The organism is Bradyrhizobium sp. Ken51 (assembly GCF_055807435.1).
Window position 1 is genome coordinate 1 of the sequence record NZ_JBVVPB010000046.1, and the last position, 41,657, is coordinate 41,657.

The following is a 41,657-nucleotide window of genomic DNA, read 5'->3' on the forward strand; positions in this document are numbered from 1 at the left end:
TCCTTGATGACACCGTTGGCAAAAGACGCGACGAGGCTTGCGCATGCTCGTTCCAGCCATGGGTCAAGATCTACGTGCAAAACCCATGGGGAACGAGACCCCGCGGCCGGCATTGGCTCCTATGGATGACAAAAAGTGGTCGCCATCATGGTCGCCTCGATGCTGCTTCTGGTCGGCATCGCGGCCTTGCTCGTACAGCAGCCGGAGCTAGTCACCAACACCAACGCGGTGATGGGTCGGTAGCGCGGAGCGCTCGCTACCCACGGCAGGCGTGGTACGATCGGTCTCGGTATCACCGAGGGCATGATCCATGACCGAGAGCGCCGCCGACCTGGTCAGGCTGATGAACGTCGTCGAGGCGATCGTCGCCGAGATGGATCGTCAGGGCGTCGCCGACGCGGTCGCGGATCTCGGGTTCGACCCGATGCCGATGGCGACCGTGGTGATCCAAGCGGCGGACGGAGACGTGGTCCGCTTCCCCGGGCCACGCGGTCAGGGCTAGGCCTTACCGGGAGCGCGAAGCGCTCGCTACTGGGAAATTTCCCAGGTCCATTCACCAGGCCGGCACGCTATGAGACCGCCATGGGCGATCTCAATCATATTCGCAGGCAGGCGGCCGAATGTCGCGAGATGGCGCAGACGGCCAAGGATGAGCGACAGCGGGAGCAGTGGCTGCTGCTCGCCGAGGAGTACGAGAAGCTCGCCAGCGAGATCGAGGGGCGCAAGCAACGCGGTGGTTGGTAGTCCTATTGACTTCTGCACAGTGGGTTTCAATCGATTGACAATCCTGACACGAATCCTCGAAATGAGGTGCCGCGTAGGTTGATGAGCGCGGAAGCGTGAAACTTGGGCTAGGTTTCGAGAACGCATTGGCGTTGAGCGTGCTGCAGCGAAATGTCCAGTTCGCCGGTCCTGACTACAGATTGGACCCATTCAGTTTGTTGTTGTTGGAAACCGCTAGTTCGGGGCCGTTCAATGTCCCCGAACACGCCCATGTCGCGGCGTTGACGTCCCAGTCAGCTTTGGCGGCATCCCCATCGCTGCAAAGCAACATCGCCAAAGGTGATCGTACGTTTGTACAGCTGATGGTTGGCTTAGATGCGGAGATATTGGGTTGTGGAACGATCGCGCCGGGCAGAGCAGGCCCTGCCGGGCCGTGCCGCTGCAACGTTTGCAAAGTCCCGAGCATGTCCCGAATGATCTGGTTTGGAACCTGTGCTTCCGCAGTGACAATCGTACTCGGAAAGAGCACCAGTCTCCCCATCAGTTTCGACAGATGCCCCGCCACGTATATTCCTGTCCGAATCATTGCATCGTTTGACATAGCGTGGTTGTAGTCCCTGTAGCTACACCAATCGACTAAAGGCTTTGCGCAAGCCCGGTTCACGCATGGCTTAAGCGTGAGTGGCTGCCACCGATCGGCGGAAGCTGGCGGACCCTGAACTCGACCGGCTGGCGGCTAAGATTGTTGTTGCTCCCACGAATAGGCGGTTCAAACACAGGAATGCTGACGTAAGCCGCGACAAACCGGTCTTGCTCGCGTCAGACTATCCCTCGCTTGCCGAAACCTGAAGATTGCGTCCGAGCGCTCTGAGGAGGCTGGTTGGATCTCTCTAGATGTTCGGCGATAAGCCGATCTGCGGAAGAGAGATCAACTGAACTTTGTGCTGGTGCAGATCTTGTCTCGGGCGACCGGGACATGGTGAGAAGAAGCGCGCAAACTATTACGGTAAATGCACCACCAAAAAGTAGCATCCAACCCCATTCAAGGCCGACTGATTGAAAAAGGAGCCTTGTGATGCCGGCACCAATTGGATTGGATTTCGCCGAGCGCATCGTGTCGGCCTGCATCGCAGTCATCCCGGACGAGAATCTAACGACCGTGGTGACCATGAGGATCAGAAGGCCACCAGCTATCACGCCGGTCACTCGCCGGCAGCCTAAGAACACCAGCAACACAATTGCCATCGACCCGCCGACAACAAATATCCCGTCGCCCTTTCCGCCCATCACATAGTTGAGGGAGCCTAGTAAAGGCACGCTCACGATCGGACTGAAAGCGCCGAGCGCCATTGCGGCAGCTCCAGCGACGATTCCCCAATCTCCCGGCTCAAGTTCATCGATCATGTACTTGCTCTAAGACGGTTATTGCAACCAAAGCGAGTTTTCAGTAGCGCAGCGACTTTAAATATGGATCGAAGAATACATTCAAATTTGAAGGATTGGCCGGTCTGACTAAGGGCAAGCGCATCGGGGGGTGCTGTGCGACGGCAACCTATTCTGAAAGGACCTCGATCGCCGATCCCTAGAGATGCCTTCCCTGTCCTGAGGCGGTAAGCAGCCGCGTTTTGCGAGCTTCGAACACCGAGCGTGAAGCAGCGAATGAAGCTGCAGTGATTCGGAACAAGCACCAGACAAAACGAACATCGCACGGCCCCCTGCAATCGCTTCATTTTTCACGCCTCTAATACTCGTAGCGCCCACAATTTGACAGACACCGTTTGCCCGTGGCCGGCTTCCCTCGAAAGCCGGGACCGCCATGTCATATCCACCGCTTTATAAAGAGTACCAGGTCCCCAAGCGCCTGAAGCTGAGGGCCTCCGAGCTCTTCGACCTCCTGAACATTGGAATCCTCGCGCGGTCGCGCGCAGGGGGTCCGACGCGATGTACTGCGGGGCGACGATCGATGCTTTAGCGACCGAATACCATCACCAGTGCATGGGCTGCGCTATTTGGTGGGACTTCGATCGGAAAAGGCCACGTTTCCTTCGAGCATACCGAGTGGTCGCCCTCGGATGTCGCCTTCTATCTCATAGAGATTTGCAAATGGGGAACACCGGCCGCCGACCTACTTGACGTAGACCATTCGTTCCTTAGTGGCCCGCAGGCTGCGGATGTAATAGCCTTGTGCCTGAACAGCTGACTTAATTTCGTTGCTAACCTTGAGGACTCGTTTTCTGCTCTTTCGCCAGGTGTGTGCAGAGTAAAGTGCAGGTACGGCAGAGCCTGTACTTAGAACGAGCAAGCCGCGTCTGTCATTGCGATAGACATCAAACATCGTTCGTCCCCGCTGACCGTATTGAACTAAGAATGAAATATGTTTCGGTTGTCTCAATGGCCGAGCTTAGTATTTCGGTCGGCTGTGCGGGTTGTAAATCTGCAACGCCAGCGACTTTCCTTCAGTTCGTTCCGGATACGGAACGAACTGAAGCAAGCCCCGGCCGCCGTCAAATTGCTCCGTATGCGATTACTTCAGTCACGATGTGTTTCGGATGTTGTTGATTGGGGGCAGAATCGAGAAGGAAGCGGCAGCCGCCCCCTTCACGGATTCGCCCGTGTGGTTGCTCGTGCACAGCAGCGCCGACACATCCACCGTGGGCGGCGATGCACCTGGCCCGGAGGCGATATAGCTACATCTTTCGCTGACTGCCTGTTCAGTAAGAATAGCCGACTAAGACCTGCTCGCGCTCTGCGCTTCGCGTTTTGACCCACAGCGCACCTTGCAACGGCTCGGCTGCACGTTCACTTGAGATCGACGCAACTTGGCGTCAGCCGACGTCGCCGTTGACCCCAAAGCGTGCCCGTTTTGACCCTCACGTCTTTCGAATCTTTGTAGTCGGTCGCAACAACGGGAAGCTACTCTCTTTCTTCGTCTTCTTCTTCGGAGAGTGGGCATGACCAGCATCCAAGTCGATCGAATTCCGGGGCGCGCATTCTGCGATTCAGGTCTGAACTGGTCAGGCAGGAGTCGGGACCTATAATGGTCCACCTGTTTGATTTGCCGAGATTACGACCACGAGGCTACGCCAAGTCCTCGCTAACTCATCGGGCGGTGCTGCTCGCCCTCGTAACGGAAGGCCGCCTCAGTCGGCCCTCTTTCCTTTGGTTAATCCGCACGCATGCGGAAGGGCGTCAGGTTCGAAGCTTTGGCACAACAACCTGCGGCCATCGCTCAGCGGGTGCAAACAGGGCGGCCCCAGATGGTTCCAAAGGCTGTTCCGCCATCGCACATGAACCTTGGCACGCTGTGTGAATGGGGCATCGGGGACTTTGCAATGACCCTCCCGGGCTGGAAGTCGCCGGCCCCCGATCATTTAAAGCCGACGGCGTTATGCTGTAAGCGTCCGGTGAGGGCCCCGCGGGACGATGGCGTGGCGCGGTGGCCCGATTAGGCCGCAGACTGAACGGGGATTCTCTTCCATTCCCAAGGCAGCAGCTCATTGAGCCGACCTTGCCGGGTGCTGGCGATGCGGGCCAGGACGTCCGCCAGCCAGGCTTGCGGATCGAGGTCATTGAGCTTTGCCGTCATGATCAGCGTCGCCATGACGGCGGCGCGGTCGGCACCGCGTTCGGAGCCGGCGAAGAGCCAGGACTTGCGGCCCAGGGCAAAGCCGCGCAGCGCGCGCTCCGCCGCATTGTTTGTCAGGCAGATCCGTCCGTTGTTGACGAAGCCGGCGAACCGGTCCCAGCGGCGCAGCATGTAATCGATTGGCTTGGCGACCGATGAGGAGTTCGACAGCCGGGCACGCTGCTCGCGCAGCCATGCTTCCAATGCAATCACAAGCGGGGCGCTTTGTTCGTTGCGCACCCGCAGCCGCTCTTCGGCACTTTGGCGGTTGATGCCACGCTCAATATAGAATAGCGCATCGATGCGCTTGACCGCCTCCAAGGCAATCGGCGAGATCGCCGCGGCGTTCCTGTCTCGCCTCGCATTGGCGGCGATATCCGCCAGCTCGAAGAACTGCCGCCTGGCATGGGCCCAACAGTGTGCGGGCGTGATCCGCCCTGCGCGCGCGAAGCGTCATACAGCTCATTATAGCCGCTATAGGCGTCGGCCTGCAGGATGCCGGTGAAGCTTTGGAGATGCCGTGTGGGATGCTCTTGCCGTCGGTCGCGTGAGGCATAATAGAGGGCCGCTGGCGGCGCCCGGCCACCAAACGGCCGGTCGTCGCGGACATAGGTCCAGATATGCCCCTTCACGAGGATCGGCACCGTGGTGTCATCGCCGTGCAACTGCTCGGCGGCCAAGACGTGGCGCTCGATCAGCCCATAAAGCGGCTGCAGGGCCGTCGCGCAGGCGCCGACCTGGTCGGCCATTGTCGACAGGCTCAGATCGATCCGCTCCCGGGCGTAGCGCTCGCTCTGCCGGTTCAAGGGCTGATGCTGGCCGAACTTCTCGAACAGGATCATTGCCAGCAGGTTCGGCCCGGCAAAGCCGCGCGGCGTCACGTGGAAAGGCGCTGGCGGCTGGGTGATCGTCTCGCAGTCCCGGCACGAGAACTTCTCCCGCACGGTCTGGATCACCTTCCATGACCGGGGAACGACCTCCAGCGTCTCGGTGATGTCCTCGCCCAGCTTTGATAGCTTCGATGAGCCGCAGCAAGGGCAGCTCTCCGGTGCGGCGACCACGACCCGCTCGCGCAGCAAATGGTCGGGAACGGTTTGCGCGACGGCCGCTTGCGCTGGAAGGACCTGACGGCCTGTGTCTGAGCCGACGCCCTCTCGGGCCGCCAGCTCGTCTTCGGTTGCGGTTGCTTCCAACTCTTCGAGCTCAAGCTCCATCTGTTCCAGGAGACGTGCCTTGCGCTCCGAGCGGCTGCCATAAATCTGGCGACGCAGCTTCTCGATCTCGAGCTTGAGTAGCTGATCAGGGCCTCGGCCGCCTTCGCGTCGGCAGCTTCCGCTTTGGCGCTCGCCGCGACCGCTTCCGCTGAAGGCGCGCGGCGCGCTCCGCGAAGATCATCGCATGCGCGGCGGCCAGATCGGTGGGGAGAGATTCAGATGTGGTCACAACGATGATGGAATCACATCCATCACGATCCGCAAGCTCAAAGCCTCATCCTACCGATGTCGGCCGTCACGTCTCTTGTGGGCGCCGCCAGTCGATCCCGGACGAGAGATAACCGAGTTGCGCCGACGAGATCGTCACCACACCCTCGGCCGGGCTCGGCCAGATGAAGCGCCCCCGCTCCAGGCGCTTCGTGAACAGACAGGCGCCCTGGCCGTCATGCCAGATCACCTTCAAAAGATTGCCGCGACGACCGCGGAAGCAAAACAGGTGGCCGCCAAGCGGGTCGCGATGCAGGATCTCCTGAGCCTGCAACACCAGCGACCGAAAGCCCTTCCGCATGTCGGTATAGCCGGTCGCGAGCCATACCCGCACCCGGGCCGGCACGGGATCATCGTGGCCGTCCATCAGTCAGCGCCGCCACGACTGCGCTCAGCGTCGCCGCGTCAACCGCGCCCGTGATCCGCATCCGAGCCCCGGCCGTTAGAGGCACCAACGTCGATGACGGTGGAAACGTTCAACCCTCGTGCTGCGATCTTTTCCAGAGCACGTGCCGTTGATGGTCGCGAATGCTTGCTCCAGCCGCGCGACTTCATTGTGGAGGGTCGAGATCGCGGCATTGCGTTCATGAATGACTTCCAGCCGAGCAATCCGATCCGCTTCCGAAGCCGCTAACTCCCCTCGCAATCCGCCTGCTATCGTAGTAGCGAGGCGGAGCGCCCGCTCCACCTCGGACTCGGCCAGAAGATGCGCGGTCTCCATTACGGACAGACCGGAGCTCGACGCAGAGCTCTCCGTCTCGTCTTGCGATGCTAGATATCCCCGTTGCGAGTAGGGAAGTTCGCCGGCACCAGCCGCTGCCGCCCGGTCACTGCGTAGATTCCACCAGGTTTGAAATATTTGGCGATGCCGATCGGTTACAGACCCGCCGCCATCGACTACGCCGGCTTCTCGTGCCCACCGAAAGTCCTGGTCGTAACCAAGCTCGATGAGCATTTCCGCACCCACCATGTCGTTCACGGCCTGCATCTCTTGGACGCTCAGTTCGGTTCGCCATGCATGGACTGAACGATGGTCAACTGTTTTCTTGTCGAGGATCTTGCGGTCGCCAAAAATGCTGGATTTTAGATAATCGGTCGTTCCGATCGTCATCGTTGTGATGCCGGTCGGATCGTAGCCGAGAGCATTGATTATACGCTGGACTTCCTCACCGGGTTGCTCCACCAGCGACTCGTAGCGGACCATCTCCGTGTTTGGCCGATTGCGCCTCGCCGCAAGCACAGGAAGGCCAAGAACGAGATCAGCAAGATATGGCGCGCTCGCCGGGACGCAGGTTTCAGACAGAAGCGGAATACCCCACGTGGATTTTAGTGAGGCAGCAATAGCATACGGATTCCGCATCAGAACGATATGCAGGGCTTCAGGATAAAGCGAATCCAGAAAATCAACGGCCATCCAGTAGCGCTATGAGACATGGCGCAAATCCGATCACACGTCGATCGTTTATGGGCTTCATGGCAGCGTTGGCAGTGCGGGCATCCACCGTCACCGCAAATGCAGACGAAGTCGCTATTTCGGTGCACAAGGATCCGAACTGCGGCTGCTGCTCAGGCTGGGTGCAGCATCTGCGCGACGCCGGGTTCACGGTGCGGGTAGAGGAAACAGCGGATCTTGTTTCGGTCCGGACGCGACTCGGCGTTCCGCCGGAGTTGACGGCTTGTCACACGGCGGAAGTGAATGGTTACATCATCGAAGGCCACGTGCCCGCGGCAGCCATCCGGCGACTGCTTTCCGAGCGGACGCCCGTCAGGGGTCTCGCGGTGCCTGGTATGCCGATCGGATCGCCCGGCATGGAAGGGGGGCGGCCTCAGCCCTATGCCGTCATGTCGTTCGGAGCGGACGGGCCCAGGCCATTCACGCGCTTCGTAGGCAAAAAGGTGATCGGCTGATTCCCTCTTACCTAGCGCGCCGGTTCACGACCGAAAGCCGCCGCAGACCGGCGCAGCTCAACATCACTTGTCCTTGTCGTGTGGTGCGGTGTCGAGGAGGCCGGACCTCCAGTGTAGTGATGGCTCCCGGACGCGGGATCCTTGGAGACGCCTACGGTGGTCTCCTTCTTACCCATGTGATGAGGGACTTCGGTCTTCGGGCCGCCGCTATAGTGGTGACCTTTCTTTTCCTTATCCGTGCTCTGCGCCATCGCGGGCACAGCGAACGCGGCGGCGGCTACGACGGCAATCAGCGTTCTGGTGACCATGTCTGTTCTCCCGGTGCATGATGGCACAAGCGGCCGGCGGCAGAAAGGACTCATCCTAAGTGGCCGCCACCCACCATCAGGAGCTTGCCATGCGTGCTATGACCTTTGCCGCCGCACTACTCGTCACGACGCTCGGGCACGCCGCCTGGGCCCAATCGGCCGCGGAGCACGAAGGGCATCATCCGGACCAGAAGCGAGAGCAGGCCACGCCAAAGGCAGACCAGCGGGGGCCTGCCAGCTCTCTGAGCATTAATGGCGGCGGAATGATGGGCGGGAAGATGCCCATGATGGACATGGCGAAGATGATGGAGATGATGCGGCAGTCCGGCGACGGAATCGGAATGGAGACGATCGATCACATCGAGGGCCGGGTCGCGTTCCTGCGCACCGAACTCAAGATCACCGAGGCGCAGCAGCCCGCCTGCAACGCGTTCGCCGACGCGCTGCGGACCAACGCCAAAACGTTGGGAGAGATGCGCGGCTCGATGATGTCGCAGCAGGGCGCCGGCGCCGGTCCATTCGCATCAGTAGAGCAGTGACAAAATCAAGCAGCGTCTCAGTGACGATTCAAACGCGGACGACATTCAGCCCGTGCCAGCTTCCTCCAAATTATAGGAATATATTCCATAATGAAGGTTATGCGAATCAATAAAGATCATGAAAATCAATGGTTTACCGTCATCGAGTCCAGCCCGGCCGACTTTCCTTAGGAGGCGTTCGTTTGTCTTATTTAGCGTTCGTCTCGGAGCGCCCCGCATCTTGCTATCCGTCCGCCATGATTGCGACGTGAGGCACGACGAGATGGCGATGCCAATCCGTAACTCGCAGGTGTCTTCCATTCTTGGACCTTCGGCCATTCAAAGCTCCGGAATACGCGCGCGGCCCATAACATCTCGATTGGCGGCGCAAACCAGCGAGGACTGCCCGACCTTCATTCAGTTGTCGGAACCCGAAAAAGGCTTGGAGGATGTGAGGCGGCTCACATCACCGGGACGAATTAGAGCTTACTCCGTCTTGGCGGATACAACACCGGACGGAGATGTCGAATGAAACGCCTTATGCTTTCGCTCGTCACGGCCCTGCTCGTCATCGGGGCGGCGACCAGCGTGCTCAGACCGCATGCACTTCTTCACTCTGCACAGAGCGGCATGCCAAACATTCCAGAGCTGCAGACAGCCCAGGCGAGCACGCTGGCCGAGCAGGAGATCGAGGACCGGTCCGTTCTGTTTGCCAGAGGGCGCACGCAATAGCGCACACCTGACCGGCCCTCTTCAGCCGCTCCCCCTCATTCCGCCGCAGCGGTCACTGGTTGCGGCTTTTGATCGTTCGGCCCGGTTCGCCCACTCTGTTCGTCGAGCCAGAGGCTATGATGTTCGCGTGCCCAGTTGAGGTCGACCTCACCCGAACCCATGGCCTCGAAAGCCCCCTCCATCCCGATCGTGCCGATGTAGATATGCGCTATCATTGCGGCCACGAATAGCACGGCCACCACGGAGTGGATGATCTGGGCCATCTGCATGCCTTCAATGCCGCTGATGTAGAACGGGAACATCAGCTCGTATCCCGTCGCCGCAACGAGGCCGCCCCCGATTACGACGATCCAGTAAATCATCTTCTGGCCGGCGTTGAAGCGATAGGCCGGTGGATGATCATGGCCGACAATGCCCCCTCCCCGCTTGATCCAGGCGACGTCCACTTTGTTCGGGAGATTTCCCGCGATCCACATCAGGAAGATCAGGACGACGCCGACGGTGAACGGGAAACTCAGATAGTTGTGGGCATACTTCGCCCATTGTGACCATTCGGAGAACGCTTCAAAACCGATCAACGGCAATAACAACGGCCGCCCGAAGGTGATGTTCAGACCCGAGATGGCGAGGATGATGAAGCAGGTCGCCGTCATCCAATGCACGAAGCGCTCAAACAGCGTGAAGCGCACGATGGTGCGCCCCGACCGCCCGCTTTCAAGCCGCACCATGCCACGGGTGAGATAGAAGATCACGAGCAAAGCCAGCATGCCGATAATCGCGACGCCGCCGATCCAGCGCAGCGTGACATTGCGAAACTCCCGCCATTCGCGTCCCTGTGGCTGCTCAAGCACGCCCGATCTCTGATCCGGAATGCTGACACGGCCCTGGATTCGGTTCAGCTCCTGCAGCAACTGCTGCTCCTTGACGGAGCTTGCGGTCGGGTTGACCTGCTGGGTGCTCGCTGGAGCCGCCATGATCACCAGAAGCAGCGCGCATGCGCCAAATGCCAGGCGAATGAGTCTTCCAAATGACGCCATCTGCGCCTCCCGGTATCGCGTCCTTGACTGTCGTCCGCGTCAGGACTCGATCGTCTCGCGATACGCGGTCTTCCAGCCCCACGCGCCGGAGCCGTAGCCGCGCTTCATCACGCGTTCCTTGTAGATCTGGGCGATGATCTCCCCGTCGCCGGCGAGCAATGACTTCGTCGAACACATTTCGGCACACAGCGGCAACTTGCCCTCCGCCAGCCGGTTCGCGCCGTACTTCTCGTATTCCTCCTTGCTGCCATCGGCCTCGGGCCCGCCGGCGCAGTAGGTGCATTTGTCCATCTTGCCGCGTGAGCCGAAGTTCCCGACCTTGGGATATTGCGGCGCGCCGAACGGACAGGCGTAGAAGCAATAGCCGCAGCCGATGCAGAGGTCCTTGGAGTGCAGCACCACGCCATCTGCGGTGGTGTAGAAACAGTTCACGGGGCACACGGCTGCGCAGGGCGCGTCGGTGCAGTGCATACAGGCCATCGAGATCGAACGCTCGCCTGGCTTGCCATCATTTATGGTGACCACGCGGCGCCGGTTGATACCCCAAGGCACCTCATGCTCGTTCTTGCAGGCGGTGACGCAGGCATTGCACTCGATGCAACGGTCGGCGTCGCAGAGGAATTTCATACGGGCCATCGTCGTTGCTCCTTATGCCGCCGCGATCTGACAAAGAGTGACCTTCGGTTCCTGCATGCCCGTCGCGGGATCATATCCGTAGGTCGTGATGGTGTTCGCGCTTTCGCCGAGAACGATCGGATCGGTCCCCTTCGGATAGGCGCTGCGAAGATCCTTCCCTGCCAGCCAGCCGCCGAAATGGAAGGGCATCCAGGCGACGCCCTTGCCGACACGCTCGGTGACGAGCGCTTTCATCCTCGCTCTGGAATTGTTCTCTGCACCGGTGACCCAGACCCAGCCGCCATCCTTGACGCCGCGATCAGCAGCATCGGCCGGGTTGATTTCGATGAACATGTCCTGCTGTAGTTCGGCAAGCCACGGATTGGTACGCGTCTCCTCCCCACCTCCCTCATACTCGACCAGACGGCCCGACGAGAGGATGAGCGGGAACTGCTTGGCAATCCCCTTCTCCACAGCAGCCTTCTGCACCGAGAAGCCGATGTTGGGCATGCGAAACTGCTTGGCATCGGGCGTCGTCGGATATTTCTCGACAAGATCGACACGTGGCGTGTAGATCGGCTCACGATGGACCGGAATCGGATCGGGAAGGCCGAAGGCGTTCATGCGTGCCTTGCCGTTGCCGTACGGCACGCAGCCGTGTTTGAGCGCGACCCGCTGGATGCCCCCTGAGAGATCGAGCGACCAGGACACCGAATCCGGATTGGTCGGATTGATCTTCATGATCGTGGCCAGGTCCGCTTCGGTGAGATCCGTGTCCCAGCCAAGCTTCTTCAGGCTCGCCAGCGTGAATTCGGGATAGCCGTCCTGGATCTCGGAATCCTTAGAGTACGATTTGTCGGCCAGCAGGCTGACCTTGCGCGTGGACCCGTCTGGCAGCTTCTCCTCGCGTTCGATACCGAAGCGCGGCCGGAACGTGCCGCCGCCATCCATCACCGCGAGATTGGTGTTGTAGAGCAGCGGCGTGCCCGGATGCCGGACGTCCGGTGAGCCCCAGCACGGCCACGGCAGGCCATAATAATCACCGCCGACCTCGGGATCGTCCTTTGGGGCACGCATCGTCAGCATGTCGAACTTCGCCTGGTTCTTCATGTGCGCCTTGAGCCGCTCAGGCGATTGCCCGCAATAGCCGGTCGACCAGCTGCCGCGATTCATTTCGCGCAGCACATCCTCTGCTTCAGGCAGATTGTTCTCGACCTTGATCTTCTTGAACATCTGGTCTGCGAATCCAAGTTTCTTGGCCACAAGATAAATGACCTCGAGATCGTCCTTGGATTCGAAGATCGGTTTGACGATCTGCTCGCCCCATTGCAGCGAGCGGTTCGAGGCAACGCGCGATCCCTTGCACTCGAATTGCGTGGCCACGGGGAGAATGTAGACGCCATCCTTGCGGCCGGCCTCGACCGCCAATGACGCCCACGTCGTGGGATGCGGGTCGGCAATGACAAGCAGGTCTAGCGCCTTCAGGCCGTTGAGAGACTCCGGAATGCGCGTGATGCTGTTGCTGGCGTGCCCCTGAACGAACACTGCCCGTACGTTGTCCTTCTGAGCGACCTGATCTTTCGGCAGCGTCACCGCCTCGAACCAGCGAGTCAGCGGAATGCCGGGAGTCTCCATGATCTGCTTGGAATCGAAGCGCGACTTCAAGAACTCGTAATCAACGTCCCAAACCCGCGACCAGTGCTTCCACGCACCTTCGGCGAGACCGTAGTAGAACGGCAACGTCACGATATCGAGCCCGACATCAGTCGCGCCCTGCACATTGTCGTGGCCGCGGAAGATGTTGGCACCCATGCCGGGCCCGCCCACATTGCCGGTCAACAGCAGCAGGATGCAGCTCGCCCTCACATTGGCGGTGCCGACGGTCTTCTGAGTCTGGCCCATGGCCCAGATCAACGTCGACGGCTTCTCGGTGGCGAACATCTTCGCGACCCGCTTGAGCTGTTCGCCGGGGATGCCGGCGACGCGCTCGACCTCTTCCGGATTCCATTTCTCCACCTCCTTGCGGAGATCGTCGAACCCGTAGACACGCTGCCTGATGAACTCCTTGTCCTCCCAGCCGTTCTGGAGAATGTGCCACATCATGCCGTAGAGCACTGGAATGTCTGTGCCCGGACGCATCCGCACATATTCCGTGGCGTGCGCTGCGGTGCGCGTCATGCGTGGGTCGATGACGATGAAGTTGGCCTTTTGCAGCTCCTTGCCTTCGAGCAGATGCTGCAACGAAACCGGATGCGCCTCGGCCGGATTGCCGCCCATGATCATCTGAGTCTTGGCATTGCGAATATCGTTGTAGCTATTGGTCATCGCGCCGTAGCCCCAGGTATTGGCGACGCCGGTGACGGTGGTCGAATGGCAGATGCGTGCCTGATGGTCGGTGTTGTTGGTGCCCCAGAACGCCCCGAGCTTGCGGAACAAATATGCGCCCTCATTGGTCATTTTGGCCGAGCCGAGCCAATATACGGAATCGGGCCCCGATTTTTCGCGAACTTCGATGATCTTGTCGCCGATCTCGTTGATCGCAGTCTCCCAGGAGACGCGCGTCCATTGCCCGTTTAGGAGCTTCATCGGATAGCGCAAACGCCGCTCGCTGTGCACCAGCTCGCGTACGGAAGCTCCCTTCGCGCAATGAGATCCTCGATTGATGGGGGAATCCCAGCTCGGCTCCTGGCCGATCCAGACCCCGTTCAACACCTCCGCGGTCACGGTGCATCCGACCGAACAATGCGTACAGATGCTCTTCTTGACGGTGGCCCCAGCGGTCAGCGGACCCGCCACGGCCGCTTCCGCCTTGCGCACGCCGGAAATCGGCATGGTCCCGAGTGCCGCGAGCGCGCCACCCGCAACACCGGACCGGCGCAGGAAGGTGCGGCGATCGAGACCGCCGGTCTGCCTTGCCATGGTGTCCGCGACCGAGCCGCGGCGGCCGGATCCGGAATGCTCTTGTGTTCGCTTGATAAGCACGGGCAGCCTCCCTTAGGCGGGATAGCGATTGACGCGGTAATAGGCCTTCACGTGATCGGATTCCTTGTAGCGCGCCTTACGCTTCTCATCGTTATTCTCGCTGTCGGCCTGCGCGGAGCCGACGAGTGGCGTCGCCAGCGTGGCGCCAGCGCCTACCGTGCCGATGCCAACTTTGCGGAGGAAGTCGCGCCGTCCGACGATCGCTTTCTTTTCATCGCTCATCGCATCTCTCCCGGACCAGCCTGCGCATGGTCAGTTCGCGAACGAAAATCCTTGCCTCTCGATCTCAATAAACAGGCGGCCGAATGTGCCGACCGCGCGGTAAAACCTTGCGCTCGCGGCCCGCTCCATGTCGGCAAACAGACGCCCCATCCAGGACGAGACGTGCTTCTCGAACAACGCACGCTGCGCAACGAACGGCGCTTCCAAGCGGCCATCAGCCATTCCGGCCATGATTTTGCAGAGGATGGCGGCATGATCCTCGGGTTCGAAATTACACTCGGCGCCCATTATGCCGAGTGCCGCAAGATCAGTCCGCAAGCGTGACAGCGGCCGTTCGTTGAGAAAGCCGGTCAAATAGTAGGAGGCGTAGGGCAGCAACTCGCCGCGGCCGAGACCAACAAAAAGATCGAAATATTCGCGTTCGACCTGAGCTGCGGTCGTGTGCGAAGCGGCATCCGCCAAGCCGGCGTGAACCTGACCGAGTGGCGTGCCGTCTCCACTCAAGCCCGTAAGCCGATCGAGCAAGCTCTTGGATGGCGCAGCCGCAAGCAAGGCGGCAAGAAGGGCATATTCCTGCGCTCGCGCGACATCGATCGGATCGATGCTGTCTTGCAATCTCGTGGGTTCGTCATTGTGATCAGGATAGAGATCAGGCCGCAGTTCGGCCCGGGGAACACCTGTTGCAGCTTCCACCGCAATCACCCGCTGAGCGGGTATCTTGCTCCAGTTCGAAACCGAGGGCTGGCTGATGCGGATTTTGCGCGCAAGCTGGGCCACGCCGCCTGCGGCGTCAATGGCGCGATCAAGCCCGGCGTCACGCACATGGACCTCCGTTGCCTGAGACCCTCTAGTGACCAATTTTACTTGCGCAACAAAGTGCTAGCAAAGCCTAGACCTGGTTCCGGAGGCGGTCAATCGCCGCTCAATAGGTTGAGCCTATAGCCTTTGGTAGAACACTATTCAGGCAGGGCACCGCCATGTACGCGGCGCGGAGGAGTATCAGGCTCCGTTGCCCGTTGCGATGCAACGGGAGCCGCGATCGTCGGGATGGCTTCGCCAGGCGTCTCGGTAAGCACCGCCGAGTGCACAATATCCCCATTCGGAACGTCCGAGGCCCCCTGCAATTGCGTCGGCGTGTCCGGCTGTGCCTCTGCGGCGTCACGCAGACCCCCGACGATTCGGTCGACCCAGGCTGCCAGCTCCGTCTGGGAGCAATCGAGCGGTCCGAAGCCCGGCATAGCATTCGGATCGTTGAAGTCCCAGGCATTCTCGGCGAGCCCCACGAAATCGCGGATCGCCGGGTCGGCCGTCCAGGCGCGGCGAAGAGCCGCTTGCATCAATTCCGGCGGAATACCTTTGCGCAGGAACGCGGTGATGTCGGTCCCCGCCGCGATCGCGTCGATCGATGGCAAGCTGCCGAGATCCAGGTCCGGTTCGGCCTCAGCCGCGGGGGATGGCACCCCGGCTTCACCCGCGGGCCTGGCTCTCTCCGCCGGCGGAGCATTCGATTTTGACTCGCGCTTGCGGCGTGACCAGCGTGCGAGAAACTCTTCCTCGGTCATTCTTGCCCGCCTTCGTGCTGCTGACGCGCCAAAGCCTCGGGATCGGCGCGCCGTCGCTCGCGTTTGACGAACTCTCTCTCGACGTGGTGTTCGGCGATGAAGCTTTCAATCACCTCGCGCACTAGCTCAGGCATCGGTACGGCTTCAACCAGATTGTCAGCGGCTTCGGTAAACCCCTCTCCTTCCGCGGGATCAGCGGTCGCGGCGGCGATCGCATAAGGCCAGGCTCCCTCGGATGGGCTCAAGACCACCCAGAGGCTCGGTGTGCCGGAGGCAACATTGTCGCAATAGCGCCCGGTTTCCGATACGTACAGGTCAACCGATGCGCTGCCGGCATAGAACCAGGTCGTGCCGCCCTGTTCGCGCAAGATTGTCCAGGCCTCCGCGTCCAGTTTGTCAGGCAACACGGCAGTGCTCCGCCAGATGAAATCGGCCCAGGGCGAATCCGCCTCGCGCCGTTCGACGATGATGCCGACAGGGATACGCTGGAGTGGCAGGGCAGCGCTCATGAGATGGCTTCCAGGCGCCTGATCGGGAGTCCCCTCAACAGGTTCTGCGGTTTCATGCGGAGCTTCTGATCGGCTGTCATAGCCAGGATCAGATAGACCGGTTCACCCCGCAAGGTCTCTATGGCGAGCTGAGGATCCGCAAAGGTCAAGCGAAACAACGAAAGAACTCGCTCCGCGCTGGGTCCGTCCAGCTCCTCGTCGTGCCAAAGCCGATCGCCCATCTTGGTGGCGTCAGCGTCCAACCCGACATACCAGGCCAGCTTTACCTCGCGCACTTCCGTCAGCGGTTCAATAGCAACATCGATCCCGAGCAGATGGGAGACCCAGCGGGTCATTGCCTGTGCCAGCGCGCGAGGGCCTCGCCCGCCTGCGGTGAAATCGAAGGCCATATCGAACTGGTCACTGCGTTTCCAATAGCTCTCGGTATTTTCGTCGCTTAACACATCGAGCTGGGCGTCAGCCTTGGTGCCCAGCATCGAGATCAGCGACAAGATAGGGGTCGGGCTACGACCGCCGACAACCTCCTCATCGCCAAGCAGCAAGGCCTGTTCATGTGGAAGGATCCGTTGCGGTCGGAAGAACAGCTCGGCGGCGCGCAGCACCAACACATCCTCGTTGCCGTCGAGCGCATTGCGCAAAATCACATGCACGAGCTGATTGACGAACAGCGGCGGCAGGTCGTTTGACGACGAACGCAGGACCGCGAGATACGCAGCTTCGAGCGTCGGGTGCCGCAACATGAGATCGCGAAATGCCACCACGAAGCGCCAGTTCTCCCGCGCGTCCTCATCGGCGATCGCAGCGAGCTCTTCGGCTGCGACCGCTCGGCGCGGATCAGCAAGCATCTCACGGTGCAGTCTTCGTTCGACCGCGCACGCGTCCTTCGGCGGCATCAACTCGGGACGGGCAAAATAAGCCTTCAAGAATTCGTCGGTGACACGAAGCCTGCCGCTCTCGTCGCGATCGAGCAGATGATGGCCGCATGCGATCCAGAAATCACTCATCGGAGGAGCGACTCCTGGATCCCATCAGAATAGTTAAGATCGCTGTCGGATTTGACATCATCCTCGATTTCCATGAACGAAAACGCCTTGCCGTGCCGCTGCCCTTCCCTCAGTTTCAGCTTGCGGAAGCCCTCACGGACTTCGCCATCGCCCGACGAACGGTGGACCGCAATGAGCGAGCTGATCGGGTGCGTGCAAAGGGACTGCGCAAAGGAGACTTCCTCTTCTGCAGCGGTCCTGGCAATTGCCATGTCCGGTGCGCCGAACCGATCAACGAGTTGCCTCGCAAGGAGTTCGATCAGCACCTGGCAATCGTCCTCGGTCGCCGGAGCGATCTGCGCCAGCGTCGACCATCCCCAGGACTGCACACCGAGAAAGCCGCCGCGGAAGGCGGCGCGTGCCTTGCCGCTCAGCTTCGCCGGATCCTGGTCGCAGAAGCGGAACGCGCCGGAGACAGCCCATTCGCCTGGCGTTGCCGGCACCTCGAACACGAAGGTGTCGGAGGGATCCAGCGCGACTGTGCGTAGAAGTTTGACGGTCTTTTTCAACGCTTCGGTCCTCCAAGCGTCGGATCGAGCCAGGATGGCGAGGCCAAGGCATTCACGAGGTCTGCCCGCTCGGTCTTATCACCACCTATGCGGCGCGTGAGCAGATCGCCGCAATCATCGATGCGTCGAACAGTTTGCCGCTCGCGAGGGATGCGGCTGAGATATTCGCGCGCGACGCTGTCAAATCCATCGACCTGCCAACTGTCGATCGCCCGCATCAGGTGCCGCGCAAAGCTCTCTGTCATCTGTACTGCGCCGGCCTCGCCGAACCCTTCCTCATCGAGGGCGGAGGCAAGCGGGCGAACACCGGGATCATGATCATTGATCATGACTGTTCGAATCATGGCCCCGAATACGAGCCAATCGGGCGGCTCATCCTCGTCCGCGGATGCAGGCCAGCCAAGCCGTCCCCCTCCGACGAGTCCCCCGTCAATCCTCACCGCATCGGGCCAACCGATCGCAACTTCCATGGCCGGCGGCGCATTGGCGCGCAGGGCATCGGTCAGGGCAACCATGCCGGCGTAAAAGGCGCGGCGTGTGGTGGTCAGCGGCTCCGTCGGCTCCAGCACCACCGCGAACTCGGCGACGTCGAACCGCCCTACATAGACCAGCGTGCCGGCACCGCTTTCGGGTGCAATGCAGCATGCATGGGCGAACGCGTCTCCGCTCTCGCGCAACCGGACCAAGGCAAAGGGCGGCGGCAATTGGATCTGTTCCGCCGTGGAAGCGAGGCTGGTTGGGATCGACCGCAGGCCTTCCTCCAATTTCTCCTTTTACCCGATTGACAATATCTATACGAAGCGAAGGATCGGAGCGAGCCCGTCATTCGTCGCCTTCTCGGAGGGATGAACCTGGAGCAGCCAGCGAAGACCATCCTGATTTGCTCGTGTGAAGACACGATGCGGCTTGACGTGGCCGCGATCAAGCGCGGATGCAGCAATGGCGACATCAGGAGTTTTCGTCACCTGTGCGGCGCCGAGCTCGACCACTTTCGCGCATGCGCAAAGGCAGAGAGCCCTCTGACCGTTGCCTGCACATATCAGCAATCCTTGTTTGCGGAGCAAGCCGCCGATCGTTCCGCGCCGATTGCTTTCGTGAACATTCGCGAGACGGCAGGCTGGTCGACCGAAGGCACGCATGCGGGCCCCAAAATGGCAGCGCTGCTCGCAGCCAGCGCCGTGCAGGCGCCCGATTATCCACTTGTCACGCTTGCCAGCGACGGCGTCATCCTGATCTATGGCCGGGACGAGGCGGCGATCGAAGCCGGGCTGCTGCTTTCGGATCACCTCGATGTGACGGTGATGCTGAGGGAGCCGGGCGAGATCATCTCGCCTGTGGCGACGTCCTTCCCGGTCGTTAAAGGAACCATCCGTAACGCCAGAGGACATTTTGGTGCTTTTGAGCTCACCATCGATGACTACGCTCGCCCGCACCCCTCCTCGCGCGATCACTACGTCTTTGAAACTCCACGCAACGGCGCCACCTCGCGTTGCGACATCGTCCTTGACCTATCGGGAGAGAGGCCGCTGTTCCAGACGCATGATCTGCGCGACGGTTACTTGCGGGCCGATCCCAGGGAGCCAGGCGCCATGCTCCGCGCCGTCCTGAGCGCGCGCGATCTCGTCGGGCGTTTTGACAAGCCTAGATATGTCGAGTTCACGCCCGATCTTTGCGCCCATTCACGCTCGAATCTGACCGGCTGCCATCGCTGTCTCGATCTATGCCCGACGAATGCGATCACGCCCGCCGGCAATCATGTGGCCATCGCCCCCGAAATTTGCGCTGGCTGCGGCCAATGTGCCGCCGCCTGTCCGACGGGCGCCGCGTCCTACGCGTTGCCGCCCGCCGATACCCAACTTCAGACCATCCGCGCCATGCTGCTCGCCTATCGTCAGGCGGGTGGACCGAACCCCGTCCTGTTGCTGCACGACCGCCAACACGGCACGCCGTTGATCGACGCGCTGGCGCGGCATGGGGATGGCCTGCCTGCCCAAGTTATCCCTCTCGCAGTTAATGAGGTGACGCAGGTTGGGCTTGAGGCTGTCATCGGTGCCTTTGCCTACGGAGCGGCCGCGTTCCGGTTTTTGCTCCGCGGCAAGCCACGGCATGACGTGGCTGGACTGACCCAAACGATCGACATGGCAGAGACCATCCTTGCGGGCCTCGGATTTGAAGAGCGCCGGGTGACTGCGATCGAAACTGACGATCCGGATTCAATGCTGGAGCAACTGAGGAGCATCGAGCGGCTTGCTGCGGTGAACACGCCTGCGACCTTCAAGACCGTGGGCAAGCGGCGCGACCTGCTTCGCTTCGCGTTGAGCGAACTGCATCGGCTCGCACCGAAGCCGGTCGACGTCATTGCCTTGCCTCAGGGCGCTCCGATTGGCGCGGTGAGTGTTGATACCGATGGATGCACGCTGTGCCTGTCCTGCGTTTCCGTTTGCCCGACGGGCGCGCTCCGCGACGATCCCGACCGTCCAGTGCTCAAATTCGTCGAGGATGCCTGCGTGCAATGCGGTCTCTGCCAGAGCACCTGTCCCGAGAAGGTCATCACGCTGAAGCCCCAGATCAATTTCCGCGCAGGCCGCGCGCCGGCGATTGTGATCAAGGAGGAAGAGCCTGCCCTTTGCATCCGCTGCGGCGCGCCGTTCGGCGTCAAGAGCACGATCGACCGCATAGCGGCCAAGCTTGAGGGCCGGCATTGGATGTATCCGGCCGGCACCAAGCGCCTCGACGCGGTCAGGATGTGCGCGGATTGCCGTGTGATCGTGATGAGCGAACAGCGGTTCGATCCGTTTGAGGGCGTGCCCGAACGCGCGCCGCCCCGAACCACCGAGGATTATTTGCGCCGGCCGGACAGCAAGACGTAGGCGCGACGTCCCTCGTCCAGGTTAGGGCCTCGCCTATTGCGAGGTCGCCCGGGCCAGGAAGTCGGTCAACGCCCGGCGGTCTTCGGCCGATCCGATGCGCTGTTCCGGCATCTTCGTTCCCGGCGTGTAGGCGTTGGGCCCGACTTCAAACAGCTTTGCGACGGTCTCGGGGCTCCAGACGATATCCATCGTCTTGAGCGCCTCGGAAAACCGATAGCCCGAGAGCGAGGCGATTTTCCGTCCGAACAATCCGGCAAGCGTTGGCCCTGCACGTTGCGGCTCCTTGTCCGACAGCGTGTGGCAGGCAACGCAAGCGCGAAAAACATCGGCACCGTGATCGCCCGCATAAGCGGCCAGCGGATCCGCTGATGTCCCGAACAGATTCGAGCCGACCGGCTCACCGGTATGCACGTTCCAGCGCCGGATCTTTCCGTCCGCACCTCCGGTCACGAGCGTTGCCGCATCATGCAGGAACACGACGGACCAGAAGGGGAAACCCGGTCCCACAAGTGTCCGCAACACACTCCGCGACTTGCGTTGCACAATGGCAACCGTGCCGTCGATGCCTGCGGCGGCGATCAGCATCCCATCATCGGAAAGCGCCAAAGCGACGATCGGTGCCAAGCCCGCGGCCACCTGGCCCTCCAGCTCTCCGTCCCTAGTCAGCATGCGCAGCTTGCCGTCAGCCCCTGCCGCGATGATCTCCCCATCGGGCGCGATGGCGACGGCGTTCAATGGCGCTGGCAATTCCACCGTCTCAGGCCGGCCCTCGGGCAAGCGCCAGATGCGCAACGCACGATCATAGCCGACGCTAACGAGCGACATGCCGTCTGGAGCGAACGCCACACCGTTCACATTCTGCGCGTGACCTTCGAACATCCGGGCGGCGCCATCAGCCAACGACCAAAGGCGCACGCTATGGTCCCAAGAGGCCGAGGCGAGGCTCGATCCGTCCGACGCCACGGCGATTGCCACGACGGGAGCAGTATGCCCCTCGAGGACTTGATCAGGCTGTTGGCGGCCGGCCGTCCATACCGCCAGCCGGGCGTCGGACCCCGCGGTGACCATGCGGCCGTCCTGCAGGAAAGCAACGGCGTTAACGGCATCCGCATGATACCTTAGCACCTCGCCCGCCGCGTTGGTCTTAAGCGACCAGCGGATGACGGACGTGTCGAAGCTGCCCGACAACAGGCTGTCGCCATCAGCCGAAACGGCGAGCGCACGGACGGGGCCGCCGTGACCCGCAAGCTGCGCGTGCGCCGCTGACCCAGCAACAATCTCCAGGAGGGTTGCGGCAACCCGGGCGCACGAAGCCCATCGCATCAATCATTGCCAGCCATGGTCACTCTATGCCGTCAAGAATGCCCGAAATAAAGTGTCCGCGGCACCGCGCTTACTTCTCCGGCGCCACGACTTTCTTGGACGAGCCCTCGGGCGCCGCCTGCATCCCGGGCGGGCTCTGGCCCTGCGGACTCTCGGCGGGCGCGCCGCCCGAACCCGTATTAACCGGGCCGGTCCAGCCCTGTGGCTGCGGCTGGCCCTTCTCTTCGGGAACCGTCTGTGGCGCAGGCGCCCCTGTCTGATGGGATTGGGCGAGCGCACTATCGAAGGCCACGACCGCTGCCAGGCATAGTATGGATGTCAGTGCCTTCACGGCCGGATCCTCCTCTGGGGCGCAAGCTTCAACGAGGAAGGATCGGTATCCGTTCCTCGACGCGCACTGCGTCAGTTCGTCCACCGCCCGCAATCGTCCCTTGAATCGCGGCAGCGCGAGTCCTAGCCTTGGTTTTTGCTCGTCATGTCAAGGAAGAAGGCATGTTGGGGCAATCGAGGCCATTGCTGCGGATGATCTCATGGCTACGCGCCATGCGCGTGTTCTTGATCGCTCCAGAGCCAGCTATCCGAGAAGCCTCGCCTCTGCTCGCTTTTACGGTTGTCGTGCTCATGCTGCTCCTCGTCATATTGGAAGTGGACTTGCATAGCGCCGACCTTCAATCGCTGGGGTTGATGAGCGATGCATTTTCGAGCGACCCAGTTTTTAAGAGCCCTTAGCACCGGCGGGAGCTGCCGGCGAACTTGAGATCGTTCGTCAGAGTAGCTCGCAGGAAGCGACATCGTAGGATAGTGCGGCTTGCAAGTGATGGAGTTTGCATATGAAGGCTTTTCTGCTCGGTTGCGCTGCAGCCGTTGTCATCGCAATTGCAGCAATGGCGCTCTTGGATCAGGTGCAGGAGCCCGTTGCCCAGGCGTTTTCTACAATCAGTGTCCGTCTGTAAGGCTGCCCGTCAAAAAAGGCCCGTGGCGGCCGCTTGATGCTCGGTTACGATCTCCATCAGATGGGGCGAGCGCTTGCATGAAATCGCTACAAGGTGACGGGCTGTCGGAGCATTGACGGCCCGCCAAGGGCGGAGCGCGATCAGGCACACCAAGAGCGGCCCTTCTCCCTTCTTGGTCAACTGCGACGTCCAGCAACATGGGAAGCTCCTCGTCGAAGCCGCTGGCTTGCGGCGTGTCACTCTATCTGCGAGCGGCACACCAACGGGGTCGCTTTGATCGCATCCAGTGCGGCGTTGCTCTGACCTGTTAACGTTGTTGACGGTAGTCCCCCGGAGTTGCATCCACGTCAACGTCAGGACAATTGCCACCTTGCATTCGTATCTACATCAGAATTGGAGATGATCATGCGCAGAGTAGCATTGGTGATTGCATTCGTGGTTTCGTTGACCGCTCCAGCATCGGCTCAGAAGGCCGAAATTGAAGCGATCAACGCGAAATGGATTAAAATGTTCAACAAGGGCGACTTCTCTGGGATTGGGTCACTCTACAGCACGGATGCGACCGCAATCCCGCCCGGCTCTGCGATGGTGCAGGGCAGAGCCGGCATCGAGACAATGTGGAAAGGCATGGCCGAGCAAGTTGGCGATCCGAAGCTTAACACCATTGACGCTAAGCCGCTTGGCCCTACCGCGGCACGCGAGATCGGCACCTTTGTGCTGAAGACCAAGGGACCGACACCGCAGGAAGTGACTGGAAAATATGTCGTGGTTTGGGAAAAGGTCGGAAATGATTGGAAGCTCGCCACTGATATCTGGAACGAGGGCAAGTAGCATCGTTCGCAGGTCTGCTTCGCGTCAAACGATTCCGATCCTCAAGGCTGTTTCATTGGCATGAAAGGGCGGGTTCTGCAGGCTTGCTCCTGATGGTTTTTCTGGATCTCCCGGTGCACACATCATGCGCACGCCGCCCTCAAAGCAGTTGAAAAACTTAATGCCCGGCTCCAATCATCATGGGAAAGCTTGAGCTGACTTAGAGAAGCGTCGGCGAACAAGGTCACATCAAATCGCGCACGTTCGAGGCAATGAAAGTCACGCTCGCACTCTACGAGAGCCTAAGCTTGGCGGGCGTGCCAGAAGGCAAATAGGGTTTGTACAGGCGAGCGGCTAAGTAGTTCTAGGAAATCAGGAGAATTCCTAGCAGGCGGTGGCCCAGCGGGACAAGTTGCCTACTAAGGTCAACAGTGTCGAATTGCGCGCCGCCGTCATGTCCGGTCTCGCCTCAACTCCCGACACGACCGACACCATCACGATCTGCGCCTTTCGCGAGGCGCGTGGTCGTTTGCCGAAATGCTTGTATGAGCCATGCGCCAAAGAGAAACGCCCCTCTCGATTAAACCGGTCATGAAGAGGACCATGTTGGCTTTCGGCCGCTGAGACCACCGCGCCCACTGCGATGACCCCTCGCCGGATCATTTCAATCACTGACCGACCTCGCTGCTGATAATTTCGCCGAAGAGCTCCCAACGCTCACCCTTAAATTTCCTGAGCTGAAACTGCTTAATCGGAGCGAAGTCAACCGCACTTGTCTTAATCGTGACGCCGGGCAAGAGTCCTTCCAGCAGTAGATCATCGATAGTAGCTGCATGCTTCATAACATTCGCGCGGGTGAGATCGTCGCCGCATTGTTTGAGAACGTCGACCGCTGTTTGCGCCACGCTGTAACCGAACAATACAAACTGGTCCTCGCGATTGCCCTCTCGGAAATACTTCGTAAGGAACGCATCAAAATTCTTGATACCTGCGTCTTCTTTCCACTGCGGGTCAGTGGCATCCTTCTGATAAGAAGCGGATACGATGCCCTGGCTGTTTTCTATTCCAGCGGGCTTCATCACGGCTGCGGTTGATGCAGCGGTACCACTTATAATGAACAGTGGCTTCCAGCCCAATTCGGCTGCTTTTTTTATCGCCTGCGCTGTGAACTTTGGTGTCGCGAAGCTGACAAAAATGTCGGCACCGCCCGACTTGAGAGCAACGACTCGGGAATCGATCGTAGGATTGCTGGTTTCGTAGCTCTCCTCTCCCACAATCATCGAAGCCGCTTTCGCGCCCAGGCCGTCCGTTAAGCCTTTGAAATAGTCTCTTCCTAGGTCGTCGTTCTGATAGAGGATGCCAATCTTTCCGTGGGGCCTCTCCTTCAAAATGTACCCAGCATAGATGCGAGCTTCGCTTTGGTAATTAGGTTGCCAGCCGATCGTCCAAGGAAACTGCTTTGGATCGTTCCATTTTGTCGCACCGCTTGCGACGAAGAGCTGAGGCACCTTCTTCTCGTTCATATACTTCTGGATCGCCGAGTTAGACGGCGTGCCGAGAGCGCCGAGGATGAATAGCACTCCATCGCTCTCGACGAGTTTACGCGCTTGTTCAACCGCCTTTGGCGGGCTGTAGCCATCATCATATGAGATGAAATTAATCTTGCGTCCGTTGATGCCGCCTTCCGCATTAATCTTTTTAAAATACGCGCTCTCTGTCTTGCCGATTACGCCGTAAGCGGAAGCTGGTCCGCTGTAGGGCATGATGTTTCCGATTTTGATTTCGGTATCCGTCGCACCAGTGTCGTAGTTCTTCTGCGCAGTTGCGCCGGTACCGGTAATATCAAGCAATATAATAGCGGTTGAGAGCGCCGCCAATCGTCGCGCGACGAAGGACATTTCGTTTCTGCCCATGAAACCAACGAATGTGTCTGGAAACCTCTATAAGGTCCCTTGAGATCTAAGCACCGTCGTCACTTCTTGTCGATGTCAGTGTGGACGTTCTGAATGATCGAAATAGTCAATGTGGCTGTCTGTATTGGGCTCGTATCTGCGCCTTGTCACGAACTCGGCCATCACCTTTAGCACCGACGGATCCTGACAGTCGGGTTCGTTTCGGATCACAAGCTACAATCGTGCAACTGCCCGCTGTAGGTCTGCTAAGGGTCGATTTTGTTGCAAAAGTCGGCTGCAATGGATTTGGCCGTTGGGCCTTTCGTTAAGCCGCGCTCTGAAGCGCTGGCCCTACGCATTTTACGCAACTTCGACGCTACGCTACGCAATGCGCAGAGCCTGAGCCGGGGGCGGTCGTGCGACCAGCGATGCAAACCGCCTCAGATTCTGGGCGATGGCGGCTAGAACAAATTCATCCTGGGCACCTTGCGGGCCGCGCAATCGGAGCCGACCAAGCTTCAGGATGCGCTTCAAGTATGCGAACCTCATCTCGATCTTCTTGCGCTGACGCCGAGAGAGCTCGAAGCCCTCGGTGCCTGCGAACGACCGGGCAACGTCTCGGGCATGCTCATGGATATCGCGCGGGATCTTGCGTGATGGTTCCTTTGGGCAGCACTGCGGTTTGAGCGGGCATACATCGCAGTCGAGCTTGCTTGCACGATACAGAAGGGTCTTGCCCTCGTGCACGGTACCGCTCGTCCCCAGCCGCTTACCACCCGGGCAGTGGTAAATGTCCCCGGTCGGATCATATCGAAAGTCGCTCCGCGAGAAGGTGCCATCATCCCGCTTCGACTTATCGAACACAGGGATATGCGGCGCGATGCCCTTCTCCTCGACCAGCCAGTTCAGCATCGGAGCCGCTCCGTAAGCGGTATCCCCGACAAGTCGCTCTGGCTTGAGACCGAAGCGCTCCTCCGTGCATCCGTTTTCCGCGCAAGCCGTTGATCGTTGGCCGTCAGCCTGAGCAGATCGAGCAACCTATGATTCGCCATGGGTCGCGCTGGCCGACTATCTGACGGGCGAACGACGCGGCGGCGACGATCGCCCGCTGATCAGCGTCCTTGGATCGCGACGAGTTGCGGGATGCCCTCACCGAGCTTTTGGTCGACGCGCGGGTGCATCCGAGGCCGAAGGCCGATGCTGAGTCCCAATCATCGACGGCGCGATCGTGAATGGCGGTGCAGGTCGGTAAGGCTGCTGCGGCGCGAAATCCGGGCTCTGTCCGGACCGCCAACGATAATTGAGGCCGGCACACTGTCCCTATTTTTCACCATGTCGGGAACACCGGCCTTTCGAGCTACCAATCGCCACTTTCGTCGATACTCCGCTGTCGACCACGGCATCCCTGTCACGTCGTTTATGACAATTGGCCCAACTCGTTCATTGATCAGACGGATTATCTCATCTTGGCCGCCCAGCTCATCGAGGATCATTGGAGCCGTTCTTAGATCAGCTTCCATGAGCTTACCCTGACAGCCGGCGACAAGAGCCGTCGGTCGCTTATCGAAAACGGATGTCGAATCAGAAACTTAGGTGAGGTGGGTTGTCATGCACGCTCTTGGGAAAAAACCGCTGACGATTGCCGTACTCGGTCACTATGGCTCTAAGCCGCTGGCAGTGCTGGCCAATCAGTGCGCAGTTTTGAAGACGTCGGGCGCGAGCGTCAAATTGGACGGTTGCCGACCCGCGATCAGGGGCCCAATCAATAGGTTAGCGGCCTTATGCGGTTTTTCTGCCCCGGTGCCGCTGCAGGGGCACGGCATGATATTTCGAAGGGCGGGCACCGGCCCTAAGAGCGCGAACCCACTCGCAAAGTTATGTGGACGCTGCACATGCTCCTCAGCCTGTGGAGTTCGTCACCGGACGATCATTGCCAGCGACCAGTCGGTTTCGTTCGCGCGGCGATCGTCGTCTCGATTTCCTGAACCATCTTGAGAGAGCGCGGGATTGCCTTCGGACCAGTCATGCGGAACATCAAGTGGGCGGACCGGGGAGGACCAGCTGGGGATTTGTAGAAACCATATGGCGGGTCCCACGAAGCGATCCTGAAACAGACCGGCCCCATCCTTCATCAGGTGGAAAGGGGACCTCACGTCATCTTAGACGATCATCAATGCATTATGAAGAGTACTGCCAGGCTCGCCTTGACGAGATGCTGCGGATCGATGCTGTAAAAAGGCGACGAACTTCCGACGAAGGCGAACCCCGATGGTGCGTACGATTGTACTTGCCGCATTCTTATTGATGTCGGCTTGCTATGTTGCTGCCGCTCAGCAGACTACCGCCGACCAGTACGCCGACCTGCAGAAGAATTTCGCCGAAGCATACAATCGTAAAGACGTCGATGCCATGGCCGCAGCTTTTACGGACGACGCCATTAGGGTGACGCCAAGCGGTATGTTCGTAGGCCGAGAGGCGATTCGCCGTAATCTGCAGGATGTTGTCAACTTGGACCTGCACGACTACTCGGTAGAGCGCAACGTGTCGCGGTCTTTCGGCAACTTCGTGTTTAATGCTGGCGAGTGGCAGGCGAAGCTGGGAGACCAATCACTACACGGCTACTATACCGCAATCGTGGTCCGAGACGGTAGCGTGGCGAAGATCATGGAAGAGACCGTGACCGTTGCTGCTCCTGGGCAATGATGAAGCTTCAGTATGAGGCGACTATCGGCCTGCTACGCTGGTTGGCATTGTTCTTCTTGCTGTGCTTAGCCTGCGGCTCTGTTCACCCCGAACGCCGGGTTGCGCTCCTGATCGGCAACTCCGCCTCTAAAAGCGTTCACCCGCTTGCGAACCCGGTGAACGACGCCACTCTGTCGGAGGCATGTTTACATACATAGGCCGGCGATTTCTGTCATTCCGCACGTCCAGCAACCTCCTAGCGCGCAGATGCGGCAGCGCCCTCTGAGACCTGTCGCCGTCACGCCGCACGCGGCATTCCGTTTGTGACTATTAAGCAGCCTGGCTTCGACCGCTGTCGATGACCATGAACAGCGCGCGCCGTTGCCGCTCAGCCTCTGCGTCCATCGTCCCCGTTGACCGGCCCCGGCGAAGTTGTTGCCGCGCCGGGCATTCGACGTTCTCGCCAATCGTCGGAAGCTTGGGGGCTTAAAAGACTGGCAAGGCGCAGGTAGACAAACAGACCATCCGTGTTTGGCTAGTGCACTACCGCATCCAGCTCCACATCCACCGCGACGACCGGAAGGCCTTCAGACGAACAAACGATGGGTATCCATCAGGACGAGAACTTCACCCTGCGTGCGGTCTCGCGGATCACTCCTCTGTTCAGTACGTGATCCGATCGGCATCATCAGGCACCGCCTACTTCAATCGGATTGTAACCCCTCCGACGGCTGCGGACACTTCTGCTCCGAGTTTCGGACCGCTGAGCTGCAGGATCACGCCGTTGGCATTCTGCAGCTGCACGGCTCCGGCACCGGCGGCAACAGCGCCCCCTGCTCCGCCCGCTGCATAAGAGCCTTCGATCGAGGCGGGTCCCCTCAGGTTGAGGGCTCGACCGACGAGCTTGGTCGTCGAGGCGCCGATCGTGAAGCCAACGCTCATGCCCGAAACCGTGAAGGGATATCTCTTGCCGTGAAGGAGCAAAACGCCTTCGCCTCCACCCACGCCGACGATGAACCCGCCCTTGGTGAAGACGACGGCAACCTCCCCGGTATCGGCGCGCGAAGCCGTGCTGAACCCGGCGACGCCGACGAGCAAGGCGGCAAGCGCGAGGCGTGTAGCGAACTTTTTCATACTGTATTCCTTTGAGTTGTTCACTTGCTTACTGAGCAAGCAGCATTGCGAAATAGCCAAATACGGTAAGCAAGATGCCGAACACGGCATAGCGAAGGTGTCCAGGAGTGGTCGTGCTCGCCGCCTTTCATGGGGCCTGAAGCGTAGGTTCGCGCCGGATCCTTTTTGCATTGATTCGAGTCGCCCAGTCGCGTCCGCACCATTGCTAGCGCGCCCCCGCATCAATATCGACTGGCTGGATGATTGTCGGGGTACCTTCGGTGAAGATGAACGTACCGGGTGTGTTGCGGTAAGGCAGGGCTTCGTATTGTAACGCGGAGTATAGCACGGCGATACTGACGAACTGGTTATGTTTAAGGTCATCATGCGGCGTGAGCTGGGAGATATCGACGACCTGAACTTTTTCTCTCAAGGCCGCCTGCCGCACCAGGGGATTGTCAATGTCGAGGGCTCCAGCACGGGCGTAAGACCCGGCCAAGAAACTGGATAGTCCGAGCGCACCATCGTCCTTGGATACCAGTACCAGCAACGGCAGCTTCAGCGGACCTACGGCTCGGACCTGGGCCCCGAACGCGTACGCATCAATATCGGGAGCGGCCAGCACGACGCGGCCGAGGCGTGCGATGACCCTGTCCTTACCTTCACTGCGAAGCTGCTGCAGAGTTTCCATGGTCAGCATGCCTCCCATGCTGTGGGCCAACAACGTTATCTCGCCAACCGCCGGGCTGCTGGCTAACATCGACAGTAAGGTCACAAATTGGTCCCGCGAACTGGCCGCCGCTTCCTTGTCGACCGTGTAAGCACCGACCTGCCCCTGAGAAGGCCATGAGAACAGGATTGCAACCCCCTCAAATTTCATGTCGGCTTGCAGTTCGGCAAGCCTGAACAGCGATTCTTGGAAGGTGCTGTTAAAGCCATGGACGAAAAGAAGGATGTTTTGCTTCTTGCGGTGGCGTGCGCTTTTCGGCGCAACCGCGTTCTGAAACTCGGCCTCGCTCATCGGGGTTTGACCGACGACCGCGAAGCTTTTCTGCGACTCAGCAGCTTCTTTCGACAAGTCGAGGCTGCCGGGTTTGCGACCGGGAGGCACAGATAGAGCAAACTTGCCGAAGTTGAGAGTGTTCGCACGACTGGCCGTGAAGACGTTTTGCGACGGACTTGCTCGCTCACGGTTGGTCGCCACATACAGGTCCATGGGCCTTTCGCCCGACGAGGCCGCCACCGGGGTTAGCAACTCCGGACCTGGACGTGTGGCGCAGCCAGTCAGCGGCCAAGTGAGCAGTGCGGCGAAGGCCCACCGGTGAGCCGCGCCGCAAATCCGATAAGAAACTTTTGAACTTTCCAACTACCTACCCGATTCAGATGGCTTCGTACCGTTATCTCGTTTCCCATTCATCAGCACGCTACGACTTTACCGGTGTTTCGTGGCTTTTCGGACCATTTGATCGCCCAAATCTAGAAGCAAGCTATTGATCTGCATCAATAGCCGCGTGTGCGCACTCGCCTCAAGAAATTCGCCTTGAGATGGCCCACAACCTCGCCGATCTCGAGGGCTGCTGGTGGGTTATCCTGTCGGCTGCGGACGAAGGAAGAGCGACCGGACGAGTGACGTATCGATGAGGCCATCGCCCCGTTCTTGATCAGCTATTTTGATTACCCGTTTCGCCGTCGTAACTTCCCACGAACTGCCCGAGATCATTGACACCATTGATCTGAGTATTCGGCCCTACGTCGATTGTCTTGGAACTGCCTCCGCTGTAGACAAAACCATGATGGCCCGTGAAGGTAACATCCAACGATCTCGCCAGAATTATTGATGCCGTCGGGAATGGTGGTGTTGGGCAGAGCATCAGGATCGTTGATGATCGTGAACGAGCCATGGCTATAAAGAAAGGCGCCGGTGCCATTATTGCCGACGATTTGCCCCAAGTCGTTGATGCCCAAAGCGCCAAATGCCTCATCGAGTGTTGTGAACGTATACCTGACCATGTTTGTGCCTCCCATGACGTTTCGATTATCGATGCACGTATGTCAGTGTTAATGAAGGATCTAGGTAGGCTGAGTGCTCCTCTTTGGTTGAGGCGCTTGACAGTTGCTGCTGTCAAAGCGGAAGTCGGTCACAGTGCGGGGTTGTAGGCCCTAGTCTTAGTTCGCCTTTGCGCCGGAGTGATGATGGTGACGAGAGAAGACCGTAGCCAGTTCCTCCGCCGACGGAGGGTACACGTCAAACCAGTCGTGCCCGTAGACTTCCTCTCGCTGCTTGTCCAACGTCGACTGATCGATAGGAATGTTGGCTCCTGGAGTGCCGCGCCCCTTCCCGACCACTATTGCCGTCAGTGGGGCATATCGTTCTCCATGCAGTAGAACGCGATGTGACCCAGTATTTCGTTGAGTACTCCGGCCGCATCACGATCGTACATCAGCCAGGACAGGTCCTGGTAAGTGACCATCTGTCGGTTCATCGCCTTGCCAACCAGTATCTACCAAGCCTGAACCGCGCGGTGGGTGGGTAGAGCTTGGATTAAATCTTCGCACGCCTCACCTCCTCTTCGGTCTTAGTTCTGCTCAAGCATCTCAGAACGCGGTCAAGCGATATTGAGCCAGCGCAAGGAAAGAGAGATGTATTGACGCAGTGATGCGGTCACCCAAGATCACCCGCCGCATCTTGACCGATGCTACGGCGCGTTGGGACGAGCCGTGGAATAGCGAGCACCGGGTCTCGCATAACGCTGATTGAAAGAGCGACCCCGATCAGACATTTGGCCAGTCGTGCGGTCTCTCGTCCTTAGCTCTTTCCTCGCTAGGAGAAATAACAGCGTCTGGCGCCGTGCTTCGTCGCGTGACGGGTCCACGAGACCTCTAAAATTACATTTATCATTGTTGCAGTGTGGCGCGAAGAAAATCGCTTGATCGTGTATAATGGCGATCTCGCCGGTCGAGTGATATCTGTTGATGTGGATGCGTGGTCTCCCGTTGATCTGCAGTACGTCATAGAGGCGGGCGAGACGCTCCTCAATGTGCAGTTTCCGGCTGCGTTCAAGGGGTTCCTTATCTGGCTTGCCGCGCAGGATCAGAAATCATTGTTGGAAATGATCGGTTTGCTAACTCTAGAAGATAGCACGCAGCCGAAATTGGAGGTGATGACCCCAAACCTGCCCCGCGCGTGGCGTTGTCCCTAGAAGGCAATCGTACCGCTAAATATTTCTCCCAGCGCGTGCCACACGCCCGCCGCAGCGACGTGCAATCCGACCGCTTTCGTCAAGCCCGACAATTTGAGGGCCCATCGCTTCAACCGACCAGGATCAGGGCTATCGCTCGTTGCCTCTTGTTTCAGACTGTGTGCGACATCAGCAATCTCATCCTGCTGCTCTTGACCGAGTTTTTCAAATTCTGCCGACGTCAACAGATGATCAATGGCACGTACCAGATTGTTACTTTGGTCTGTCAAAGCGGTTTGTGAAAAGCCGTCGCCAATGCCGGCTTGCTGTACAGCGCCGGGACTGTTGACCATGTTGTTCACGATGCTAAGCGCAGGATGCTTCTTCAAGCGAAAACCTCCCATCGTCATTCCATGTTCGAAATCATCTATCGCCGCAGCGGAGACTTCGGCCAGCCGTACATCTAGCTCCTTCGCCATCTTCAACTTGAAGTTAGCCGTCGGGTCCTCGACCCTCGCCCATTGCCAAACTGGGGCAGCCATGCCCTTTTCAAGCGAGACGGTGAATTGGCGCAATAGATCGATGCCTTCGGGCGTCACCTTCTCAAACGCGTTGAAGATGAGCGAAACTCCGTCATTTGATACTCGTTTTCATCAACGCGAGCATCGCGTCATTGCTTTGGGTCAAGGTAAGGCCGCTCTCCAGCCGACCTACCGCTGTATTCTCGCGGTGAATACGGCTGATCCCGGCCGATGCATTTACGCTGGCACTTTCGATCAGGCGATCGAGGGCGCGTTTGACATAATTAGCGGAAGGCGAGGTCATGCTCGCTGTGGTAGCAAGTCCAAGGCCCGCCGCCACCGGCCGCGTGGTCGGGGTGCACAGCTTTGTGCCCGGGTGCCCCTACCCCACTAAAGCGGCCCCGGGCGGCCGGCTTTAGGAGGACCCGCGCCGGGCTAGGGCTGTCCGTAGGCACACCTTTAGGTGGGCAGCCTTTGTAGGTACCGCCCCGCCATAAAGCCTCGCGCCCGGCCCGCTAATAGGACCGCGCCCGACCCTATCCTGGCGCCGGGGTTTACCCGGGGGTTTTAGTCCCAGGAAGCGCCGAAAAATGCAACGAAAACAATTATCTATGGCGGAGGGAGAGAATCTAGAAAAGAACTTGCTCTACCGCTGCATCTCAGGTGCTCTCGGTGGGCGAGAGGGATGGGATTTCCCGGCTGCTTTGAGCCGTCGCGGAGCTTGGTCGCGGCATCATAGTACCTGAACAGGCGGGCCGCGCGACTTGGCCCGGCTTAGCCATTGGATGGCAAAGCCAAACAACAACCTGGGCAGGCGCGGCCCTGAATTTCCCCAGCGGGCCTCTTCGGACCAGCCCAGATTCCAGGTGCTCCTTTGGGTGGCTATGAATGGCCTCCGCGGGCCGATGAGGGCGACTGATTCTCGAAATCCTTCGCGGCTTTGTCTTGTATGCCGGCCAGGCCGGCCTATTTTCCGAGCGATTAGCACTCGCTAGCTTCGATTGCTATTTCATCCAAAATAAATGCGACTAGAAGGTAGGAGGAGAGCATGAAATTCCGTCCGCTTCACGACCGGGTCGTGGTCAAGCGCATCGACGCAGAAGAGAAGACTGCTGGCGGCATCATCATTCCCGACACGGCCAAGGAAAAGCCCTCGCAGGGCGAAATCGTCGCTGTTGGCCCCGGCGGCCGCGACGAAGCCGGCAAGCTGATCGCGATCGACCTCAAGGTCGGCGACCGCGTGCTGTTCGGCAAGTGGTCCGGCACCGAAGTCAAGATTGACGGCCAGGACCTGCTGATCATGAAGGAGAGCGACGTCATGGGCGTTCTCACCGACGTGTCTTCCAAGAAGAAGGCCGCCTAATCCACCGCCTGCACCGCTCACCCCTGAGGAGCGCCTGCCGGGCGCCTCGCCAAGGGTGAGATAAGACCAAGTCAACTCAGGGGAAACCAATATGTCAGCCAAAGAAGTCAAATTCGGCGTAGACGCCCGCGATCGCATGTTGCGCGGTGTCGACATCCTCCACAATGCGGTAAAAGTGACGCTCGGTCCGAAGGGCCGCAACGTCGTCCTCGACAAGTCGTTCGGCGCTCCCCGCATCACCAAGGACGGCGTCACCGTCGCCAAGGAGATCGAGCTCGACGACAAGTTCGAGAACATGGGCGCCCAGATGGTGCGCGAAGTCGCTTCCAAGTCCGCTGACTCGGCTGGCGACGGCACCACTACTGCGACCGTGCTGGCGGCTGCGATCGTCCGCGAAGGCGCCAAGTCGGTTGCCGCCGGCATGAACCCGATGGATCTGAAGCGCGGTATCGACATGGCTGTGGAAGCCGTGGTCGCCGACCTCGTCAAGAATTCCAAAAAGGTCACCTCGAACGAGGAAATCGCCCAGATCGGCACGATTTCGGCCAATGGCGATGCCGAGATCGGCAAGTTCATCTCCGACGCCATGAAGAAGGTCGGCAACGAGGGTGTCATCACGGTTGAGGAAGCCAAGTCGCTCGAGACCGAACTCGAGGTCGTCGAAGGCATGCAGTTCGACCGCGGCTATATCTCGCCCTACTTCGTCACCAATGCCGACAAGATGCGCGTTGAAATGGAAGATGCCTACGTCCTCATCAATGAGAAAAAGCTATCTCAGTTGAATGAACTGCTTCCCTTATTGGAAGCTGTGGTGCAGAGCGGCAAGCCGCTGGTGATTATCGCCGAGGACGTCGAAGGCGAGGCGCTGGCCACTTTGGTCGTCAACCGTCTGCGCGGCGGCCTCAAGGTCGCAGCCGTCAAGGCTCCGGGCTTCGGTGATCGCCGCAAGGCCATGCTGCAGGACATCGCGATCCTGACCGGCGGCCAAGCGATCTCGGAAGATCTCGGGATCAAGCTCGAGAACGTCACGCTCAACATGCTCGGTCGCGCCAAGAAGGTGATGATCGACAAGGAGAACACCACGATCGTCAGCGGCGCCGGCAAGAAGGCCGACATCGAGGCGCGCGTGGCCCAGATCAAGGCGCAGATCGAGGAGACCACCTCGGACTACGACCGTGAGAAGCTCCAGGAGCGACTCGCCAAGCTCGCAGGCGGCGTCGCGGTGATCCGCGTCGGCGGCGCGACCGAGGTCGAGGTGAAAGAGCGCAAGGATCGCGTTGATGACGCGATGCATGCGACCCGCGCGGCGGTCGAGGAAGGCATCGTCCCGGGCGGCGGTGTTGCCCTGCTCCGTGCTACCGAGCACCTCAAAGGCATTCGCACCAAGAACGACGACCAGAAGACCGGCGTCGAGATCGTGCGCAAGGCGTTGTCTTACCCGGCCCGCCAGATCGCAATCAACGCGGGCGAGGACGGCTCGGTGATCGTCGGCAAGATCCTAGAGAAGGATCAATACGCCTACGGCTTCGACTCGCAGACCGGCGAATACGGCAACCTGGTCTCCAAGGGCATCATCGATCCGACCAAGGTAGTTCGTGTGGCGATCCAGAACGCAGCCTCGGTCGCGGCGCTCCTGATCACTACCGAAGCCATGGTCGCCGAGCTGCCCAAGAAGGGCGGCGCCGGTCCGGCGATGCCTCCGGGCGGCGGCATGGGTGGCATGGGGGGTATGGACTTCTAAGCCCGACATTCAGAGCTCGACAATAATAAGGCTCGGCAGCGACGCCGAGCCTTTGCCGATTTCCTTGCGGTCAGACGGGGTCCAATCCTGGCACACCATTGCGCGAGCGCGCCGGAGCCCGCGCCGCCCAAGCAGCGATACTTGTCAGGCTCCTTAGCGGCCGTAGGGGAAGCAGCGGTGGCGATCGAGCGTGAGACCGAAATGCGCTCCTAGCGCAGCAATGGCCGCACCCTGCTCAAGATAAGGATCGGCATTGGATGCGGCAACGATGATGATCCGGAACCCGCCGCGATCCTTGCCACCCGGTGGCAGCATCGCTGTAGCCAGGGGATTACCCTCCCTGTCACGCAACGTGAGGAAAAGCGGCATCTCTCGCTGTACATGGGTCTCGAGGCCGATGTCGCGCTCGATCGCGTTGGGCTGCTCCGGACGCCAGGATTGGACTGCCTTCTCTCGCTCGCGGTAGAAATATTTCTCGACTGTGTGGCGCATCAGGCGCGACTCTTGCGCCGCTTCACCTTCCGTCTCGATACGGAACCAGGCCTTACCCTTCGGCGCGTCGCAAACATACTGCATTTCGCCCATCCTGCGATCGCCGCGATTCTAGGGCGGCGGGCCCGCAAAGCCAATACGAGATTCGCTCCCGTGTATAACGCTGCGTGATCGTATAATCGAAGTTCGGCTGCAACACCGCGCGACTATTGCCTGAGAGGCGATGGTTGGGCGCCAACCAGTTGGCGGGCGACTCCTGATACGTCGCTTTCGGGTAAACATGCCAAACACTCCCGCTGAGCACAACAGATCCAATCTCACCCTGATTGCCGAAGTCTAGACGGACACGGATTTTGGTCGCTACGGGCCAACAGGGGAAACAGCGCGGCTTGATCGTTCACTGAACAAGCACGTACTCATGGCGTCCGGCCGGCCGTGCATGCCTGGAATGCCTCAAGCGACAAGATTAGCGGAAAGCCACCGCCGGTTTGGAACGGCGACGGCTTCTTCTTAGCCGCTCAGACGGACGCGACTACCCGCCGCGTCGCATGAAGGAAACGGTTAGCGGGCGCTGCGAGGCCATCAATTGGACGACGCTCCTGTTTGAGCAATTCATCGACTAAACGCTCGAGGTAGGGCGGCAGAGGCGAGGCTTCGCGAGATAAGTTCTGTTGCAATCTGTCACCCACCTCGTCACAGATCGAGCGGGCAGTCTTATGATCGATCTTTTGATCGATGTGGTCCGATATTCGATTGGTCGGTTCCATATCGCGACCTTTCGATTAGGCCCCACGATTAACTTAAGTTTCAGGGATGCGAGATGTTTCGCGCACCTTCGAAGAATGCCGATGGTTCCATTTAATGGAACGAAGACACTGTGCGCAGACCGATTGCCATCGTCAGCGCTGATACCAGCAACCCACCGAGTTAGTGAAACTCTTGGGGCAAATGCTTGGAGGAAGTCCGATGACATTGAGAGGAGTACCGGCCGTCACGATAATCGTGCTACTCGGGCTCGGAGCTCAGGCCAAAGCGCAGGCGCCGTGCGCCGAAGTGTTGCGATTGCGTAACGCAGCTAGTGAGGCTTGGAAGCATGCGATGAGTGCACCGGCATGGCAGCGCTGCGGAGCCTTGGCCCAAGCCTCTGTCTCCACGGAGGCGACGCTCAACTACGCGGACAATAGCCGCCAGTCATGCAACATATCTGATCCATTGCTGAACGAGGTGGATGGGTATCATCGGCAAGCGGTGCAGGCTCGCGACAACATTTGTGCTGGACGTCCTCTTCGATCATATCCGCCGGACATCATCCATCGCTAAGATCCTATTGCGGGTACTAGGCCCGGTCTGGTCACCCTTCGATTGGCTGCGCGTCAAGGACCGCAAGGGTCAACAGGCGCCGTCCTGACCGCCGCCGGTCACGTCCGGTCTACCGCGACAGCCGGACGATTTTAGAGCCGGTCTGGGCTTCGCGTTCGGGCCAGAAGAGACTCATGCATTGGGCAGATTGCGAGTTGAATGACAGCGCCCACGTTCATCGCACTCCCGTGCCGTGGAGGAGCTGTTCACGGATCCAAACCTCACATCGGCCTATGACTTGCTAGATCACTCCGTTTCGAAAACGGCGTCAGCGTGGGAAAGCAAGAAAGACTTCGAAACGAAATGTCAGGTAGCACGTTGCCATTCTCCCCGTCACTGGCGCCATAGGGCCGGTTTAGAAGGAAGTCTCGATTGCCGAGAGCGCCTCGGGTGTTGGGTATTTTTCGTCGGCGAGCTACTCCCTCCGACTTTTGTTTCAGGCTCGTGTACGTGATGAACCGCATTAGGTCAGCGTCAGCCGCTGCGTAAATTGTGCATGGTAATTTCCGGCGGGCAATTGAGGCGCACGGGAACGACGCTCGAGCCCGCACCAACGGAAGTATAGCCGCTCATATCTCTGTACTGCCAAGGCCCAGCCCCCATCCGCCTTGGCAGCACCGCCTCAAGCTTGATGGGAATGGATCCGGGGAGACAAATCTGACCGCCGTGGGTGTGTCCGCTCAGCATCAGATCAAAGTTGGCATGCGCAGCCTGACGATAGACCTCCGGTGTGTGAGACAACAAGATCGAGAACTCACCGCGGGGTATCGAGAGCGGCCTTTTCGATGTTGTCCACTCTGAAGAAATGTGCATCGTCGATTCCCGCCAGATAGATCCGCTGGTCCTTGCGAACGATTGTTTCGCATTCATTGAGCAGCACGCGAATGCCCATAGCTTCGAGCCCGGGGACCATTTGAATCGTATCGTGGTTGCCGAGCACCGCATAGATTGGCTGTTTCAGATGAGTTGCGACTCGCGCGACACCATCCAGTGCGGGCTGGAACGGCCCAACAGTCCGCCCCCGATAATCGCCAGTTAGGACACACACATCGTACTGCATGCTGCCAACCAGCTCGATGAGTCTGTTCATGGCAACTTCATTCATATCCACGTGAAGGTCGCTAACGTGGAGAATGGTGAAGCCCTCAAAAAGGGGCGGTAATGTCTTGAACCTCATTTCGTTTCGTTTGACGAGAATGCGTCCTGCATTCTGTCGTGCACGCCAGTAAAGCCCCGTTGCCTTCAGAACCTTTCGAATGATCCACTCGGCCCAAGATGAGTTTTCAAGGTGAAAAAATGTGAGGCGGCCCTGACCAAATACCTGAGCTTCGTGATCTCTCTCAATCCCCAATCGCTGCCGGGCATGGAGCGGCCCGAGACGGATCTCGAGTTGCGCAGAATGTCTTCGTCCACCAGCTAGTCCTTTTGAACGGCATTCGGGTAGATATAGCCTATTCTCATGAGGCCAAGGTCAACCCGACAATGGCTAATTCCCACGATTCCACTGAATGTCGCGTTGGGTCATTTGGCTCGTGCACTGCAGCAAACTGCATCGCTATTTGATCACGCCGGCGCAGCCGAACAGCGACAGCGGCGATGACTTCAGGTTAATGGATGACCTCGACCATCATGCCTTGGATGACCGGCGCAAGACGTTCCACTGAAAGGCGCTCGCATGGTCAATAGAACGCTGTCAAAACAGACATTCGTTAGCAGTCAGGACGCATTTTGACCCAATGCAGGCTAGGATGCTCGCCGGCCCTCTCGGTCGCGGTAGTCGCAAACCGGAGAGGGCCTTTGACGATCTATTGAGCGGCTAGGGTCGGAATGCCTTGAGCTTTGGTGACCGGCGGAGGGTTCCACCTGCCGGTGAGCACCTCGGACTTTGGCGCGTACATGCGCAGCAACAAATTGAATGGTGTTTTAGGCGCAGGCAGCCAATTGGCTTCCTGATCCTTCCCGGGGCTTTCGTTTTGGACGTATAGGTCGAGCGAGCCGTCCCCATTGTACTTGAATGGCATCCAGCTGCTGACGGCGAAACGGTTTAACGCGTTGCCGACCTGGAATCCTTCCTGATCATAAAGCGTGATCGACCAGAAGGCATTGACCGGTGGCGCTGCACCCTTTTCAAAAGTGATCGTGTATTTGTTTGCGCCATCGAGCGGCTTTCCCGTTTCATCGCCAAGGTTGAGTGGATAGATTGCGTCCTCAACCAAGTTCGCGCCCAGTCCTTGCTGCGCGAGAATAGCCCGCTTCAAGTAATAATTGCCGTATACGCCCACTGTGTCGGTGTTCATCACCCAGCCGTTCGCCACACGAGCCAATGTTGGCAGTTTCCATGCCATCAGCTTCTGAGCGTCGCGGGGCGCGCCTTCAAGCGCCTTTTGTACGGCCGGATCGAGTTTGCTCATCTCGAAACTCTTGCCCACTTCGATCCCGATCTTCTTCATTTGAGCGAGGATTGGCTCATCGGTGATATGTGGCGGCTGCAACTTGAGCAACTCTGCAGCGTAGGCGAAATACTTCCCTGCCGCCATGCTATCCACCTGCGTCTTTGGTGGCGTCTTCATATCGATGCTTGGGTCGATTTTAGCTTCGACAGGCTTGGCGGCTTTACCAAAGTCGGAAAGAAGCGTGACTTTATAACCCGCCTGTATTTTGTGGACCGCATCGTAATCTGGCGGACCGTCCGTCTTGGTACGGCCAATGAGCCACACGTAAGGCGTGGGCGCGTCAATGCGCTGGGTTTCCCTCGGAAGCTTAAACTCGTCGATGAACCTGTCGCGCAAATCCGGTCTCCAGCCTTGGGGCGCTATCAGGAACGTGCCAGCCCTCGTGCCCGTGGTTCGCCATCCCGGCGAAGCAAAAACATCTGTCCACATGTCGAGCATCGGCAGGAGGTAGAAACGGCCATCCGTATCAGGAGCAGAGATGACGACAGGTTCTTTCGTGATGTCCAGCCAAGCCAACGAATATAGGGTGTCAAAGTTGGAGCGGACCACACCCTTGAAATCGGCGGGTGGATATTGAGGCACATTGGTGAATGTGTTCATCGGGCCTTTGCCAAATTCCTTGCCCGGCTCGACGTTTGTGAAGGTCTTCCGAGAAATATCCATCGACAAGAGCGGATACAAATAGATATAGGCGTCCACGGCGATTGCGTGCGCGTCCTCTTCGCTGATGGCGCTCTGCGCCAGTGCGATGTGCGGAAGGAAAGGCCCCGTGAGAAGGGCAATCACCGCGGCAATAGCGACTTTATTCAAACTAGCCTCCAATTGGATTGAGTGCTGTTTCAGCAACTATTCGTTGTACCGATCCGGCCTGCCTAGTCCTATGCAGTTTCGGCAGCGAACGCGCATGTCCCTGCGCCGCTATTGCGGTGACACTCTTAGCCCCCAACTGACCTGCCGCGCGCAGCGGGTCCAGGACCGCTTGTGGCCCATCGCTGCCGTCCGAGGGGCGGCTCGTCATGTCGGCTCTCAAGGACGGACCGGACCTTTGCATGTCAATCGGCCCTTTAATTGCGGTTTGTTGTCAAGCTACCATTCTTCTTCTCTCCAGTGACACGCCGGTAGCGATTGCTCC

Annotated in this window: 41 protein-coding genes and 2 pseudogenes; 14 read left to right on the forward strand and 29 right to left on the reverse strand. The window is 59.4% G+C overall.

The genetic code is table 11. The features are described from left to right. The first annotated feature begins 310 nt into the window (after positions 1-310). Together AC0L27_RS37580 and AC0L27_RS37585 are read left to right on the forward strand one after the other, a co-directional pair. The gene (locus tag AC0L27_RS37580) at positions 311-502 is read left to right on the forward strand and encodes a hypothetical protein (protein ID WP_473322805.1); all 192 of its coding nucleotides are present in this window, start codon (positions 311-313) and stop codon (positions 500-502) included. An 80-nt stretch (positions 503-582) separates the two neighbouring features. Then, positions 583-744, forward strand: coding sequence for a hypothetical protein (locus tag AC0L27_RS37585; RefSeq protein ID WP_473322807.1), 162 nt, complete (start codon positions 583-585; stop codon positions 742-744). Between the two features lie 172 nt (positions 745-916). On the opposite strand, the gene AC0L27_RS37590 is transcribed toward AC0L27_RS37585, so the two are convergent. From AC0L27_RS37590 to AC0L27_RS37615, 6 genes and pseudogenes are all read right to left on the reverse strand, one after another. Then, positions 917-1,288: a hypothetical protein gene (locus AC0L27_RS37590; protein WP_473322809.1), complete on the reverse strand. Its 372-nt coding sequence runs from the start codon at positions 1,286-1,288 to the stop codon at positions 917-919. Between the two features lie 254 nt (positions 1,289-1,542). Beyond that, positions 1,543-2,127 (reverse strand): hypothetical protein, encoded by a 585-nt coding sequence (locus AC0L27_RS37595; RefSeq protein WP_473322811.1) that lies wholly within the window; start codon positions 2,125-2,127, stop codon positions 1,543-1,545. A 721-nt stretch (positions 2,128-2,848) separates the two neighbouring features. Then, the gene (locus tag AC0L27_RS37600) at positions 2,849-3,058 is read right to left on the reverse strand and encodes a hypothetical protein (RefSeq protein ID WP_473322814.1); all 210 of its coding nucleotides are present in this window, start codon (positions 3,056-3,058) and stop codon (positions 2,849-2,851) included. Positions 3,059-4,168: 1,110 nt separating this feature from the next. Beyond that, a pseudogene (tnpC, locus tag AC0L27_RS37605) lies at positions 4,169-5,743 on the reverse strand (IS66 family transposase). A gap of 114 nt (positions 5,744-5,857) precedes the next feature. Further along, the gene (tnpB, locus tag AC0L27_RS37610) at positions 5,858-6,196 is read right to left on the reverse strand and encodes an IS66 family insertion sequence element accessory protein TnpB (protein ID WP_473322818.1); all 339 of its coding nucleotides are present in this window, start codon (positions 6,194-6,196) and stop codon (positions 5,858-5,860) included. 75 nt (positions 6,197-6,271) lie between these two features. Beyond that, complete coding sequence (locus AC0L27_RS37615) at positions 6,272-7,243, reverse strand: sulfotransferase (protein ID WP_473322821.1); 972 nt, start codon at positions 7,241-7,243, stop codon at positions 6,272-6,274. A gap of 59 nt (positions 7,244-7,302) precedes the next feature. Here AC0L27_RS37615 and AC0L27_RS37620 point away from each other — a divergent pair, with 59 nt between their 5' ends. Continuing rightward, positions 7,303-7,737: a DUF411 domain-containing protein gene (locus tag AC0L27_RS37620; protein WP_473322898.1), complete on the forward strand. Its 435-nt coding sequence runs from the start codon at positions 7,303-7,305 to the stop codon at positions 7,735-7,737. An 11-nt stretch (positions 7,738-7,748) separates the two neighbouring features. Here the strand turns inward: AC0L27_RS37620 and AC0L27_RS37625 are convergent, their stop codons facing one another. Next, on the reverse strand, positions 7,749-8,045 hold the full coding sequence (locus tag AC0L27_RS37625) for a hypothetical protein (protein WP_473322826.1): 297 nt from the start codon (positions 8,043-8,045) through the stop codon (positions 7,749-7,751). Between the two features lie 59 nt (positions 8,046-8,104). Here AC0L27_RS37625 and AC0L27_RS37630 point away from each other — a divergent pair, with 59 nt between their 5' ends. Together AC0L27_RS37630 and AC0L27_RS37635 are read left to right on the forward strand one after the other, a co-directional pair. Further along, the gene (locus tag AC0L27_RS37630) at positions 8,105-8,584 is read left to right on the forward strand and encodes a Spy/CpxP family protein refolding chaperone (RefSeq protein ID WP_473322828.1); all 480 of its coding nucleotides are present in this window, start codon (positions 8,105-8,107) and stop codon (positions 8,582-8,584) included. A 507-nt stretch (positions 8,585-9,091) separates the two neighbouring features. Beyond that, positions 9,092-9,295: a hypothetical protein gene (locus AC0L27_RS37635; RefSeq protein WP_247523798.1), complete on the forward strand. Its 204-nt coding sequence runs from the start codon at positions 9,092-9,094 to the stop codon at positions 9,293-9,295. A gap of 35 nt (positions 9,296-9,330) precedes the next feature. Here AC0L27_RS37635 and AC0L27_RS37640 read toward each other — a convergent pair whose 3' ends face one another. The 10 genes from AC0L27_RS37640 to AC0L27_RS37685 all read right to left on the reverse strand — a co-directional run bounded on the left by AC0L27_RS37640 (position 9,331) and on the right by AC0L27_RS37685 (position 18,538). Beyond that, positions 9,331-10,332, reverse strand: a complete 1,002-nt coding sequence (locus tag AC0L27_RS37640) for a formate dehydrogenase subunit gamma (protein WP_247523797.1) — start codon at positions 10,330-10,332, stop codon at positions 9,331-9,333. 39 nt (positions 10,333-10,371) lie between these two features. After that, positions 10,372-10,968, reverse strand: a complete 597-nt coding sequence (fdh3B, locus tag AC0L27_RS37645) for a formate dehydrogenase FDH3 subunit beta (protein WP_007592757.1) — start codon at positions 10,966-10,968, stop codon at positions 10,372-10,374. Positions 10,969-10,980: 12 nt separating this feature from the next. After that, complete coding sequence (locus AC0L27_RS37650) at positions 10,981-13,929, reverse strand: formate dehydrogenase subunit alpha (RefSeq protein ID WP_473322835.1); 2,949 nt, start codon at positions 13,927-13,929, stop codon at positions 10,981-10,983. A gap of 12 nt (positions 13,930-13,941) precedes the next feature. Next, positions 13,942-14,151: a twin-arginine translocation signal domain-containing protein gene (locus AC0L27_RS37655; RefSeq protein ID WP_247523795.1), complete on the reverse strand. Its 210-nt coding sequence runs from the start codon at positions 14,149-14,151 to the stop codon at positions 13,942-13,944. 30 nt (positions 14,152-14,181) lie between these two features. Next, a complete protein-coding gene (locus AC0L27_RS37660) occupies positions 14,182-14,973 on the reverse strand; it encodes a molecular chaperone TorD family protein (protein WP_473322839.1) in 792 nt (263 codons plus the stop codon). A 134-nt stretch (positions 14,974-15,107) separates the two neighbouring features. Beyond that, entirely contained in the window at positions 15,108-15,713 is a 606-nt protein-coding gene (locus AC0L27_RS37665) for a DUF3306 domain-containing protein (protein WP_473322843.1), read from the reverse strand. After that, positions 15,710-16,222, reverse strand: coding sequence for a DUF3305 domain-containing protein (locus AC0L27_RS37670; protein WP_473322845.1), 513 nt, complete (start codon positions 16,220-16,222; stop codon positions 15,710-15,712). The genes AC0L27_RS37665 and AC0L27_RS37670 overlap by 4 nt, the downstream gene beginning before the upstream one ends. Then, positions 16,219-17,226 carry a DUF6352 family protein gene (locus AC0L27_RS37675; RefSeq protein ID WP_473322847.1) on the reverse strand — a complete coding sequence of 336 codons (1,008 nt, stop codon included), beginning with the start codon at positions 17,224-17,226 and terminating at the stop codon, positions 16,219-16,221. The genes AC0L27_RS37670 and AC0L27_RS37675 overlap by 4 nt, the downstream gene beginning before the upstream one ends. Further along, positions 17,223-17,774 carry a DUF6505 family protein gene (locus AC0L27_RS37680; protein WP_473322849.1) on the reverse strand — a complete coding sequence of 184 codons (552 nt, stop codon included), beginning with the start codon at positions 17,772-17,774 and terminating at the stop codon, positions 17,223-17,225. The genes AC0L27_RS37675 and AC0L27_RS37680 overlap by 4 nt, the downstream gene beginning before the upstream one ends. After that, positions 17,771-18,538: a biotin/lipoate--protein ligase family protein gene (locus tag AC0L27_RS37685; RefSeq protein ID WP_473322853.1), complete on the reverse strand. Its 768-nt coding sequence runs from the start codon at positions 18,536-18,538 to the stop codon at positions 17,771-17,773. Before AC0L27_RS37685 ends, AC0L27_RS37680 begins: the two co-directional genes overlap by 4 nt. Positions 18,539-18,673: 135 nt before the next feature. Here AC0L27_RS37685 and AC0L27_RS37690 point away from each other — a divergent pair, with 135 nt between their 5' ends. Then, positions 18,674-20,644, forward strand: coding sequence for a 4Fe-4S binding protein (locus AC0L27_RS37690; RefSeq protein ID WP_473322856.1), 1,971 nt, complete (start codon positions 18,674-18,676; stop codon positions 20,642-20,644). A gap of 33 nt (positions 20,645-20,677) precedes the next feature. On the opposite strand, the gene AC0L27_RS37695 is transcribed toward AC0L27_RS37690, so the two are convergent. Together AC0L27_RS37695 and AC0L27_RS37700 are read right to left on the reverse strand one after the other, a co-directional pair. Further along, the gene (locus tag AC0L27_RS37695; protein WP_473322858.1) at positions 20,678-21,967 is read right to left on the reverse strand and encodes a c-type cytochrome; all 1,290 of its coding nucleotides are present in this window, start codon (positions 21,965-21,967) and stop codon (positions 20,678-20,680) included. Positions 21,968-22,037: 70 nt separating this feature from the next. Then, a complete protein-coding gene (locus AC0L27_RS37700) occupies positions 22,038-22,259 on the reverse strand; it encodes a hypothetical protein (protein WP_473322860.1) in 222 nt (73 codons plus the stop codon). Positions 22,260-22,426: 167 nt separating this feature from the next. On the opposite strand from AC0L27_RS37700, the gene AC0L27_RS37705 reads away from it, so the two are divergent. The 3 genes from AC0L27_RS37705 (at position 22,427) to AC0L27_RS37715 (ending at position 23,751) form a co-directional block, all read left to right on the forward strand. After that, positions 22,427-22,696, forward strand: coding sequence for a hypothetical protein (locus AC0L27_RS37705; protein WP_473322862.1), 270 nt, complete (start codon positions 22,427-22,429; stop codon positions 22,694-22,696). 101 nt (positions 22,697-22,797) lie between these two features. After that, a complete protein-coding gene (locus AC0L27_RS37710) occupies positions 22,798-22,920 on the forward strand; it encodes a hypothetical protein (protein WP_256467322.1) in 123 nt (40 codons plus the stop codon). 405 nt (positions 22,921-23,325) lie between these two features. Continuing rightward, complete coding sequence (locus tag AC0L27_RS37715) at positions 23,326-23,751, forward strand: YybH family protein (RefSeq protein WP_473322864.1); 426 nt, start codon at positions 23,326-23,328, stop codon at positions 23,749-23,751. Between the two features lie 647 nt (positions 23,752-24,398). Here AC0L27_RS37715 and AC0L27_RS37720 read toward each other — a convergent pair. Together AC0L27_RS37720 and AC0L27_RS37725 are read right to left on the reverse strand one after the other, a co-directional pair. Beyond that, positions 24,399-25,628, reverse strand: coding sequence for an ABC transporter substrate-binding protein (locus tag AC0L27_RS37720; RefSeq protein WP_473322866.1), 1,230 nt, complete (start codon positions 25,626-25,628; stop codon positions 24,399-24,401). A gap of 375 nt (positions 25,629-26,003) precedes the next feature. Further along, a pseudogene (locus AC0L27_RS37725) lies at positions 26,004-26,597 on the reverse strand (transposase); the annotation flags it as partial. 1,293 nt (positions 26,598-27,890) lie between these two features. Here AC0L27_RS37725 and AC0L27_RS37730 point away from each other — a divergent pair. After that, entirely contained in the window at positions 27,891-28,325 is a 435-nt protein-coding gene (locus AC0L27_RS37730; protein ID WP_473322868.1) for a YybH family protein, read from the forward strand. 678 nt (positions 28,326-29,003) lie between these two features. Here AC0L27_RS37730 and AC0L27_RS37735 read toward each other — a convergent pair. The 3 genes from AC0L27_RS37735 to AC0L27_RS37745 all read right to left on the reverse strand — a co-directional run bounded on the left by AC0L27_RS37735 (position 29,004) and on the right by AC0L27_RS37745 (position 31,427). Beyond that, positions 29,004-29,438 (reverse strand): hypothetical protein, encoded by a 435-nt coding sequence (locus AC0L27_RS37735; RefSeq protein WP_473322872.1) that lies wholly within the window; start codon positions 29,436-29,438, stop codon positions 29,004-29,006. A 205-nt stretch (positions 29,439-29,643) separates the two neighbouring features. Next, complete coding sequence (locus tag AC0L27_RS37740; protein WP_473322875.1) at positions 29,644-30,633, reverse strand: alpha/beta hydrolase; 990 nt, start codon at positions 30,631-30,633, stop codon at positions 29,644-29,646. Positions 30,634-31,133: 500 nt separating this feature from the next. Then, on the reverse strand, positions 31,134-31,427 hold the full coding sequence (locus AC0L27_RS37745; protein WP_473322877.1) for a hypothetical protein: 294 nt from the start codon (positions 31,425-31,427) through the stop codon (positions 31,134-31,136). A 917-nt stretch (positions 31,428-32,344) separates the two neighbouring features. On the opposite strand from AC0L27_RS37745, the gene AC0L27_RS37750 reads away from it, so the two are divergent. After that, complete coding sequence (locus tag AC0L27_RS37750) at positions 32,345-32,617, forward strand: hypothetical protein (protein ID WP_473322879.1); 273 nt, start codon at positions 32,345-32,347, stop codon at positions 32,615-32,617. Here the strand turns inward: AC0L27_RS37750 and AC0L27_RS37755 are convergent. Together AC0L27_RS37755 and AC0L27_RS37760 are read right to left on the reverse strand one after the other, a co-directional pair. Continuing rightward, entirely contained in the window at positions 32,614-33,195 is a 582-nt protein-coding gene (locus AC0L27_RS37755; protein WP_473322881.1) for a hypothetical protein, read from the reverse strand. The genes AC0L27_RS37750 and AC0L27_RS37755 overlap by 4 nt on opposite strands. A 34-nt stretch (positions 33,196-33,229) precedes the next feature. After that, complete coding sequence (locus tag AC0L27_RS37760) at positions 33,230-33,421, reverse strand: hypothetical protein (RefSeq protein ID WP_473322883.1); 192 nt, start codon at positions 33,419-33,421, stop codon at positions 33,230-33,232. Positions 33,422-34,165: 744 nt separating this feature from the next. Between AC0L27_RS37760 and AC0L27_RS37765 the strand changes: the two genes are divergently transcribed. Then, complete coding sequence (locus AC0L27_RS37765) at positions 34,166-34,480, forward strand: co-chaperone GroES (protein WP_473322885.1); 315 nt, start codon at positions 34,166-34,168, stop codon at positions 34,478-34,480. 91 nt (positions 34,481-34,571) lie between these two features. Beyond that, positions 34,572-36,221 (forward strand): chaperonin GroEL, encoded by a 1,650-nt coding sequence (groL, locus tag AC0L27_RS37770; RefSeq protein WP_473322888.1) that lies wholly within the window; start codon positions 34,572-34,574, stop codon positions 36,219-36,221. Positions 36,222-36,374: 153 nt separating this feature from the next. Here groL and AC0L27_RS37775 read toward each other — a convergent pair whose 3' ends face one another. Both AC0L27_RS37775 and AC0L27_RS37780 read right to left on the reverse strand, forming a co-directional pair. After that, entirely contained in the window at positions 36,375-36,806 is a 432-nt protein-coding gene (locus AC0L27_RS37775) for a hypothetical protein (RefSeq protein ID WP_473322889.1), read from the reverse strand. A 2,020-nt stretch (positions 36,807-38,826) separates the two neighbouring features. Further along, complete coding sequence (locus AC0L27_RS37780) at positions 38,827-39,162, reverse strand: metallophosphoesterase (RefSeq protein ID WP_473322891.1); 336 nt, start codon at positions 39,160-39,162, stop codon at positions 38,827-38,829. Between the two features lie 418 nt (positions 39,163-39,580). Here AC0L27_RS37780 and AC0L27_RS37785 point away from each other — a divergent pair, with 418 nt between their 5' ends. Then, positions 39,581-39,736 (forward strand): hypothetical protein, encoded by a 156-nt coding sequence (locus tag AC0L27_RS37785; RefSeq protein WP_473322893.1) that lies wholly within the window; start codon positions 39,581-39,583, stop codon positions 39,734-39,736. 141 nt (positions 39,737-39,877) lie between these two features. Here the strand turns inward: AC0L27_RS37785 and AC0L27_RS37790 are convergent, their stop codons facing one another. Further along, a complete protein-coding gene (locus AC0L27_RS37790) occupies positions 39,878-41,335 on the reverse strand; it encodes a DUF1254 domain-containing protein (RefSeq protein ID WP_473322896.1) in 1,458 nt (485 codons plus the stop codon). Positions 41,336-41,657: the final 322 nt, after the last annotated feature.

Excerpts from the sequence above, each read along its gene's own strand:
- AC0L27_RS37620 (WP_473322898.1), top strand. The coding sequence starts at position 7,303 with ATGGCAGCGTTGGCAGTGCGGGCATCCACCGTCACCGCAAATGCAGAC.
- AC0L27_RS37675 (WP_473322847.1), bottom strand. The coding sequence starts at position 17,226 with ATGAGTGATTTCTGGATCGCATGCGGCCATCATCTGCTCGATCGCGAC.
- AC0L27_RS37765 (WP_473322885.1), top strand. The coding sequence starts at position 34,166 with ATGAAATTCCGTCCGCTTCACGACCGGGTCGTGGTCAAGCGCATCGAC.
- AC0L27_RS37625 (WP_473322826.1), bottom strand. The coding sequence starts at position 8,045 with ATGGTCACCAGAACGCTGATTGCCGTCGTAGCCGCCGCCGCGTTCGCT.
- AC0L27_RS37745 (WP_473322877.1), bottom strand. The coding sequence starts at position 31,427 with ATGGTCAGGTATACGTTCACAACACTCGATGAGGCATTTGGCGCTTTG.
- AC0L27_RS37715 (WP_473322864.1), top strand. The coding sequence starts at position 23,326 with ATGCGCAGAGTAGCATTGGTGATTGCATTCGTGGTTTCGTTGACCGCT.
- AC0L27_RS37735 (WP_473322872.1), bottom strand. The coding sequence starts at position 29,438 with ATGAAAAAGTTCGCTACACGCCTCGCGCTTGCCGCCTTGCTCGTCGGC.
- AC0L27_RS37585 (WP_473322807.1), top strand. The coding sequence starts at position 583 with ATGGGCGATCTCAATCATATTCGCAGGCAGGCGGCCGAATGTCGCGAG.
- AC0L27_RS37600 (WP_473322814.1), bottom strand. The coding sequence starts at position 3,058 with ATGTTTGATGTCTATCGCAATGACAGACGCGGCTTGCTCGTTCTAAGT.
- AC0L27_RS37775 (WP_473322889.1), bottom strand. The coding sequence starts at position 36,806 with ATGGGCGAAATGCAGTATGTTTGCGACGCGCCGAAGGGTAAGGCCTGG.
- AC0L27_RS37690 (WP_473322856.1), top strand. The coding sequence starts at position 18,674 with ATGCGGCTTGACGTGGCCGCGATCAAGCGCGGATGCAGCAATGGCGAC.
- AC0L27_RS37780 (WP_473322891.1), bottom strand. The coding sequence starts at position 39,162 with ATGAACAGACTCATCGAGCTGGTTGGCAGCATGCAGTACGATGTGTGT.
- AC0L27_RS37665 (WP_473322843.1), bottom strand. The coding sequence starts at position 15,713 with ATGACCGAGGAAGAGTTTCTCGCACGCTGGTCACGCCGCAAGCGCGAG.
- AC0L27_RS37640 (WP_247523797.1), bottom strand. The coding sequence starts at position 10,332 with ATGGCGTCATTTGGAAGACTCATTCGCCTGGCATTTGGCGCATGCGCG.
- AC0L27_RS37730 (WP_473322868.1), top strand. The coding sequence starts at position 27,891 with ATGGTGCGTACGATTGTACTTGCCGCATTCTTATTGATGTCGGCTTGC.
- fdh3B (WP_007592757.1), bottom strand. The coding sequence starts at position 10,968 with ATGGCCCGTATGAAATTCCTCTGCGACGCCGACCGTTGCATCGAGTGC.
- AC0L27_RS37710 (WP_256467322.1), top strand. The coding sequence starts at position 22,798 with ATGAAGGCTTTTCTGCTCGGTTGCGCTGCAGCCGTTGTCATCGCAATT.
- AC0L27_RS37785 (WP_473322893.1), top strand. The coding sequence starts at position 39,581 with ATGTCGCGTTGGGTCATTTGGCTCGTGCACTGCAGCAAACTGCATCGC.
- tnpB (WP_473322818.1), bottom strand. The coding sequence starts at position 6,196 with ATGGACGGCCACGATGATCCCGTGCCGGCCCGGGTGCGGGTATGGCTC.
- AC0L27_RS37635 (WP_247523798.1), top strand. The coding sequence starts at position 9,092 with ATGAAACGCCTTATGCTTTCGCTCGTCACGGCCCTGCTCGTCATCGGG.
- AC0L27_RS37595 (WP_473322811.1), bottom strand. The coding sequence starts at position 2,127 with ATGATCGATGAACTTGAGCCGGGAGATTGGGGAATCGTCGCTGGAGCT.
- AC0L27_RS37760 (WP_473322883.1), bottom strand. The coding sequence starts at position 33,421 with ATGACCTCGCCTTCCGCTAATTATGTCAAACGCGCCCTCGATCGCCTG.
- AC0L27_RS37580 (WP_473322805.1), top strand. The coding sequence starts at position 311 with ATGACCGAGAGCGCCGCCGACCTGGTCAGGCTGATGAACGTCGTCGAG.
- AC0L27_RS37695 (WP_473322858.1), bottom strand. The coding sequence starts at position 21,967 with ATGCGATGGGCTTCGTGCGCCCGGGTTGCCGCAACCCTCCTGGAGATT.
- groL (WP_473322888.1), top strand. The coding sequence starts at position 34,572 with ATGTCAGCCAAAGAAGTCAAATTCGGCGTAGACGCCCGCGATCGCATG.
- AC0L27_RS37720 (WP_473322866.1), bottom strand. The coding sequence starts at position 25,628 with ATGTCCTTCGTCGCGCGACGATTGGCGGCGCTCTCAACCGCTATTATA.
- AC0L27_RS37670 (WP_473322845.1), bottom strand. The coding sequence starts at position 16,222 with ATGAGCGCTGCCCTGCCACTCCAGCGTATCCCTGTCGGCATCATCGTC.
- AC0L27_RS37615 (WP_473322821.1), bottom strand. The coding sequence starts at position 7,243 with ATGGCCGTTGATTTTCTGGATTCGCTTTATCCTGAAGCCCTGCATATC.
- AC0L27_RS37655 (WP_247523795.1), bottom strand. The coding sequence starts at position 14,151 with ATGAGCGATGAAAAGAAAGCGATCGTCGGACGGCGCGACTTCCTCCGC.
- AC0L27_RS37740 (WP_473322875.1), bottom strand. The coding sequence starts at position 30,633 with ATGGACCTGTATGTGGCGACCAACCGTGAGCGAGCAAGTCCGTCGCAA.